Source organism: Ralstonia pickettii, from assembly GCF_016466415.2.
GTDB lineage: Bacteria > Pseudomonadota > Gammaproteobacteria > Burkholderiales > Burkholderiaceae > Ralstonia > Ralstonia pickettii.
On record NZ_CP066771.1, the window covers coordinates 1640510 to 1698180 of the forward strand.

Annotated in this window: 50 protein-coding genes and 1 tRNA gene (2 of these 51 running past the window's edge); 19 read left to right on the forward strand and 32 right to left on the reverse strand. The window is 61.9% G+C overall.

Going from position 1 to position 57671, the window contains the following annotated elements; genetic code table 11:
• Window positions 1-604: the 3' portion of an arginyltransferase gene (locus RP6297_RS07740; protein ID WP_009240774.1), read on the forward strand. It extends 161 nt beyond the left edge of the window; only the last 604 of its 765 coding nucleotides appear in the window; its start codon lies off the left edge, out of view; the stop codon is at window positions 602-604.
• On the opposite strand, the gene RP6297_RS07745 is transcribed toward RP6297_RS07740, so the two are convergent.
• The 5 genes from RP6297_RS07745 to RP6297_RS07765 form a co-directional block, all read right to left on the reverse strand.
• Window positions 605-772 (reverse strand): hypothetical protein, encoded by a 168-nt coding sequence (locus RP6297_RS07745; RefSeq protein ID WP_009240775.1) that lies wholly within the window; start codon window positions 770-772, stop codon window positions 605-607.
• 14 nt (window positions 773-786) lie between these two features.
• Window positions 787-1101 (reverse strand): TM2 domain-containing protein, encoded by a 315-nt coding sequence (locus RP6297_RS07750; protein WP_009240776.1) that lies wholly within the window; start codon window positions 1099-1101, stop codon window positions 787-789.
• A 69-nt stretch (window positions 1102-1170) separates the two neighbouring features.
• Window positions 1171-1452: a hypothetical protein gene (locus RP6297_RS07755; RefSeq protein ID WP_009240777.1), complete on the reverse strand. Its 282-nt coding sequence runs from the start codon at window positions 1450-1452 to the stop codon at window positions 1171-1173.
• On the reverse strand, window positions 1449-2858 hold the full coding sequence (locus tag RP6297_RS07760) for a LutB/LldF family L-lactate oxidation iron-sulfur protein (protein ID WP_009240778.1): 1410 nt from the start codon (window positions 2856-2858) through the stop codon (window positions 1449-1451). The genes RP6297_RS07755 and RP6297_RS07760 overlap by 4 nt, the downstream gene beginning before the upstream one ends.
• Window positions 2859-2894: 36 nt before the next feature.
• Entirely contained in the window at window positions 2895-3620 is a 726-nt protein-coding gene (locus RP6297_RS07765) for a (Fe-S)-binding protein (RefSeq protein ID WP_009240779.1), read from the reverse strand.
• A 240-nt stretch (window positions 3621-3860) separates the two neighbouring features.
• Between RP6297_RS07765 and RP6297_RS07770 the strand changes: the two genes are divergently transcribed.
• A complete protein-coding gene (locus RP6297_RS07770) occupies window positions 3861-4658 on the forward strand; it encodes an IclR family transcriptional regulator (protein WP_009240780.1) in 798 nt (265 codons plus the stop codon).
• Between the two features lie 67 nt (window positions 4659-4725).
• On the opposite strand, the gene pbpG is transcribed toward RP6297_RS07770, so the two are convergent.
• The 5 genes from pbpG to RP6297_RS07795 form a co-directional block, all read right to left on the reverse strand.
• Window positions 4726-5916: a D-alanyl-D-alanine endopeptidase gene (gene pbpG, locus RP6297_RS07775; protein WP_009277601.1), complete on the reverse strand. Its 1191-nt coding sequence runs from the start codon at window positions 5914-5916 to the stop codon at window positions 4726-4728.
• 438 nt (window positions 5917-6354) lie between these two features.
• Window positions 6355-7062, reverse strand: a complete 708-nt coding sequence (locus tag RP6297_RS07780; RefSeq protein ID WP_009240782.1) for a nitroreductase — start codon at window positions 7060-7062, stop codon at window positions 6355-6357.
• 15 nt (window positions 7063-7077) lie between these two features.
• Window positions 7078-7521 carry an acyl-CoA thioesterase gene (locus RP6297_RS07785; protein ID WP_009240783.1) on the reverse strand — a complete coding sequence of 148 codons (444 nt, stop codon included), beginning with the start codon at window positions 7519-7521 and terminating at the stop codon, window positions 7078-7080.
• 58 nt (window positions 7522-7579) lie between these two features.
• On the reverse strand, window positions 7580-8497 hold the full coding sequence (locus tag RP6297_RS07790; protein ID WP_009240784.1) for a DMT family transporter: 918 nt from the start codon (window positions 8495-8497) through the stop codon (window positions 7580-7582).
• The gene (locus RP6297_RS07795; RefSeq protein WP_009240785.1) at window positions 8494-9501 is read right to left on the reverse strand and encodes a histone deacetylase family protein; all 1008 of its coding nucleotides are present in this window, start codon (window positions 9499-9501) and stop codon (window positions 8494-8496) included. The genes RP6297_RS07790 and RP6297_RS07795 overlap by 4 nt, the downstream gene beginning before the upstream one ends.
• A gap of 355 nt (window positions 9502-9856) precedes the next feature.
• Here RP6297_RS07795 and RP6297_RS07800 point away from each other — a divergent pair, with 355 nt between their 5' ends.
• Together RP6297_RS07800 and RP6297_RS07805 are read left to right on the forward strand one after the other, a co-directional pair.
• Window positions 9857-10438: a phasin family protein gene (locus tag RP6297_RS07800; RefSeq protein ID WP_009240786.1), complete on the forward strand. Its 582-nt coding sequence runs from the start codon at window positions 9857-9859 to the stop codon at window positions 10436-10438.
• A gap of 342 nt (window positions 10439-10780) precedes the next feature.
• Window positions 10781-11341: a hypothetical protein gene (locus RP6297_RS07805; protein ID WP_009240787.1), complete on the forward strand. Its 561-nt coding sequence runs from the start codon at window positions 10781-10783 to the stop codon at window positions 11339-11341.
• Between the two features lie 104 nt (window positions 11342-11445).
• Here the strand turns inward: RP6297_RS07805 and lpdA are convergent, their stop codons facing one another.
• From lpdA to aceE, 4 genes are all read right to left on the reverse strand, one after another.
• A complete protein-coding gene (gene lpdA / locus RP6297_RS07810) occupies window positions 11446-13227 on the reverse strand; it encodes a dihydrolipoyl dehydrogenase (RefSeq protein ID WP_009240788.1) in 1782 nt (593 codons plus the stop codon).
• 58 nt (window positions 13228-13285) lie between these two features.
• Window positions 13286-13858, reverse strand: coding sequence for an Ntn hydrolase family protein (locus RP6297_RS07815; RefSeq protein ID WP_009240789.1), 573 nt, complete (start codon window positions 13856-13858; stop codon window positions 13286-13288).
• Between the two features lie 105 nt (window positions 13859-13963).
• Window positions 13964-15646 carry a dihydrolipoyllysine-residue acetyltransferase gene (aceF, locus tag RP6297_RS07820; protein ID WP_009240790.1) on the reverse strand — a complete coding sequence of 561 codons (1683 nt, stop codon included), beginning with the start codon at window positions 15644-15646 and terminating at the stop codon, window positions 13964-13966.
• Window positions 15647-15798: 152 nt separating this feature from the next.
• Window positions 15799-18489: a pyruvate dehydrogenase (acetyl-transferring), homodimeric type gene (gene aceE / locus RP6297_RS07825; protein WP_009240791.1), complete on the reverse strand. Its 2691-nt coding sequence runs from the start codon at window positions 18487-18489 to the stop codon at window positions 15799-15801.
• Between the two features lie 313 nt (window positions 18490-18802).
• Between aceE and RP6297_RS07830 the strand changes: the two genes are divergently transcribed.
• The 4 genes from RP6297_RS07830 (at window position 18803) to RP6297_RS07845 (ending at window position 25229) form a co-directional block, all read left to right on the forward strand.
• A complete protein-coding gene (locus RP6297_RS07830; RefSeq protein ID WP_009277600.1) occupies window positions 18803-21379 on the forward strand; it encodes a PAS domain S-box protein in 2577 nt (858 codons plus the stop codon).
• A 40-nt stretch (window positions 21380-21419) separates the two neighbouring features.
• Window positions 21420-22055 carry a response regulator transcription factor gene (locus tag RP6297_RS07835; protein ID WP_009240793.1) on the forward strand — a complete coding sequence of 212 codons (636 nt, stop codon included), beginning with the start codon at window positions 21420-21422 and terminating at the stop codon, window positions 22053-22055.
• Window positions 22056-22150: 95 nt separating this feature from the next.
• Window positions 22151-23020, forward strand: a complete 870-nt coding sequence (folD, locus tag RP6297_RS07840) for a bifunctional methylenetetrahydrofolate dehydrogenase/methenyltetrahydrofolate cyclohydrolase FolD (RefSeq protein ID WP_009240794.1) — start codon at window positions 22151-22153, stop codon at window positions 23018-23020.
• Window positions 23021-23114: 94 nt separating this feature from the next.
• Entirely contained in the window at window positions 23115-25229 is a 2115-nt protein-coding gene (locus tag RP6297_RS07845; protein ID WP_009240795.1) for a M3 family metallopeptidase, read from the forward strand.
• 496 nt (window positions 25230-25725) lie between these two features.
• Here the strand turns inward: RP6297_RS07845 and RP6297_RS07850 are convergent, their stop codons facing one another.
• Window positions 25726-27231: an EAL domain-containing protein gene (locus RP6297_RS07850; protein ID WP_050775651.1), complete on the reverse strand. Its 1506-nt coding sequence runs from the start codon at window positions 27229-27231 to the stop codon at window positions 25726-25728.
• A 247-nt stretch (window positions 27232-27478) separates the two neighbouring features.
• Between RP6297_RS07850 and RP6297_RS07855 the strand changes: the two genes are divergently transcribed.
• Window positions 27479-28930 carry an aminotransferase-like domain-containing protein gene (locus tag RP6297_RS07855; protein WP_037028850.1) on the forward strand — a complete coding sequence of 484 codons (1452 nt, stop codon included), beginning with the start codon at window positions 27479-27481 and terminating at the stop codon, window positions 28928-28930.
• Between the two features lie 494 nt (window positions 28931-29424).
• On the opposite strand, the gene RP6297_RS07860 is transcribed toward RP6297_RS07855, so the two are convergent.
• Window positions 29425-30420, reverse strand: coding sequence for an EAL domain-containing protein (locus RP6297_RS07860; RefSeq protein WP_223293274.1), 996 nt, complete (start codon window positions 30418-30420; stop codon window positions 29425-29427).
• A gap of 396 nt (window positions 30421-30816) precedes the next feature.
• Complete coding sequence (locus tag RP6297_RS07865) at window positions 30817-31053, reverse strand: hypothetical protein (protein ID WP_009240799.1); 237 nt, start codon at window positions 31051-31053, stop codon at window positions 30817-30819.
• Between RP6297_RS07865 and RP6297_RS07870 the strand changes: the two genes are divergently transcribed.
• From RP6297_RS07870 to hpaR, 3 genes are all read left to right on the forward strand, one after another.
• On the forward strand, window positions 31052-31384 hold the full coding sequence (locus tag RP6297_RS07870; RefSeq protein ID WP_009277597.1) for a hypothetical protein: 333 nt from the start codon (window positions 31052-31054) through the stop codon (window positions 31382-31384). The genes RP6297_RS07865 and RP6297_RS07870 overlap by 2 nt on opposite strands.
• Window positions 31385-31710: 326 nt before the next feature.
• A complete protein-coding gene (xth, locus tag RP6297_RS07875) occupies window positions 31711-32520 on the forward strand; it encodes an exodeoxyribonuclease III (RefSeq protein ID WP_009240801.1) in 810 nt (269 codons plus the stop codon).
• A gap of 12 nt (window positions 32521-32532) precedes the next feature.
• Entirely contained in the window at window positions 32533-32997 is a 465-nt protein-coding gene (hpaR, locus tag RP6297_RS07880; protein WP_009240802.1) for a homoprotocatechuate degradation operon regulator HpaR, read from the forward strand.
• Between the two features lie 6 nt (window positions 32998-33003).
• Here the strand turns inward: hpaR and hpaI are convergent, their stop codons facing one another.
• From hpaI to RP6297_RS07935, 11 genes are all read right to left on the reverse strand, one after another.
• Window positions 33004-33810 carry a 4-hydroxy-2-oxoheptanedioate aldolase gene (gene hpaI, locus RP6297_RS07885; protein WP_009240803.1) on the reverse strand — a complete coding sequence of 269 codons (807 nt, stop codon included), beginning with the start codon at window positions 33808-33810 and terminating at the stop codon, window positions 33004-33006.
• 29 nt (window positions 33811-33839) lie between these two features.
• On the reverse strand, window positions 33840-34643 hold the full coding sequence (gene hpaH, locus RP6297_RS07890; RefSeq protein ID WP_009240804.1) for a 2-oxo-hept-4-ene-1,7-dioate hydratase: 804 nt from the start codon (window positions 34641-34643) through the stop codon (window positions 33840-33842).
• Between the two features lie 3 nt (window positions 34644-34646).
• On the reverse strand, window positions 34647-35036 hold the full coding sequence (locus tag RP6297_RS07895; RefSeq protein ID WP_009240805.1) for a 5-carboxymethyl-2-hydroxymuconate Delta-isomerase: 390 nt from the start codon (window positions 35034-35036) through the stop codon (window positions 34647-34649).
• Window positions 35037-35046: 10 nt separating this feature from the next.
• On the reverse strand, window positions 35047-35916 hold the full coding sequence (hpaD, locus tag RP6297_RS07900; RefSeq protein WP_009240806.1) for a 3,4-dihydroxyphenylacetate 2,3-dioxygenase: 870 nt from the start codon (window positions 35914-35916) through the stop codon (window positions 35047-35049).
• Window positions 35917-35958: 42 nt separating this feature from the next.
• Entirely contained in the window at window positions 35959-37440 is a 1482-nt protein-coding gene (gene hpaE / locus RP6297_RS07905; protein WP_009240807.1) for a 5-carboxymethyl-2-hydroxymuconate semialdehyde dehydrogenase, read from the reverse strand.
• Window positions 37437-38207, reverse strand: coding sequence for a fumarylacetoacetate hydrolase family protein (locus RP6297_RS07910; RefSeq protein WP_009240808.1), 771 nt, complete (start codon window positions 38205-38207; stop codon window positions 37437-37439). The genes hpaE and RP6297_RS07910 overlap by 4 nt, the downstream gene beginning before the upstream one ends.
• Entirely contained in the window at window positions 38204-38956 is a 753-nt protein-coding gene (locus RP6297_RS07915) for a fumarylacetoacetate hydrolase family protein (protein ID WP_009240809.1), read from the reverse strand. Before RP6297_RS07915 ends, RP6297_RS07910 begins: the two co-directional genes overlap by 4 nt.
• A 189-nt stretch (window positions 38957-39145) precedes the next feature.
• Window positions 39146-39436: a DUF1488 family protein gene (locus RP6297_RS07920; protein WP_009240810.1), complete on the reverse strand. Its 291-nt coding sequence runs from the start codon at window positions 39434-39436 to the stop codon at window positions 39146-39148.
• A 531-nt stretch (window positions 39437-39967) separates the two neighbouring features.
• Window positions 39968-41398 carry an amino acid permease gene (locus tag RP6297_RS07925; protein WP_009240811.1) on the reverse strand — a complete coding sequence of 477 codons (1431 nt, stop codon included), beginning with the start codon at window positions 41396-41398 and terminating at the stop codon, window positions 39968-39970.
• 191 nt (window positions 41399-41589) lie between these two features.
• On the reverse strand, window positions 41590-42612 hold the full coding sequence (dinB, locus tag RP6297_RS07930; RefSeq protein ID WP_009240812.1) for a DNA polymerase IV: 1023 nt from the start codon (window positions 42610-42612) through the stop codon (window positions 41590-41592).
• Between the two features lie 225 nt (window positions 42613-42837).
• Entirely contained in the window at window positions 42838-43215 is a 378-nt protein-coding gene (locus tag RP6297_RS07935; RefSeq protein WP_009240813.1) for a hypothetical protein, read from the reverse strand.
• A 315-nt stretch (window positions 43216-43530) separates the two neighbouring features.
• Here RP6297_RS07935 and RP6297_RS07940 point away from each other — a divergent pair, with 315 nt between their 5' ends.
• Entirely contained in the window at window positions 43531-44469 is a 939-nt protein-coding gene (locus RP6297_RS07940) for an aldose epimerase family protein (protein WP_009277594.1), read from the forward strand.
• 9 nt (window positions 44470-44478) lie between these two features.
• Here the strand turns inward: RP6297_RS07940 and RP6297_RS07945 are convergent, their stop codons facing one another.
• A complete protein-coding gene (locus RP6297_RS07945) occupies window positions 44479-44814 on the reverse strand; it encodes a carboxymuconolactone decarboxylase family protein (RefSeq protein WP_009240815.1) in 336 nt (111 codons plus the stop codon).
• A gap of 114 nt (window positions 44815-44928) precedes the next feature.
• Between RP6297_RS07945 and RP6297_RS07950 the strand changes: the two genes are divergently transcribed.
• From RP6297_RS07950 to RP6297_RS07960, 3 genes are all read left to right on the forward strand, one after another.
• A complete protein-coding gene (locus tag RP6297_RS07950; protein WP_009240816.1) occupies window positions 44929-45852 on the forward strand; it encodes a cupin domain-containing protein in 924 nt (307 codons plus the stop codon).
• A gap of 331 nt (window positions 45853-46183) precedes the next feature.
• Window positions 46184-46260, forward strand: a tRNA-Pro gene (locus RP6297_RS07955).
• Between the two features lie 653 nt (window positions 46261-46913).
• Window positions 46914-48017 carry an SDR family oxidoreductase gene (locus RP6297_RS07960; RefSeq protein ID WP_009240817.1) on the forward strand — a complete coding sequence of 368 codons (1104 nt, stop codon included), beginning with the start codon at window positions 46914-46916 and terminating at the stop codon, window positions 48015-48017.
• A gap of 103 nt (window positions 48018-48120) precedes the next feature.
• On the opposite strand, the gene RP6297_RS07965 is transcribed toward RP6297_RS07960, so the two are convergent.
• The 3 genes from RP6297_RS07965 to RP6297_RS07975 form a co-directional block, all read right to left on the reverse strand.
• Complete coding sequence (locus tag RP6297_RS07965; protein ID WP_009240818.1) at window positions 48121-49545, reverse strand: mannose-1-phosphate guanylyltransferase/mannose-6-phosphate isomerase; 1425 nt, start codon at window positions 49543-49545, stop codon at window positions 48121-48123.
• A gap of 77 nt (window positions 49546-49622) precedes the next feature.
• Window positions 49623-51638 (reverse strand): capsular polysaccharide biosynthesis protein, encoded by a 2016-nt coding sequence (locus RP6297_RS07970; protein ID WP_009240819.1) that lies wholly within the window; start codon window positions 51636-51638, stop codon window positions 49623-49625.
• Entirely contained in the window at window positions 51639-52793 is a 1155-nt protein-coding gene (locus RP6297_RS07975) for a glycosyltransferase family 4 protein (RefSeq protein WP_080725236.1), read from the reverse strand.
• Between the two features lie 147 nt (window positions 52794-52940).
• Here RP6297_RS07975 and RP6297_RS07980 point away from each other — a divergent pair, with 147 nt between their 5' ends.
• The 3 genes from RP6297_RS07980 to RP6297_RS07990 all read left to right on the forward strand — a co-directional run.
• Window positions 52941-54107 carry a polysaccharide biosynthesis/export family protein gene (locus tag RP6297_RS07980; RefSeq protein WP_009240821.1) on the forward strand — a complete coding sequence of 389 codons (1167 nt, stop codon included), beginning with the start codon at window positions 52941-52943 and terminating at the stop codon, window positions 54105-54107.
• A 208-nt stretch (window positions 54108-54315) separates the two neighbouring features.
• Complete coding sequence (locus tag RP6297_RS07985; RefSeq protein ID WP_009240822.1) at window positions 54316-56967, forward strand: FkbM family methyltransferase; 2652 nt, start codon at window positions 54316-54318, stop codon at window positions 56965-56967.
• Window positions 56967-57671 carry the 5' end (the start) of a glycosyltransferase family 4 protein gene (locus RP6297_RS07990; protein WP_009240823.1) on the forward strand. Its footprint extends 2328 nt past the window's final position, so the window shows 705 of its 3033 coding nt (coding positions 1-705); its start codon is at window positions 56967-56969; its stop codon lies off the right edge, out of view. The genes RP6297_RS07985 and RP6297_RS07990 overlap by 1 nt, the downstream gene beginning before the upstream one ends.

Genomic DNA, 57671 nt, shown 5'->3' on the forward strand with positions numbered 1-57671 from the left:
CCGGCGCAGCGGCATCTTCACCTACCGCCCTCATTGCGACGACTGCCATGCATGCACGCCATGCCGCGTCGTCGTTGACCAGTATTCGCCTTCCCGGGCCCAGCGCCGTGCCGCCGAGCGGCATCAAGCGCTGGAGGCGTTGGTTGCGCCACTCACTTATGTCGAAGAACACTACCAGCTCTACCTGCTGTATCAGTCGGTCCGCCATGCGGGCGGCGGCATGGATCACGACAGCCGCGATCAATACGAGCAGTTCCTGCTGCAGAGCCGCGTAAATTCGCGTTTGGTGGAGTTTCGCGAGCCGCCCGAATCGCCATCGGCGGGCAAGCTGCGCATGGTGAGCATGATCGACGTGCTCGAAGACGGGCTGTCGTCGGTCTACACGTTCTACGACCCGATCGAGCAAAAGGCGAGTTACGGGACGTACAACGTTCTGTGGCAGATCGCCCAGGCGCAGGGGCTGGATCTTCCCTACGTCTATCTCGGCTACTGGATCGAACAGAGCCGAAAGATGGCCTATAAGGCGCACTTTCAGCCGCTGGAACTGCTCGTCAACGGCGAGTGGCGGCGGTTTGAAGACGTGGCGCCGCAGGCCGCGGAATGATCAGCGCGACGTGCGGTCGATCCCGACGTCGACCACACCGTATGCGCTGATATTGGAGCTCTGGCTGTATTGATCGCGCGAAGTCGTGCACCCTGCCAACGCGCCAGCTGCGCAAGCCAACCCAGCCGCCCAGAGTGCAGTGCGTTTCCACCAAGTGGTTTTGTTCATGAGGTCGATTCCTTTCAGGGCGTGGTCGAAAGCTGCTCGGCAAGCGCCGTGTTGTTGGCCCGGACCATTCCGGGAATCAGGAACACGTCCACCAGCACCCACAGCCCGCCGATAACCGCTAGCACCCAGCCTGCAGTGTTACCCATGTCACGAAATGCGAGCCATGTGCCGCCGATGTTGGCGATGGCCTGCGCGATACCGCTGCCCGGACGCTTCAGGTAGAAGCGATGCGCCCCCAGGAAGCCCAGCAAAAACCACCACAGGTAAGCCACGCCCGAACTTTTCTTCTGGGCGTCGTACAGCATGATTTCGCGGGCGGTCTGGTTCATGGCATTGGCTGACACGGGAATAAGCGGTCAGACACTAGCACGCATCCCGCGTTCCATGTCGCCTCCCAATTACATGCTGGCGAGCTTGGCCTCGGCCTTGTCCGTCCACAAGCGCATTTCGGCCAGCAACGACGACGGCGAGAAAGAGCAGCTTTCCTCGCCAAACGACACCGCCATATCCAGCCGCTGCAGCAAAGAGCGTCGCACCTGATCGTACGCCGGCGGCAAGATCGCCAACGGTGCGAGCACGGCATCGTGGCGCCACTGCGTGAGCAAGTGTGGCAAATCGGCCGACTTTGCGTGTCGATCGAGCGCGTCGCGCAGCGTTTGGAGAGATTCAGCGGAGGTCATGCTCGGGCCTTCTTTTCACGGTACAGCTCACGGAATGTTTTGCCTGCGGGGGCCGGCATGTCGCGTGTGTCGGTCCATCCCTTGCCGACCGGCAGCGAGTGGATCAGCTTCTTGTCACCGCCCATCCAGCGCAGCATGCGCGCTGCCACCCAGGTGCCGGCGGAGTAAAACGCCGGTCGCTTTGCCATGAAGCCCCACACGCGCAAGCCAAGGCGTTCCGCTTGCGGGCGAAGTTCGCGCTCCATTTGTTTTTCGCGCAGCGTGCGCAGCAGATCCGACAGCGGGATCGACGCAGGACACACGCGATTGCATTCACCGCACAGCGTGGCCGCTTGCGGCAGATCCAGCGCATTTGACAGCCCAACGTAGCTCGGCGTCAGTACGCTGCCCATCGGGCCCGGATACACCCAGCCGTACGCATGGCCACCAATCTTCTGATAGACCGGGCAATGGTTCATGCAGGCGCCGCATCGAATGCAGCGAAGCATCTCCTGGAATTCGCCGCCGATCAGGCCGCTGCGGCCGCCGTCGACGATGACGAAGTACATATGGTCGGGGCCATCTTTCTCGCCGGGCGCGCGCGGGCCCGTGAGCAGCGAGAAATAGTTCGAGATCGCCTGCCCAGTGGCCGAGCGTGGCAGCAAGCGCATGACGGTGGCCAAGTCTTCGAGCGTCGGCAGCACCTTCTCGATGCCCGTCACGGCAACGTGCACGCGCGGCATGATCGTGCACATGCCTTCGTTGCCCTCATTGGTGACGATCGCCACGGAACCCGTCTCGGCAATGATGAAGTTGCCGCCCGTCACGCCCATGTCAGCGGACAGAAACTCGGGCCGCAGCACTTCGCGCGCCTCACGCGTCATCTCGGGAATGTCGGTCAGACGCGGCTTCTTGTGCGTCTTGGCGAAGAGATCAGCAATCTCCTCTTTATCCTTGTGCACTACCGGCGCAATAATGTGCGACGGCGGCTCGCTATCGTTGATCTGCAGGATGTACTCACCCAGATCGGTCTCGATGCTCTGCACGCCCATCTCGCCGAGCACCTGGTTCAGGCGCATCTCTTCGGTCACCATCGACTTGCTCTTGATGACCTTCTTGACGTCGTGCTGGCGGGCGATCTCTGCGACCAGGCGAGCGGCATCGGCCGTGGTTTCGGCAAACAGCACCCTGGCGCCACGGCGCGTCGCTTCCGCCTCGAACGTGGCGAGCCAGACGTCGAGGTTTTCCAGCGCACGGTTGCGGCGCTCCTTCAGCGCTTCACGCATGGCCGGAAAATCAATGTCCTGGATGGCCGCCGCGCGTGCGGTGACGAATTTGGTCGAGAGCTTGGTAAGGTTCTGCTGCAGGCGCTTGTCGGCGAGCTTCTGCTCGGCGCGTGCTTTGAATTCCATGCTGCGGACTTGCATGTGATTGCGTCTCCGTCGTGTTCGTGGCGTTGCGATTTACGCGTCGCCGGCGAGGACTTGCGCAATGTGCAGCACGCGCGTGTGCGTGTCGCCCGTACGGCGCAGCCGGCCTTCGATGTTGAGCATGCAGCCCACGTCGCCGAGCACCACCGCATCGGCGCCGCTGGCCTTGATGTTGGCGCATTTCTCATCCGCAATCGCGGTGGAGATATCGCCGTACTTGATCGAGAACGTGCCGCCGAAACCGCAGCAAGCCTCGCATGCAGGCATCTCGGTCAGTTGCACGCCCGGAAGTTTGCGGAGCAACTCGCGCGGCTGCGCTTTCACGCCAAGCTCGCGCAGACCGGAGCACGAATCGTGGTACGTCACGTGGCCGTGAAACTCCGAGTCGAGCGCTTCGATGCGTGCCACGTTGACGAGAAAATCGGTCAGCTCGTACACACGCGGCGCAAGGCGCTCATAGCGGCCCGCGAGTTCCGGATCGTCGCGAAAGAGATCGGCGTAGCCCTTGCGGATCATGCCGCCACAAGAACCGGACGGGACGACGACGTAGTCGAACTGCTCCAATTCCTTGAGCGTTTTCTCGGCCAGGTCACGGGCCAAAGGGCGATCGCCGGAGTTGTAGGCGGGCTGCCCGCAGCAGGTCTGCGCGGGCGGCACCACCACGTCGTAACCGGCCTTTTCCAGCAGCTTGAGCACTGAAAACCCGATCTCGGGCCGCATCAGATCAATCAGGCAAGTGACGAACAAACCTACGCGCATGGGAGTCTCGTGTGTTCTGCTGGAAGCCGCCATTATGCGCCTGCTGCCTCGCCTGGCGCGGGTCCGCGGGCACAGAACTTCTTCATGTCGATGGTGAGTGCGCTTCACGAGGTGGCGCCAAGCACAGTTGCTGGCCGACCGAGAAAGCCTTCGAAAATACACGGAATCATGCGTCGGGATGGTGCGCATTTTCACATCGTGGGATAGAATTTTGCATCGCATCCGCAACCCACTGCACCCATGGCAGAAGCAGACAAGGACCCCGGCAAGACGTCTATCCAGGTCATCGAACGCATGATGATGCTGCTCGACGCGCTTGCCGATCACGCCGATCCGGTCAGCCTGAAGGCGCTGTCGGCCAGCACCGGCCTGCATCCGTCCACCGCGCATCGCATCCTGAACGACATGGTGGCTTGCCGCTTCGTCGATCGCTCCGACCCGGGCAGCTACCGTCTCGGCATGCGTTTGCTGGAACTTGGCAACCTGGTCAAGGCGCGCCTGTCGGTGCGAGAAGCGGCGCTCGCGCCGATGCGCGCCCTGCACCGACTGACCGGCCAGACCGTCAACCTCTCGGTGCGTCAGGGCGATGAGATCGTCTACATCGAGCGCGCCTATTCCGAGCGCTCTGGCATGCAAGTCGTGCGCGCCATTGGCGGCCGCGCGCCGCTGCATCTGACTTCGGTTGGCAAGCTGTTCCTGGCTGCTGACGAACTGGGCCGTGTGCGCGCCTATGCGACTCGCACGGGCTTGTCTGGCCACACCCGCACCTCCATCACGGATTTGCCCAAGCTTGAACGCGAACTCAACTGGGTGCGCACCAACGGCTACGCGCGTGACAACGAAGAACTGGAACTCGGCGTGCGCTGTATCGCTGCCGGCATCTATGATGATTCGCGGCGTCTGGTCGCGGGCTTGTCGCTATCGGCACCGGCAGACCGGTTGCAGGACAGCTGGCTCGACAACCTCAAAGACACTGCACTGCAAATCTCAAAAGGGATGGGCTACACGCACGAGGACGATACGGTGCGCGCAGAGTAAGCCGCTGGCGTTGACCAACAAAAAAGCGCGCTCGATGACGCGCTTTTTTGTTGGGCGATGCCGCGGCTCAAGCGCCGTGCTGGTCCGAAGCCAGCACGGTTGCCGGCTGCGTGGACACCGGCACATTCCGCAACGGCGCTGCCGCCTGCGTGGCCGGCTCGATGTGCGGATTGCGCTCCAGCCAATTGCGCACGCGCGTGGCGTCTGCAAAACGCGTGAGGTTGCCGGCCGAATCCAGGAACACCATCACGACGTTGCGGCCATGCACGTTGGCCTGCATAACCAGGCAGCGGCCTGCCTCGTTGATGAAGCCGGTCTTCTGAAGACCGATATCCCACTCTCCGCCGCGCACCAGACGGTTGGTGTTGACGTAGTGGAGCGTGCGCCCGTTGGCGCTGACCGTATGTTCAGGCGTGGTCGTGAACTGCCGAATGAGCGGTACCTTATAGGCCGCCATCACGATCTTGGCAAGATCCTGCGCGCTCGATACATTGCTGCTCGACAGGCCGTTCGAATCGACATAGTGCGTGTCGTTCATGCCCAGCTCGCGTGCCTTGCGGTTCATGGCGGCAACGAATGCCGGACGACCGCCCGGATAGTTGCGGCCAAGTGCAGAGGCCGCACGGTTTTCCGACGACATCAGCGCCAGCAGCAGCAGGTCTTCGCGCGTGAGCATCGTGCCGAAGCGCAGGCGCGAGCCCGTGTTGCGCTCGTAGTCGCGATCTTCATCGGTAATTTCCAGCAGCTCGTCCATCGGCTGATGTGCATCGGTCACGACCAGTGCGGTCATCAGCTTGGTGATCGAGGCGATCGGCAGCACGGCCGACGAATTCTTCTGGAACAGCACTTCGCCGTTGTTCTGGTCCATCACCAGCGCGACGGAGGAGCGCAGCGCCAACGCATCGGGCGTCGCACGCAGGCCCATCGCTTCACCTAGCGTCGGCGATGCCGGCACAAACGCGGCGCGCACCGGACGAGCACCACGCTCAACCATGATCACGCGGCGCTTGCCCTTGACGGTGACGACCTTGCGGACTTTGCTGGAGGCGACTTCATCGCTGCTCGCAGCCGCGACATTGGCGCTGGCCTTGCGATTAGCGACGGTCTTGCCTTTGGATTTGGCTTTCTTGCTGGCGGCGGGTTTTTTGTCGGTCGTGGCAGCGTTGGCCACGGTAGTGACAGAGACGGCAGCGAGCGCGACGGTCATCAGCGAAACAAAGCCGAGACGTCGAAAAAATGAGGAAACAGACCGTGACATGGTTCGATCACCCGCGCGTGAGATGGCGCAAGTGTAGGCAAAAACAAAATTCTTAGCAAGATGAAGGACTTAGCTCACGGCCTTAAAGTTTGACCTGTGGAGCCTTATCATTCGGTCATCATTTCGACGCAATTGTCTGCTCATGCAGGACTGCAATCGCGAAAAAAGTTGCGCAAGGCGCACATAACGCTCAGCGAGGAATCACCAACGGATTCTGGAAGTCCCCCGTGAGTTCCGTCGCGCTTGGCGACAAACACGGTTGACAACCGGCCCCAACGGTCCCTAACAACACGCGGGCGTCATAATCCGAGTCACAGATGGAAGTCTAACGACGGATGGGCTGTATCTGTTGACATAATTCGATGACTTTCCACCGTCAATTCTCGCTTTGTCCGAATATGTGCGCCGTAGCGTTCGGGCTCCGGCGTGATGACGACATCAATCCAGGAAGCGAGTGAACTCGGAGACAGGTGCGCGCTCGGTGACGAGCGTATTTTCGATGGCAGCGCGATTCGCATAACCCATCGACATGCCGCAGACGACCATCTCGTCATCCGTCAGCCCGAGCTGCTCTGCGATGATCCGATGGAACTGCGTGAACGCGGCCTGTGGGCATGTATCGATGCCCCGAGCACGCGCGGCCACCATCACGGCTTCCAGAAACATGCCGTAATCAAGCCAGCTGCCCTGCTCCATCACGCGGTCGATTGTAAAGATGATGCCGACCGGCGCATCGAAGAACCGGAAGTTGCGCGCGTGCTGCGCGTGCATGCGCTCCTTGTCGGCGCGCCCGATGCCGAGCAGGCTGTAAAGATCCCAGCCGACCTTGCGGCGTCGGCTCTGGTACGGATCGATCCATGTGCGTGGGTAGTACGGATACTCCTCGCGATGCACCGTGTCCGCCTCCGGGTGGGCGTACGCCGCCAACACCGATTCGGACAAGCGCGCTTTCGATTCACCCGTCAGCACATAGACTTTCCACGGCTGTGTGTTGCTGCCTGACGGCGCACGGCGTGCGACATCCAGAATCGCTTCGATGTCTTCACGAGCGACTGGCGTCGGCAGGAACGCGCGTACGGAACGGCGCGAAGTGATTGCTTGATCGACGAGCTCGACTTCGGCAGAGGTGGGGCGTCGGTCGGTCATGGCGATGCGCAAAATTCAGGCGGTGATGTTGGACGCCAGCGGCTCGAGCACGGCACGCAGCGCATCGGGCAGCGCTACCGGCCGACGCGTTTCGCGGTCGACGTAGACGTGCACGAAATGGCCCTGCGCGGCCGCTTCTTGCGTGTCGCCGCGGAACAGACCCACCTCATAACGCACGCTTGTGTTGCCCAGGCGCGCAACACGCAGTCCTGCCACCACGGGGTCCGGAAACGACAGCGGCGCGAAATAGTTGCATTGCGTCTCGATGACGAGGCCGATGGTGTTGCTGTGCTCGGGGTTCAGCACGCCCTGCTCGATCAAATAGGCGTTCACCACGGTGTCGAAGTAGCTGTAATAGACGACGTTGTTGACGTGACCGTAGACGTCGTTGTCCATCCAGCGCGTGGTGATGGTATGGAAGTGGCGGTAGTCGTCGCGCGTCTGACGGGGCGTGCTCATGGGCGGCAGGCAGGTGGCAGTGGAAAGCGATCAGGATACGCCAGCCGCTCCAACCCGGTCACTTGCGGATGACGAGCGCCACACCGCACGCGGCGATGACCATGCCCAGCGCCGCGAGCGGCGGAAAACGCTCGCCGAACAGCGCCCACGCCATCACGGCGGTCGTGGGCGGCGTGAGATACAGAAGCGACGTCACCTTGGTGGCCGCGCCCTTGCGGATCAGCACAAACAGCAGCGAGATCGCGCCGATCGACAGTGCCAGCACGGACCACACCAGCGAGCCGATCATCGGCAGCGTCCAATGCACCTCGCGCGTTTCAAACAGGAACATGAACGGGAGACACAGCAGCGCCGACGCCCCGAACTGGATACACGCACCCATCCGCAGGTCGAACACCGGGCAATGGCGCTTTTGATACAGCGTGCCAATGGTGATCGACAGCAACGCACCCACGCACAGCGCAAGCGTCGTCACGCCGACGCCTGCCAGGTGCAGCTTGTTCGCCACCACCAGCCCCACGCCGGCGATGCCGCAAAGCAACCCCAGCCATTGGCGATTCGACACACGCTCGCCGCGCATTGATACATACAGCGCAGTCAGAATCGGCTGCATGCCGACGATCAACGCGGTCATCCCAGCCGGCATGCCGAGCTTGACCGCGGCCCAGACGCCCGCCAGATAGCCCCATTGCATCAACAAACCGGCCACCGCGATGTGGCCGACGGCCGCCCAGTCGGTGTCGCCCGTGCCGGCGCGACGCGGCACCGGTACGCGCGCAAGCCAGACCAGGGGCAGCAGGCACACCAACACGCCCACGAAGCGCAAAAACAGGAACGTGATCGGCTCCGCGTACGGCATCCCGTACTTGGCCACGATAAAGCCCGTGCTCCAGATCAGCACGAACAGCCACGGCATGGCGACGACAAACAGGGAGTCGCGCGCGGAGCCGGACGCGACGGAAGACACTTGCGTCATGCGGAAAGCGGAAGAGAGGTCGATGCGCCAGCGCCCTCGTCGCGTGCTGCCCAGCGCTGTGCGTGGCGGGCAGCCAGGGCGATGGTCTGCGCGTGGACGGCCACGGTATCGTCGATATTGTTGCCGTAGCCGCCCGCCATGGTAACGGCAACCGGTATGCGCCGTTGATACGCGAAATCGAAGACTTCCTGATCGCGCCGGGCCAAGCCCTGCAGCGTCAGTTTGAGCCGGCCGAGCCGATCGCCCTCGTGCGGATCTGCGCCGGCCAGATAGATGATCAACTGCGGCTTGAAGCGCCCGGCCAGGATGTCGAGTGCGCCGGTCAGCGCTTGCAAATAGTCTTCGTCGCCGCAGCCATCGTGCAGACCGACATCCAGGTCTGACGCCTCCTTGCGGAACGGATAGTTTTTTTCGCCGTGCAGCGACAAGGTGAAAACCGTGGCGTCATCGCGCAGGATGGATGCCGTGCCATTGCCCTGATGTACGTCTAGATCGACGATTGCGACCGGAAAATCCCCCGGCGTCCTGCCGGATTGGCGCTGGATCCAGCGGGAAGCGATGGCTGCGTCGTTGAATACACAGAAACCGCCGCCCTTGTCCGCATAGGCATGGTGCGTGCCACCCGCGAGGTTGACGGCAATGCCATCGGCCAGCGCTGCGTCACATGCGGCCATCGTGGCGCCGGCCGAACGACGGCTGCGCTCGACCATTTCCGGCGACCAGGGAAACCCGATCTCCCGCTGGCGCGCGGGGTCAAGCCGACCGGCGCTTACCGCCTCAACATATTCAAACGTGTGCGCCAGCAGCAACGCATCGTCATCCGCCCGCGGCGCCTCCTGCATGGATAGCCCTGGCACGTCGGCCAGAACCCGTGCGCGCAGGTCGCTGTACTTGCGCATTGGAAACCGATGGCCCGGCGGCAACGGCAATACAAAGTGGTCGGTGTAGAACGCCCGCATGTGAATAACAAATCGCAACGCAACAAAAATAGCACCCGGGCGCATCCTAACCTAGGCTGCACTCGTGTGTTTTTTGAGACGGAATTACGGCCGAAAGGGGTCGACGGCACCCCACGTGCACCAAGAGCGCGCATTTTCCTGCCACAAAAAATTACGCCAAACGGTTGGTCACGCAATTCCTGTGCACGAAAAATCAGGGAATTCTGATTTTTGTGCGATGCACAAAGAACGCTTGACACTGATTTGCCATTCAACAACAATGAAATTGTTGCGATGCACCATTCCGAATTCATCGCGATGTCGCCTGGAAGGCCCGACGCAGACCGTCATGCTTTGTACATCTGGGCGATCTAAATTTTCATTTTGATTCCCCACCCACCTTTGTATTTGGAGAGACAACATGCTGACTCAGGAACAGATCGCTGCGGCGCACAAGGCCAACCTGGAAACGTTCTTCGGTCTGACCAACAAGGCTTTTGAAGGCGTCGAAAAGCTGGTCGAACTGAACCTGCAGGTCGTCAAGGCTACCCTGGCCGAGAACGTCGAACACGCCAAGAAGGCACTGACCGCCAAGGACGCCCAAGAGTTGCTGTCGGTGCAAACCGCCGCAGTGCAGCCGCTGGCTGAAAAGGTTCTGGCTTACAGCCGCCACCTGTACGAAATCGCTTCGGACACGCAAACTGAATTCAGCAAGGCTGCTGAAGCGCAAATCGCTGAAAACAGCCGCAAGCTGCAAGCGCTGGTCGACAACGTGTCGAAGAACGCTCCGGCCGGTTCGGAATCGGCAGTTGCCCTGGTGAAGTCGGCTCTGTCGGCCGCCAACAACGCTTACGACTCGGTGCAGAAGGCCACCAAGCAAGCTGTGGAACTGGCTGAAAGCAACTTCCACGCTGCTGCCAACGCTGCCAGCAAGGCAACCGCTCAAGCATCGGCTCAAGCGCGCGCTGCCACCGGCAAGAAGTCGGCAACGACCGCTGCGTAAGCGCTAAGCTACTGTCTTTAGTCCTCCGGCTGTTGAAGCGGGCCTCCTTCGGGAGGCCCGTTTTGTTTTGGCCGTCGAGCCATCCTCCAAACTCAACGTTTGCGTGCATTTGCGCGGAACCCAAACGCGCGGCCGCTGGTCCATTCCACCGTGTTCGTTGGATTGTCTCCTCGGTCCCGCTACCGAAACCTGTCCTCAGTGGTGATCAGTGGGTACCTTTAGCCCGGCTTCGGCCGGGTTTTTTGTGTGTGCCTGAAACGTGTCGTCCCTTCAAATTGCGAACTTTGCAGGCGGCCGGCGCTCCATTCTGTATTGCGGCCCACCGTTTTTTTCTCCGTCCCAATGTCTCGCGAATCTCTGGCCAAGCGCAGTCTGATCGTCGTGGCGGCGCTTTTCCTGCTGCTAGAAGAGTGGATCTGGAAGGCCATGCAGCGGGCGACCGCCCGTTTGGCGACGCATCCCTGGGTCCAGGCGGCAGAGCGGAAGTTGGCCGAACTGGAGCCCATCGAGGCCCTCTGCGCCTTTGCCCTACCGATGCTGGCGTTGCTGCCGTTCAAGCTGGCTGCCGTCTACGTGCTGGCGCGGGGCCATCTCTTTGCAGGCACGTTGGTTCTGGTCGCAGCCAAAATCGTCAGCACGGGGCTGGGCGTGCGCATCTATTCCGCCGTGCGCCCACAGTTGCACACGATCGCCTGGTATACCCGCTGGGAATCCGCGTTCCTGGCGTGGAAGCAGCGCATGTTGGCCGCCCTGCAGGCAACACCGACCTGGCAAGCCTTGCAGGTACGAATTGCTGTCTGGCGCGCCCGTCGACATGGGACGATGCAGCAGGTGTGGCGCCGCCTGATCGCGGCGGTGCGCCTGCTACGCCGGCATCGGCGCCCAGCCGAGCCTCGGCACTGACCTGCCGCCGATCATCCCAAACAAAAGGGCCGCCCATTCGAGCGGCCCTTTTGCTTGCCAGCCGGATCCGGAGTTAACTCCAAAACTTGGCGGTTAATTGCAACTCAACGCTTACGAGCCGGCGGCACGTCCGTGCACACACCCTCGTAGATTTCCGCAGCCATGCCCACCGACTCACCCAGCGTCGGATGCGGATGGATGGTCTTGCCGATATCCACGGCGTCTGCGCCCATCTCGATGGCCAGGCAGATTTCGCCGATCAAGTCGCCGGCGTGCGTGCCAACGATGCCGCCACCGATGATGCGGTGGGTTTCCTCGTCGAAGATCAGCTTGGTGAAACCCTCGTCGCGGCCGTTGGCAATGGCCCGGCCCGAAGCCGCCCAAGGGAACACGCCCTTGCCATACTTGATGCCCTGCGCCTTGCACTGCTCTTCGGTCAGCCCTGCCCAAGCCACTTCCGGATCGGTATAGGCCACCGACGGAATCTGCTTGGCATCGAAATACGCCTTCTCGCCGTGTGCGGCTTCCGCTGCCACGTGGCCTTCGTGCACGGCCTTGTGTGCCAGCATCGGCTGCCCGACGATGTCGCCGATCGCGAAGATGTGCGGCACATTCGTGCGCTGCTGCTTGTCGACGTCGATGAAGCCACGGTCCGTCACGGCCACGCCGGCCTTTTCTGCGCCGATGCGCTTGCCATTCGGCGCGCGGCCCACTGCCACCAGTACCATGTCATAGCGTTGCGGCTCGGCCGGTGCGGCTTCGCCCTCGAACTTGACATAGATGCCGTCCGGCTTGGCTTCCACCCCGACCGTCTTGGTCTTGAGCATGACCTTGTCGAAGCGGCCCTTGTTCATCTTGTCCCACACCTTGACGAGGTCGCGGTCAGCGCCCTGCATCAGGCCGTCGAGCATTTCCACCACGTCGATGCGGGCGCCGAGCGTGCTATACACCGTGGCCATTTCCAGGCCGATGATGCCGCCGCCGATGACCAGCATCTTGGCCGGCACTTCGCGCAACTCCAGCGCGCCGGTCGAATCGACGATGCGCGGATCTTCCGGGATGAAGGGCAGCTTCACGGCCTCGCTGCCTGCAGCGATGATCGCCTTGGCAAAACGGATGACTTTCTTCTCGCCCGTCGCTGCCTTGCCGTCGCCGTCCGTCAACTGCACTTCGAGGTGGTTCGGGTCAAGGAACGCGCCGACGCCTCGCACGACCTGCACCTTGCGCGCCTTGGCCATGCCGGCCAGCCCGCCGGTCAGCTTGCCGATCACGGACTCCTTGTGCTTGCGCAGCTGGTTGATATCAACCGTGGGTTCGCTGTAGACAATGCCGTGTGCGGCCATGGCCTTGACTTCCTCCATGACAGCCGCGGTGTGCAGCAGCGCCTTCGACGGGATACAGCCCACGTTCAGGCAAACGCCGCCCAGCGTGGAGAAGCGCTCCACCAGCACAGTGCTCATGCCGAGATCCGCGCTGCGGAAGGCGGCCGAATAACCGCCGGGGCCCGAGCCAAGGACGAGCATCTCGCATTCGATATCAGCGCCGCCGGCATGCTTGCTCGCTTGCGGTGCGGGGGCCGATGCGGCCGGCGCAGCAGCGGGCGTTGCGGCCGGAGCCGGTGCTTGCGCAGGCGCCGGAGCCGCCGCCGCGCCCGCTTCCGCCGTGGCGATCACCGTGCCTTGGCTGACCTTATCGCCCACCTTGATCTTGACTTCGACGATCTTGCCAGCCACATCCGACGGCACGTCCATGGTGGCCTTGTCGGTTTCCAGCGTGATCAGCGCCTGATCGACGGTGACAGCATCGCCCGCCTTCACCATCACTTCAATGACGTCCACATCCTTGTAGTCGCCGATGTCCGGCACCTTGATTTCCACCACGCTCATTCCTGACTCCTTGTTCTTGTCGTCGGCACCCGGCATCGCCCGGGCCCGCTGACGCTTTTCAATCCTGCAGACGGACTGTGTGCACTTCGATCGGGCCGCCCGAACTCTTGTCGAACTCCACGCCTGCCGATACGCCCACCTGTGCAACGTCCGCCGCCGACTTGCCCGGCATGTCGAACACCGCCGACATGGCCCCCAGCGCGAAATTACGCCCGGAGCCGATGCCCCAGAAGCGATCGAACGAAAACACCTCGCGGTACGAATAGACGCCGTAGATGCCGGTGGCGTTGGCGATCAGGCAGGTGATCTGCGACGACTCGTAAGGGTCATCGTCGTCTTCCTTGGTGTTGACGAAATACTCGTCCTTGAGCTTTTCGTGCACTTTCAGAAAGGTCCGGAAGACGTCGTCGCGCGTGCCGAGGCGGCATTCATCGGCCAGCCCCGTCAGCAGGCTGCGCATGACCGGAAAGTGGGCCGTCGTGCCCGCCAGCGCGATCAGCGAATCGCCCACCTGGAAGATCTTCTGGTTCTGCTCGTAACCGCGCGCCAGGCGCGTATCGCCGAACGTCACCAGCGAATCGGCCGCAATCGCCACTTCGCCGTCTTTCTTGACCACCACGCACGTCGTCATGTCGTCCTCGCCATCAGTCCACTGACCAGTCCGCCGACCGCTGCAAACCCAACCGGGCCGGCACGCACAGGCCCGAAGCCAAATGCGTGCCGCGCCCGCGTGGGCTTACAGGCTGACGCGGCGGAAGTCCGCCAGCACGCTGGCCAGATACGCGTTGAAGCGCGCAGCCTCGGCGCCGTCGATCACGCGGTGATCGTACGACAGCGACAGCGGCAGCGTCAGGCGCGGCACGAACTGCTTGCCGTCCCACACCGGCTTCTGATAACCGCGCGACAGGCCGAGGATGGCCACTTCCGGTGCGTTGATGATCGGCGTGAAATGCGTACCGCCAATGCCGCCCAGCGACGAGATCGAGAAGCAGCCGCCCTGCATCTGGTCCGGCTTGAGTTTGCCTTCGCGGGCTGCCTTCGACAGATCGGCCATTTCCTTCGCGATGTCGATCAGGCCCTTCTTGTCCGCATCGCGGATCACCGGCACCACCAGCCCATTCGGCGTATCGGCCGCAAAGCCAATGTGGAAATACTGCTTGAAGACAAGGTTGTCGCCGTCCAGGCTCGCGTTGAAGGTCGGGAACTTCTTCAGCGCACCCACGACTGCCTTGATCACAAACGCCAGCATCGTGAACTTCACGCCGGCCTTTTCGTGGTCCTTGTTCATCTGCACGCGGAAGGCTTCCAGCTCGGTGATGTCCGCTTCGTCGTTGTTGGTGACGTGCGGGATCATGACCCAGTTGCGGTGCAGGTTCGCACCGGAAATCTTCTTGATGCGCGACAGCGGCTTCGGATCGACCGGGCCGAACTTGGTGAAGTCGACCTTCGGCCATGGCAGCAGATTCAGTTCGCCACCGCCAGCCGGTGCGCCGGCCGCAGCCTTGCCCGGCGCAGCGGCTTGGCCGCTCATCACGCCCTTGACATAGCGCTGCACGTCTTCCTGCGTGATACGGTTCTTAGGACCTGTACCGCCCACGAGATTCACGTTGACGCCCAGCTCACGCGCGTACTTGCGCACCGAGGGGCTGGCGTGGGCAGCCTTGCCCACTGTACCGACGGTGTCGGCGGTGTACGTAGCGGGCGCTGCGGCCGGAACAGCTGCGGGCGCAGCCGCCGGGGCCGGGCTCGGAGCAGCCGCAGCCGGTGCGGCTGTGGGTGCCGATGCTGGAGCTTGAGCAGGCGCCGGCGCAGCAGCAGCGCCCGCGCCTTCCAGCACGACGATCAGCGTGCCTTGCGACACGGCATCGCCCACCTTCACACGGATGTCCTTGACGGTACCGGCGGCCGGCGACGGTACATCCATCGTGGCCTTGTCCGACTCCAGCGTGATCAGCGACTGCTCGGCTTCCACCTTGTCGCCCACCTTCACGCTGATCTCGATCACAGGCACGTCGGTGTAGTCGCCGATATCCGGCACTTTCACTTCGATCGTGCCGCCACCAGCAGCAGCCGGCGCAGGGGCCGGCGCTTGCGCGGCCGGTGCGGGTGCCGGTGCAGCAGCGGCCGGAACCGGTGCGGGCGCAGCTTGGGGTGCCGGGGCCGGTGCGGCAGCAGCGCCCTGCTCTTCGAGCAGCAGCACCAGCGAGCCTTCCGACACGGCGTCACCCACTTTGATCTTCACTTCCTTGACGACGCCGCTCTTGGGCGAGGGCACGTCCATGGTCGCCTTGTCCGATTCCAGCGTAACCAGGGAATCTTCGGCATTGACGCTATCGCCCGCCTTGACCAGCACTTCGATCACCGGGACGTCTTTGTAGTCGCCGATGTCCGGCACCTTGATTTCTACGACTTGACTCATTCTTCTGTCTCCAGAGGTCTGGCGGCGAGAGCATCCGGCGGCGGACACGCGTTGCCCCGCAGGCTACCGCATCGTGCTGGCAATTGCACGTTGCGGGAAGTCTGTCGGGGCGGTGCCCGGCCGGGACGCAACCCGCGCGCCCGGCGGCTCCGTTATACGGTCATCGGGTTGGGCTTGTTCGGATCGAGGTTGTACTTCTTCAGTGCCTCGGCCACCTTTTCGCGCGGCAGCACGCCTTCGTCGGCGAGCGCCTTGAGCGACGCGACCGTCACCCAGTAGCGATCCACCTCGAAGAAGTGGCGCAGCTTCTCGCGGGTATCCGAACGGCCGAAGCCGTCGGTGCCCAGCACCACGTAGCGACGCGGCACGAAAGCGCGGATCTGCTCGGCGAAGGTGCGGACGTAGTCGGTCGATGCGATAACCGGGCCGCGTGCGTTCTTGAGCAGCTTCTCGACGTGCGACTCGCGTTGCGGCTCGGTCGGGTTGAGCAGGTTCCAGCGTGCGATGGCGTTGCCTTCGCGGGCCAGCTCGGTAAAGCTCGGGCAACCCCACAGGTCGGACTCAACGCCCCAGTCCTTCTTCAGCAGATCGGCAGCGGCAATCACTTCACGGAAGATCGTGCCCGAACCCAGCAGTTGCACGCGCGGTGCATTGCTGTTTTCGACGCCCTTCTTGAACTGGTACATCCCCTTGATGATGTCGGCCTCGACACCCGCCGGCATTTCGGGGTGCTCGTAGTTCTCGTTCATCACCGTCAGGTAGTAATAAACGTCTTCCTGCTCGACATACATGCGGCGCAGGCCGTCTTGCACCACCACCGCCAGTTCGTACTGGAAGGTCGGGTCATACGAGATGCAGTTCGGGATGGCAGCGTGGTACACGTGCGAGTGGCCGTCTTCGTGCTGCAGGCCTTCGCCGTTCAGCGTGGTGCGGCCAGCGGTGCCGCCCAGCAGGAAGCCGCGCGAGCGCATGTCGCCCGCGGCCCAGCACAGATCGCCGATACGCTGGATGCCGAACATCGAGTAGTAGATGTAGAACGGAATCATCGCCACGCCATGCGTGGAATACGACGTTGCGGCCGCGATCCAGTCGCACATGGCGCCAGCTTCGTTGATGCCTTCCTGCAGCACCTGACCCGTCTGCGATTCCTTGTAGAACATCAGCTGGTCGTGATCCTGCGGCACGTACTTCTGGCCTTCCTGGTTCCAGATACCAACCTGGCGGAACAGGCCTTCCATGCCGAACGTGCGCGACTCATCCGGCACGATGGGCACGACGTGCTTACCGATGTTCTTGTCTTTCAGCAGGATGTTCAGAATGCGCACGAAGGCCATCGTCGTGGACACTTCGCGGCCTTCACCGGTGGCCTTGAGCAACGCGTCAAACGCAGACAGCGCCGGAATTTGCAGCGCGTCGGCCTTCTGGCGACGGGCCGGCAGGTAGCCGCCGAGGTCCATGCGCGCCTTGCGCATGTATTCCAGTTCCTTCGAGCCTTCTTCGAACTTGACGTACGGAACATGCTCGAGCTGATCGTCGGCAACCGGAATGTTGAAGCGATCACGCAGCTTGCGGATGGCATCCACCGGCATCTTCTTCTGCTGGTGGGCGATGTTCATCGCTTCGCCGGCTTCGCCCATGCCATAGCCCTTGATGGTCTTGGCGAGAATGACGGTCGGCTGGCCCTTGTGGTTGGTCGCCGACTGGAACGCCGCGTAGATCTTGTGCGGATCATGGCCGCCGCGGTTCAGTGCCCAGATGTCGTCGTCGGACCAATCGGCCACCATAGCCTTGAGTTCCGGGGTGTTGAAGAAGTGCTCGCGCACATAGGCGCCGCTCTTCGACTTGAAGGTCTGGTACTCGCCGTCGACGCATTCCATCATGCGGCTCATCAGCAGCCCCTTGGTATCGCGGGCGAGCAGCTGATCCCAACGGCTGCCCCAGATGACCTTGATGACGTTCCAGCCGGCGCCGCGGAATTCCGATTCCAGCTCCTGGATGATCTTGCCGTTGCCGCGCACCGGACCGTCCAGGCGCTGCAGGTTGCAGTTGATCACGAAGACTAGGTTATCCAGCTTTTCACGGCCGGCCATGCCGATCGCGCCCAGCGATTCCGGCTCGTCGGTTTCGCCGTCGCCCAGGAACGCCCAGACCTTGCGGTTTTCCCAGTTCTGGATCAGGCCGCGGCTGGCCAGATACTTGGTGAAGCGCGCCTGGTAGATCGCCATGATCGGGCCCAGGCCCATCGACACGGTCGGGAACTGCCAGAAATCCGGCATCAGCCACGGGTGCGGGTACGACGAGATGCCCTTGCCGTCCACTTCCTGACGGAAGTTGTCGAGTTGCTCCTCGGTCAGGCGGCCCAGCAGGAATGCGCGCGAATACACGCCCGGCGCCGAGTGGCCCTGCACGAAGACCATGTCGCCGCCGTGCTTGTCCGACGGGGCGTGCCAGAAGTGGTTGTAGCCGACGTCATACAGCGTGGCCGCCGAAGCGAACGACGAGATATGGCCGCCTACGTTGGTGTCCTTGTTCGCGCGCAGCACCATCGCCATGGCGTTCCAGCGCGTATACGAACGGATGCGGTGCTCGATTTCCTGGTTGCCAGGAATGCGGTCCTGGTTCTCGACCGGGATCGTGTTGATGTACGGGGTTTCTGCGTGCAGCGGAGACGTCACGCCGTTGATGCGTGCGTACTCGATCTGCTTATCAAGGAGGAATGCCGCGCGCTGCGGGCCTTCCGCGCCGATGACGCCTTGCAGCGCCTCCAGCCATTCCTTGGTTTCCTGGGGATCAACGTCGCTGGCGCTCGTGGCACCCAGGACTTGTTCTGGTACGGCCGACATGGCGGTCTCCTTGGTAGCAGTAACGGTAGTTGCGTCTCTTGTGAGGCGCCCACTGGCACGCGCGTTCACACGCACGCAAGGGCCACCCCGACTTTTGCGCTGATTCTATGGGCACCCGCAAACGCAGCACAAGCGGAATTTTCAAATTGCGATATGGTTTTTTATAATGTGGAATATTGCCGCGACGCAAAACAAATCACTTTTGACATTGCAGCGCAGCATTTTCCGAGCGAACAAGACACCTCACCAAGCGGTTTCCCCAAGCGACCCGCAGGTTGATTGCCGTTACACTTAGTTTTGCGCAGTTGCACAGATGTCCACTCCCTTACCTCCGCAGAATTCCGGCGTTCGTCCGCCCATCATGCTTGCCCCCTCCCACGCTTCGCAGGACCCGGCCGCCAAGTCCGAGCCGTCAACGCCTGCGGCGCCTGCGCCCATTTCCGTGAACGCGTCCGAACAGCCGTCGGACGAGGCCGTTCACCCGAACATGCCCCGCCGCCTGTGGCTGACCCGCCTGGGCCGGCTGTGGACGACCAACTGGTTCATGTTCATCCCGCTGGTGGCAATCGTCCTGTTTGCTGGCGCGATGATTTTCATCCTGTATCAGTTGCACGCCACGGAGGTGCAGCAGCAGCGCGACGCTCTCTACCGCGATGCGGCCTGGGCCGAGCAGAAGGTTCGTCTGTCCCTGCAGAGCAACCAGGATCAGGTGGCCGCCCTGGCACGCGACATCGGTGCTGCGCAGCTTGACCCGAGCGCGTATCGCGATGCTGCCCGCCAGCTTCTGCGTGAGAACCCGGAACTGGTCTTCATCAATTGGCTGGATGCGACGCGCCGCCCGCGCTGGGCGTTCCCGTCCACTTCCGAATTCACCGCGCGCGTGCGCGAGACGCGCGACCATCCGCTCGAACCCGAAATCCAATCCGCCTACGACGCTGCCCGCGAGACGCAGCGCGCCGTCTACTCCCGCCCCATCCAGAACGAGCGCGGCGAGAGCTTCATGCTCATGGAAGTTCCGATCGTGCGCGACAACGAATTCCTGGGCACGGTGGGCGCCATGTATTCGGTCACGGGCATCCTCACGCAGCTGCTGCCGGGCGAGCTGACCGACCGGTATCGCTTCTCGCTGGTCGACAAGAACAACGTGGTCCGCGCGAGCACGTCGTTGCGGCCGGTGCCCAAGGCCGCCGCGTCGTACGAAGTGCTGCTGGACCCCCCGGGGCATTCGCTGTCGTTGCGGGCCGAGGCGTATCCGGCGCCGTCCAACCTGCCCAACAACATGCTGATGTGGCTGGTGGCCGGCCTCTCTTGCTTCGTGATCTGGAGCCTGTGGAGCGTGTGGCGGCACACCAGCCGCCGCTCCGAAGCGCAGCGCGCACTGCTGGCGGAAACGTCATTTCGCCGCGCTATGGAAAACTCCATGGTGATCGGCATGCGCTCGCTCGACCTCAACGGCCGCATCACCTACGTGAACCCCGCGTTCTGCCGCATGATCGGCTGGACCGAAGCCGAGCTGGTGGGGCGCATGCCGCCGTTCCCGTATTGGCCGCCCAACGAGATCGGCGAGATGCAGAAGCACATCGAGCTGACCCTGCGCGGCAAGGCGCCCGCCAACGGTATGGAATTGCGCATGATGCGCCGCGACGGCACGAGCTTCTATGCGCGGATGTACGTTTCGCCGCTGATCGACGCGCGCGGCCGGCACACCGGCTGGATGAGTTCCATCACGGACATCACCGAACCCAAGCGCGCCCGCGAAGACCTCGCCGCTGCGCACGACCGCTTCACCACGGTGCTGGAGAGCCTGGATGCGGCCGTGTCGGTACTCTCGACCGACAAGGCCGAACTGCTGTTCGCCAACCGCTACTACCGCCAGCTCTTCGGCTGGGAAGCGTTCGGCCATCTGCAGCTCTCCGGCAACGACGTCAACACCGAAGACGTTTCCAGCGATGCGCTCGACCTGGTGGATGCCTACGCCGGCCTGCCGGCCTCCGAACTGACGCCGCACGCCGCAGATGCACGTGAAATCTACGTGCCGTCGATGCAGAAATGGTTCGAGGTGCGCCGCCGCTACATCCAGTGGGTGGACGGACACCTTGCGCAGATGCAGATCGCCACCGACATCACGGTGCGCAAGGCCGCTGAAGAAATGACGCGCCAGCACGAAGAACGCCTGCAGTTCACCAGCCGCCTGACGACGATGGGCGAGATGGCCTCGTCGCTGGCCCACGAGCTGAACCAACCGCTGGCGGCCATCAACAACTACTGCATGGGTGCGGTGGGCCGCCTGAAATCGGGGCGCAGCACGCCGGAAGAGCTGATCCCTGTGCTGGAAAAGACCTCCGCCCAGGCAGTACGTGCCGGCACCATCATCCAGCGCATCCGCGGTTTCGTGAAGCGCAGCCAGCCGCAGCGGCGCGAGTCAGACCTGCGCGATATCGTGGCGGACGCGGTGGGCCTGGCCGAACTGGAAGCCACCCGGCGCGGCATCACCATCCTCACGCGCCTGCCGGGCGATCTGCCGCCCTTGTATGTCGATCCGGTGCTGATCGAGCAGGTGCTCGTCAACTTGCTCAAGAATGCCGCCGAAGCCATGGCCGCCCACCCGCGCCTGCGCGCTGCCAGCGTCCTGCGGCTGCACGCCAACCTGATCAACGATCCGGAAAATTCCGTGCTGATCGAGGTGATCGACCAGGGCCCGGGCGTGGACGACAGCACCAAGGAGCGGCTGTTCGAGCCGTTCTTCAGTACAAAATCCGACGGCATGGGTATGGGGCTGAACATCTGCCGCTCCATCATAGAATCCCACCTCGGCAGGCTCTGGGTAGAAAACAACGCCGATGGCATCGGCTGTACGTTTAAAATCATCCTGCCGCTGAATCCGCTGTAAATCGTTTTTAAAACATAGAACGTAGACCGAGGACTCCTCCATGAGCACAACGCCCGCCGCAGTTGCGCCGCGCAACGAAACCGTGTTCGTCGTCGACGACGATGAAGCCATGCGTGACTCGTTGACGTGGCTGCTCGAAGGCAACGGCTACACCGTCCGCACCTACCGCAGCGCAGAAGAATTCCTGGTCGACGACAAGCGCGGCGAAGGTGTCGGCTGCCTGATCCTCGACGTGCGCATGCAAGGCATGAGCGGCCCCGAGCTGCAAGATCGCCTGTTGGCAGAGAACAACCGCATGCCGATCGTCTTCGTCACGGGCCACGGCGACGTGCCGTTGGCCGTGTCGACCATGAAGAAAGGCGCGGTCGACTTCATTGAAAAGCCGTTCGACGAATCCGAACTGCGCGAGCTGGTGGAACGCATGCTCAGCAAGGCGCGCAGCGAAGACTCGGTCGCCCGCGAGCAAAAGGCCGCCAAGGACCTGCTCAGCCGCCTGACCACACGCGAGCAGCAGGTGCTGGAGCGCATCGTCGCCGGGCGTCTGAACAAGCAGATTGCCGACGATCTGGGCATTTCCATCAAGACGGTGGAAGCACACCGTGCCAACATCATGGAAAAGCTCAACGTGAATACGGTGGCAGACTTGTTGCGCCTCGCCCTGTCTCGCAACGCCTGATTCGGCCGCAGGAACGGTCCAGCGCTCATTGGTGCGGCTGGAAGGAAGGCGGCGATTTATAATCGCGGTTTGCCCTCTCCCTCCTCCGCCCAGCCATGACCGCCCAACTCATTGACGGCAACGCGCTTGCCAAACAACTCCGCGCCGAGGCCGCACAACGCGCAGCGGCCCTGACCGCGCGCGGCCACCAGCCTGGCCTCGCCGTCATCCTCGTCGGCGAAGATCCGGCCAGCCAGGTGTATGTGCGCAACAAGATCAAGGCGTGCGAAGACAACGGCTTTCTGTCCAGCTTCGACCGCTACCCGGCTGACTTGTCCGAAGCCGACCTGCTCGGCCGCATCGACGCGCTGAACCGCGACCCGCGCATCCACGGCATCCTGGTCCAGCTGCCGCTGCCCAAGCACATCGACAGCCACAAGGTGCTCGAAGCCATCGCGCCCGAGAAAGACGTGGATGGTTTCCACGTGGCCAATGCCGGCGCGCTGATGACGGGCGCCCCGCTGTTCCGCCCGTGCACGCCGTACGGCTGCATGAAGATGCTGGAATCGATCAACTACCCGGTGCGCGGCGCCAATGCGGTGGTGGTCGGCGCCTCGAACATCGTCGGCAAGCCGATGGCGATGCTGCTGCTGCAAGCCGGCGCCACCATCACGATCTGCAACAGCAAGACGCGCGATCTGGCCGCGCACACGCGTGAGGCCGACATCATCGTGGCCGCCGTGGGCCGCCGCAACATCATCACCGCCGACATGGTCAAGCCGGGCGCCGTCGTCATCGATGTCGGCATGAACCGCGACGATGCCGGCAAGCTGTGCGGCGACGTCGACTTTGCCGGCGTCAAGGAAGTCGCCGGCTACATCACGCCTGTTCCGGGCGGTGTCGGTCCGATGACGATCACCATGCTGCTGATCAACACCCTGGAAGCCGCCGAGCGCGCTGCTGAAGGAGCCGCGCTGGCGGCGTAAGCTTCACCTTGATCCAGTTGGAAACGGAAAAAGCGTCCCCACCTCTTGGATCGGACGCTTTTTTTGTCCCCCGATTTTCTCTACCGAGCCCGCCATGACCGACATTTCGCCCAAGGTTGCCACTCCGGCCAACAATCCGCTGCTCGATTTTTCTGGTCTGCCGCGCTTTGCGGACATCCGCCCGGAACACATCACGCCGGCCGTCGACGTGCTGCTCGAGCGTGCCGCATCCGCGGTGGCGCAGGTCAAGGACCCGGCCACGCCCGTGAGCTGGAACACCGTCGTCACCGCACTCGAAGACGCCACCGAACCGCTGGGCCGCGCCTGGGGCATCGTCAGCCACCTGAGCGCCGTCGCCGACACGCCCGAGCTGCGCGAAGCGCATGCCGCCAATCTGCCCCGCGTGACCGAATTCTGGTCGGGCCTCGGTCAGGATCTGGAACTATTCGAAAAGTACAAGGCGATTGCCGACAGCGCGGAATACGCCACGCTGTCGCCCGCGCGCAAGAAGCTGCTTGAGAACGAACTGCGCGGTTTCCGCCTGGGCGGTGCAGAACTGCCCGAAGACCAGAAGCCGCGCTTTGCCGCCATCCAAGAGCAGCAGGCGCAACTGACCAAGGCCTTCAGCGACCACGTCCTGGATGCGACCAACGCCTACGCACTCGTCATCGACGACGAAGCGCGCCTCGCCGGCCTGCCCGACGACGCCAAGCAGGCTGCGCAGGAAGCTGCACGCCGCGACAACCCTGATGCGACGGGCTGGAAGTTCTCGCTGCACTTCCCGTCGTATTTCCCGGTGCTGCAATACGCGGATGACCGCGCGCTGCGCCGCACGCTGTACGAAGCCAACGTCACGCGTGCGTCCGAACTGGGCGCGCAGTACGGCGGCGGCAAGGCCGAGTGGGACAACACCGCCAACATGGCCGAGCAGCTCACGCTGCGCACCGAAGAAGCGCACATGCTGGGCTATCGCAATTTCGGCGAAGTGTCGCTGGTGCCGAAGATGGCCGACTCGCCCGAAGACGTGCTGCGCTTCCTGGAGGAGCTGGCTGACCGCGCCCGTCCGTTCGCCGAGAAGGACTGGGAAGAGTTGCAGGCGTTCGCCAAGACCACGCTCGGCATCGACAAACTCGAACCGTGGGACATGGCCTACGCGTCGGAAAAGCTGCGCGAAGCGCGCTACGCGTTTTCCGAGCAGGAGGTGAAGCAGTACTTCCCGGAACCTGCCGTGCTGGATGGCTTGTTCAACGTCGTGCAGACGCTGTTCTCGGTGAAGATCCTGCCGGAGGCGGCCGAGGTATGGCACCCGGACGTCCGCTTCTTCCGCGTCGAATCTGCCCAGGGCGAATTGCTCGCACAGTTCTACATCGACCTGTATGCGCGCGAAGGGAAGCGTGGCGGCGCATGGATGGACGATGCACGCGGCCGCAAGTTGCTCGGCGATGCGGGTGTGCAAACCCCCGTGGCTTACCTCACCTGCAACTTCTCCGGCCCGGTCGGCAACAAGCCCGCGCTGTTCACCCACGACGAGGTCATCACGCTCTTCCACGAGTTCGGCCACGGCCTGCACCACATGCTCACGCAGGTGGATGAGCTGGGCGTATCGGGCATCAACGGCGTTGAATGGGATGCGGTGGAGCTGCCGTCGCAGTTCATGGAGAACTTCTGCTGGGAATGGGAAGTGCTGTCGCGCATGACCCGCCATGTGAATTCCGGCGAACCGCTGCCGCGCAAGCTGTACGACAGCATGCTGGCCGCGAAGAACTTCCAGAACGGTATGGCGACGCTGCGCCAGATCGTGTTCTCGACGTTCGACATGCACCTGCACACGGACTTCGACCCGAAGGGCGCGATGTCGGTGCTGGAGCTGTCGCGCCAGATCAATAATCGCTTCCACGTGGTACCGCAGGCCGAGTTGTCGCGCTGGCCGAACACGTTCAGCCACATCTTTGCAGGCGGCTATGCGGCGGGCTACTACAGCTACAAGTGGGCCGAGGTACTGTCCGCCGATGCCTATGCGGCGTTTGAAGAGGCCAGTAAGCTGGGCGGCTCGGTGCTCGACGCGGAAACCGGCGCACGCTATCGCCGAGAGGTGCTGGCCGTTGGTGGCAGCCGCCCGGCCATCGAATCGTTCACGGCGTTCCGCGGCCGTGCGCCCAGCATCGACGCACTGCTGCGCCATGGCGGCATGATGGCGGAAGCGGCGTAACGGCCTGCTGGGCCAGCCGTGACAACGCCGCTTCGCGCCTCGTGCCGAAGCGGCGTTTTCATTTGGGCCCGCAGCGCTTGATGGCGCAATACCGCAGCACGGGACGGCATCCTCATGTCGCTCGACGACTTCACGCGGATGGTGGTCAAGTCCTTCGCCAAGCCACAAGATGTGCGTCGCCAAACCGTTACAACGCCTGCCGCGACAACCTGCGCGGCTTCTGACCAGTACGGTCACACACACGTCTTTGTCCTGGTGGACGCGTCTACGAGACTGTGACCCATCGAGACGGCAAAACGTCGCGCTCGAATTCCGCTCTGGCCCGCCGCAGACGCTGCTCGTCGACTGCGTGGGATAACACTGGCGCACGACCTAGCCCGACAAAAAGGATCTGCTGTCGTTCGCCATCATCACCGATGATCCGCCGCCGGCTGGAACGCTTCTTTTAGAAGTTGTTGACCCGCCCGCCGAGCACAGTCGAGGTTCCCGTCACATTTTAGGACGGTGCGTTGGCAGCCTCGAGAAACGCCTTCAGCCGGCTTGCGCCGAGTGTACTGCTATAGAAAAATCCTTGTCCAAACTCGGCACGACTCGCCCGCGCGACATTGTGGTGCGCTGCGATCTCAATGCCTTCGACAACGACCACGGCGCCCATCTGGTGGGCCAATCTCGTCAATGCGCTGATCTGCCTGGAGCGCTCATCGGAATCCATTCGCAGCACGTCCCTGTCGATCTTCACCATCTCAAAGCTCATGCCTGCTGGCAGTTCAGGTCCGACGTCAGCGGGACGCACGGCCGACAGGGCAAAGCGCATTCCTCTATCGCGCGCCTGCGCCATCATCGGGATGAGTCGATTTCTGAACTTTCTCGCGCTGCCGGCTCCGATCTTCAGTATGAGCGGAGGAAGACCGAGGGAGCCGACGTCACCGACGTCCGCGATGAATGCGGAACTCACCAGGTAAGACGCAGGAGCGGTAACGCCCAGATAGAGCGATCTCGGAGCGCCGATTTCCCGCAGATCCTGAGCGGCGCGCGACAGGGCGAATCGCGTCATCGGTCCGATCAAACTACTGTTCTCAATGAACTTCATGTAGTGAGCAGGGCCCAGCGCACCGTACTTCTGATTGTCCCACCGCAACAACGCGTCGACGCCGATGCACCTTGCTCGCCTGACGCCCACGACGGGCTGGTACTCAACATGGAACTCACCGCGTCGCAGCCCTGCACGCGCAGCACGCAGCAGCGACTTGTCGTAGCGAAACCATCTTTTGAGGGCGCAACCGACAACAATGACCAAAGCCGCTGCCAAGATCGGCCACAGCAGACCCGATATCGTCCATACCGAGGGACGCTGCGTAACAATGCTCCCCGCAGTCCCCACTGCGACAGCTGTGTCGTCGGTGCCGACTAAAGGCGAGATCGCTCGCTCTTCGCAATCCTTACCTAGTGAGCAATCCGGGGGGGACATCGTTGGTGATTCGGGCGACTGCTCCGCACGGTCGACCTGCGAGGCGATGCCGGCCACCGCGTCAGAGGCCATTAACCCGCCCCGAACTACCGCCGCCTGGTCGCTGATTTGCCCAGGCAGTTCCCTACGCAATGTCACAATGTCCGGCCCCGTACCGTCCGTCGCGGCAGCTGGGCCGGTGAGCTCGGCATGCGTGCCGTCGGGCGAATCGCAAGTATTAGTCCGTAGAGGCATCGGACCAGCGACCGGACCCGCAACAGCTGCGGGAACTGGCGGCAACTGCGCAACCGATACGTAGGTGGAGCCAAAGCGAATCCGGGGTGCCGGTGGACCAGCAAGCCAGTCTGTCAATTGCTGCCAGGAGTTGCGCTCAAACCAAAGACTGCGGCTCAAACCAGTTTCGGGCGGATCTGCAAGAGCGAGCGAGGTGCCCGCGCAGGAGACCAGAACGACTGCGAACCCTCGCCGCGAGGCACAACAGAGCGCGATGAAGGCCTTGCGCCTGATCGTTGTTACCGGGAATCCAATTGCCATCAATTTATCGCTAAAAGAATTCGGCCTGAGAGTCGACATCGATCGAACACGCTAGGCGTAGGCTAAACATTAGAAGAAGTGGGACCGGTCTGCGCCGCACTTTGCCAGCGTGTGTGCATCCGCAATAGAAGCAGGTTGCAAAAGAAAAGCCGTATCAGATTGAAAAGCGGCTATCTTTTAAAGGTGGACGGGTGTGCTGCCGGCACCGACCTGGCAGCAAGGGGGAGCCCTCTGCGAGGAGCACATGTTGAAACGCTACGAACGGTTAGCCGACCAACTCAGCGAGCTCATCAAGCGCGGTGATCTGCCACCCGGCGCACGTATTCCTTCGGTTCGCGCGGCATGCAAGGCGTGGGGGGTGAGCCCCGCAACGGTATTTCGCGCCTACTACCTGCTCGAAAACCGGGGGGTGATCAGGGCGCGTCCGCGTTCAGGCTATTTCGTGTCTCCGGGCCCCATAGAAACAACGCAAGCGAGTCCCACGCCGCTTCCGGGTATCGCCCCGAAGACCGTCAATGTCAGCGATCTTGTCTTTGAGGTCCTCAAGACGATCAGACAGCCCGAGACTGTCCCACTTGGTTCAGCGTTCCTGAGCCCTGCGCTGTTTCCATTGGCGCGCGTCGGCAAGTCGTGCGCGACAGTCAATCGGTCAACGCACCCGGCCAGCATGATTGACGGCCTGCCGCCGGGATATGAAGGATTGCGCCAGCAGATTTCGGCGCGTTACCTGATGACGGGGATGACGATGCCCGTCGACGAGATCGTCATTACGAGCGGGGCACTCGAAGCCCTGACGCTCAGTGCCCAGTTGCTCGCCGCTCCAGGTGATGTGATCGTGATCGAAAGGCCGACGTTCTACGCGGCGTTACAGGCTATCGAGCGACTAAGGCTGAACGTAGTGGAGATTCCTGTCGATCCGGTGAAGGGTCATGATCTGGATGCGCTCGCGCGTGCGCTGCAGCAACATCCGGTTCGTGCCTGCTGGTTCATGACCTCGTTCCACAATCCGACCGGGGTGACGCTTGGCGATTCCAGGAAGCAGGCGCTGGTTGATCTGCTCGCCAGACACGACGTGCCGCTCATCGAGGATGACGTCTACAACGAGCTGCATTTTGGCCCGGACCCGGTGCGTCCGGCGAAATACTTTGACCGGAAAGGTCTTGTCATCCATTGTGGATCGTTTTCGAAGTGCCTGGCGCCCGGATATCGCATCGGCTGGGCGGCAGCCGGAAAGTTCGCGGACAGGCTTGAACACGCAAAATGGATGACCACCTTATCGGCCAGCATGCCCGCGCAGCGTGCAATCGCCGACTACCTGGAGCATGGCGGCTACGAACGTTTCCTCCACAAACTGCGCCGCGAGTTGGCCCATCAGCAATCGCAGATGCTCGACGCGATCGGCCGGTACTTCCCAGCCAATACGATGGCGACCAAGTCAGACGGCGGCTATTTCACGTGGGTTGCGCTTCCGGATCACGTAGACTCGATAGAGTTCTTCCAGGCTGCGCTCACCAGTGGCATCAGTATCGCCCCTGGCCCCATCTTCTCTGCGGACGGCGGCTTTCGCCACCGTGTGCGACTGAACTATGGGTATCCGTGGTCGGCGCGGCTCGATAGAGCGGTCGCGACACTAGGCGCTCTGTGCGCTGATGAATCGCGTTGCGGCGCTAAGCTGGCAGGCCCGGTTCGGCCGGCATGATACGGGCGCAGATCAACGCGGCGCGCAGGCCGGTGAATCGTGAATCTCATGCACGACAATACGGGTCTTGCCTGAGACTTTCCCACGATACATCCCGGCATCCGCCGCGCGTAACAGGGCTTCGCCCCTTGAGTTTGGTGCACGGTAGACGCAGCGCAATGCCTGCGAAAAAGCGGATCCCAAATTCGCCGGTTGGCAGAAGCCCCTGCGCAAGCTCCGCATCAGACGGCGCATCCCTGACGACGAACGGTTTCTCACTTTGGAGGGTCCGGCAATGATAGGTCTCAAGTTGAATACGACCTCCCGTCCGCACTCGATAGCGCCGATGACTTCTGGCTGACCCAGACGGGCGAGACACACAAGGGCCATTGGTAAATTCAACGCGCACGCGGGGCGACCCGCCCCCCGCTCAAAGTACTGATCGTCCTCGCTTTCCATGGGTAGGGGCACGCTGGCTGGCTGTTGTTCCTGCGCATCTGTGAGGCATTCGTCTTTCACGCTTTGAGCCCCGTTCCGGTGTCATCTTGTAATGTTTTTATCGACGCCGAAGCAAATGCCCGGAGCTGATCGACTGCCATCGGCTTCCCGTACAGGTATCCCTGCGCCAGGTCGATTCCCGAGCGCAGCACCACATCGTGTTCGACAGCGGTTTCGACGCCTTCCGCCACAACTCTCGCACCATACGTATGCACTAACGCGGCTACCGACTTCAGAAACTCGATACTCGCTTCGCCACGCATTGCTAGAAAAATCCGGTCCACCTTCACGTAATCGAACCGGAAGTCCGCGAGTAAGTCGAAATTGCTGAAGCCGGTGCCGAAATCGTCGAGTGACAGGCGTACGCCGCGTTGCCTCATGTGGCTAAGCACCAGATCAACACGCGGCGTACGCTCGACGCAGCTGCGCTCGGTGAGCTCCAGAACGAGGCGCTTCTTGACCATGCCGGCGGACTCGCAGACATCCTCGGCAAAGCCGTCCTCCATCAGATGCCGCGCGCAGACGTTTACCGATATGTGCCAGTGCTGGGGGAACGGCGGCTGGATCAGTGCGTGATTCGCCTCGCGCAGCACGAAACGGGTTAGCTCGCCGAGCAGACGTGTGCCCTGGAGTTCTCCAATGAACTGCCCTGGGCCCGCGGCTCCGAATGTGGGATGGACCCACCGGAGCAAAGCTTCCACGCCCACGCAATGTCGCGTGTGCATGTCCACAATTGGCTGATAAACGACATGAAACTCACCACGGCGAAGACCAATGCGCACCGCGCGCAGCAATCGTGCTCTTGGGCGAACCCAATAACCAACGTACAAAACTGCGCCGCAAGCAGATAGTGCGATAAACGAAACGACCGCGTCGCGAGAAGAGAACAAGCGCGCTGCGAGCAAACCAGCCAGACTCGACGTAACGGCGACAGCCACCGCCGCGTAAAGATGCTCGCCCAATACAGGTCGCAACCGACGCATTCGTGCCGTGCAGCGTTGCAAAAGTCGCATGACGTTGCTTTCGAACGGTTATCTGAGTTGCGAACTATGACCTGACTGCCATCCCAAAACGAGTAGCAGTTACGTGTCAAAACACGCATATCAGATCCGCCGTCACACGCTGGCAAGTTGGCGCAGCATCCAGCTGAAGCAGGCTTGTCTGCTTACTCAGTGGCTCGCGCGCTCGCCTTCACCGTTAAGACGACTAGCAAAGCTCCAGCGCGGTATGACCCCGGAGGCCAAGACAATCAGACGCGGGCCGCTATCGACTCGTGGAGGTGCCGTGGATGAATGAAGATGCCATTCGGCTCCTCGATGAGAGGAAGAAATGAAAAATGCCCCACTCGGCGGTGAGGCTTGCTTGGTGTGCGGTGGGCGCGTTGAAGTCGGCTTGCGCGCTACGTCGGCTTAGTGTTCGATATCGATCTCGATCGGAAACCGGCCGTCGCGCGGCACGTGAGCCTGTTGGGTGTGGATGGCCTTTTCCGCGCTATACACCGTGACGGTGTAGGTGCCTTCCGCCAGCTCGACTTCCTTGCCGAAATCGACTCCGTTATGGCCCCACCGCGCCGTACCGACCGTAACGGCCGGCCCGACGAGATTCTCTTTGTTGTGCCCGACAAGGGTGACGACGACTTTTGCCATGATCGCTCCTCAACTGTTGAACGTTGAATGGGTCTCATGGGCGCATGTGGGTGACTTGCGCGCCGATGACCTTCCATACGGTAAGGAGCGGCGCGCCAGTTTCCTATGGGGCTTGCGCCATGTGTCGGAGGTCTGTGCCTCGACGTTCTGGCCGCTCAAGGACGTCAACTCCGACAGCCGATCCGGGTTGTCCGGCGAGGTGAAATCGGCCGAGGAAACCGGGTTGCTCTGGCTCATCGCGCAGCGCCTGGCGGTCTTGGCCGACCTGTTGCACTTTTCGTACGTCGCCGGAGTCCCTAGCCTTATGGAGTATTGCGTCGGCCGCCATTGAGGCGACGGCCCGGCAGTTCGGGGCGTGTACGGGCGCCCTCATCTACAAGATCAACTTGGGACAGGCGAGGTTGAGCCTATCGCACCCCATCTACCGCCTTGCTCGTAAAAATTAGCTCGTGCTCAAGCGGCATCACGGCTGATTGGATTCATGTGATGTTCGGCCGGGCAAGGCGCGCCCGCTGATACCATAGCGCCATTCGTGCAACACGGATGCCACACTGAGTCAGTTTGCGCATGGTGGGTCGCCAGATGGGTCGCTGGACAAAAAATCCCCCACCTGGCACCCACCCTAAGCCATTGAAGTCAAAAAGAAATTCTGAAACGATGCGAGTCGCCACCTGGAACGTCAACTCTTTGAAGGTCCGCCTACCGCACGTGCTGCAATGGTTGGCCGAGCGCGAAGCCGACGCCACGCCCATCGACCTGCTCTGCCTGCAGGAACTCAAGCTGCCCGATGACCGCTATCCGCTCGCCGAGCTGGACGCCGCGGGGTACGCGTCGTTGTTCACAGGTCAGAAGACGTACAACGGCGTTGCCATCCTCTCGCGCAAGGCCTCTGTGCCAGAAGGCCGCGATGTGGTGAAGAACATCCCGGGCTTTACCGACGACCAGCAGCGCATCGTGGCCGCCACATATGACGTGGACGGTGGCCCTGTCCGCGTGATTTCTGCATATATCCCAAACGGACAGGCGCTTGATTCCGACAAATTTGTCTACAAGCTGCGCTGGCTGGAAGCGCTGCAGGCGTGGCTGGCGAGCGAGATGGCCGCAAACCCGCGGCTGATGCTGCTGGGCGACTTCAACATCGCCCCGGAAGATCGCGACGTGCACGACCCGAAAAAGTGGGAGGGGCAGAATCTGGTGTCGCCGGAAGAGCGCGCGGCGTTTCGTGCAATGCAAGCTGCGGGGCTGGTCGATGCCTTTCGCATGTTTGAGCAGGAAGACAAGCTGTTTTCGTGGTGGGACTACCGCATGTTCGGCTTCAAGCGCAACGCGGGCCTGCGAATCGACCACATCATGCTGTCGCCCGAACTGGCCAAGCTGTGCGAGTCGTGCCATATCGATCGGGTGCCACGCACTTGGGAGCAGCCGTCGGACCACACACCCGTGGTCGCCGCCTTGCGCAGCGCATAAGGAGCGCCCCGCATGGCTTCCGCCTTCAAGCACCGCAATCTACCGCATCTGCTGCTGCGCGCGCGAGAGACCTTCATGGCGCGCTTCCGGCCGATCCTGCGCGAGCGCGGCATCACCGAGCAGCAATGGCGCGTGCTGCGTACGCTCAACGATACCGGCGACATGGAGCCCAACCAGCTCGCCGATGCATGCCTGATCCTGAGCCCAAGCCTGACGCGCATGCTGGCGGCAATGGAGCAGTCCGAGATGATCGTGCGTACGAAATCATCGGTGGATCAGCGCCGCCAGGTGATTTCGCTCACACCCAAAAGCCGCCAGTTCCTGGCCGACGTTGAACCGCAGGTGGATGCGGAATACGCGCGCATCGAAGCACAGTTGGGCCGCGCGCGGCTCGATGCACTCTACGCAGCCATTGATGAGTCGATCCAGGTCATGGAAACGCACACGCCCATGGGCCGCTTCATCGGCGACGAGTAACGCCCGTCAATACACACTGGCGGCGGGCTGGGGACTGGCTGCGTCGTCTCCCTTGAATGCCTTGGCCAGTTGCTCTGCGCTGCGCGCCAGCAACGTGACATCCGTGCCCACCGCAACGAACGTCGCACCCAGCGACAGGTAGTGCTTCGCCTGCGCCTGATCGGCCGACAGAATGCCCGCCGCCTTGCCTGACGCAACGATGCGTTGAATCGCGCCGTCGATCGCCTCGCGGACTTCCGGATGCCCCGGCGCCCCAAGATGCCCCATGGACGCGGCGAGGTCGCCCGGGCCAATGAAGACGCCGTCTACGCCGTCCACCGCAAGCATCGCGTCAAGATGCTCCAGGCTTTCTGCCGTTTCAGCCTGGATAAGCGTGCACATCTGCGCATCGGCCTGGTGGAGGTAATCGTCCACACGGTTCCAGCGTGATGCTCGCGCCAACGCACTGCCGACGCCGCGAATACCGTTCGGGGGATAGCGCATCGCCTCGACGGCGGCACGCGCCTCGTCGGCGTTCTGCACCATCGGCACAAGCAGCGTCTGCGCGCCGATGTCTACCAGGCGCTTGATCTCGACCGGATCGTTCCAGGCCGGCCGCACGATGGGATGCGAGGCGTACGGCGCAACCGCCTGCAATTGCGCAAGCGTCGATTGCAGTTGATTCGGCGCATGCTCGTTGTCGATCAGTAGCCAGTCAAAACCAGCCCCGGCCACAATCTCTGCCGGGTACGGATGCGCCATTGCGAGCCACAATCCGATCTGCGGCCGGCGCTCCGCCAACGCTCGCTTGAAGTTGTTCACCGGGAGTTGCATGGCCAGGACATCCTTTGGGCGTTAGACAGTTAGACGAAATGGCAGGCGATGCTGCCAAGCGGACCGTAGTCGCAATGGAATGTATCACCGGCCCGCGCCGGCACGGGCCGTGTGAATGAACCGCCAAGGATGACCTGGCCCGGTTCCAGTGCGACGCCGTGCGGCGCCAGCTTGTTGGCCAGCCAGACCACGCCGTTCGCTGGGTGGTTCAGGACGCCGGCTGCCACGCCTGTCTCTTCGATGACGGCGTTGCGCGAAAAGATGGCACTCACCCAGCGCAGATCCACATCGCGCATGCGGATGGGCCGGCCGCCCATCACGACGCCGGCATTGGCGGCGTTGTCGGCGATCGTGTCAAACACCTTGCGTGGACGCCCGCTGTCAGGATCGATCGATTGCGAGCGCGCGTCGATGATCTCCAAGGCCGGTATCACGTGATCCACCGCGTCGTACACATCGAACAGCGTCACCTCCGGCCCCTCCAGGCGCTTGCCGAGCACGAAGGCGAGTTCCACTTCCACGCGCGGCACGATGAAGCGGCTGGTGGGGATCTCGCTCCCCTCGGCAAAGAACATGTCGTTGAGCAGCGCACCATAGTCGGGCTCGTCGATCTGTGAAGACTGCTGCATGGCGCGTGATGTCAATCCGATCTTGTGGCCCTTCAAGCGTCGCCCCGCTGCCAGCTTCATCGCGACCCATTCGCGCTGGATGGCATAGGCGTCTTCGATGGTGATGTCGGGGTGGTCAAGCGAGACCTGGCGGATCTGCCTGCGGTCGATCTCGGCCTGATGCAGGCGACGCGCGATGGTCTGGATGATCGTGGTGTCGAGCATGCGTCAAGCCTTGCGAAAACGCGCGTGGATGTTGTTGTGCTTGTAGCTGCCGCCCTCGTCGAACTCGGTCAACTCCATCGACAGCGCCAGATAACGGCGCGCAAAGGCCTGCGCAAAATGTGCCTTGATCGCCTCGAACAGCGCGTCGCAGGCGGCCTTCTTGACCTCAGGCGTGCGACCCCCTGCGATTTTGAACGTGACGTGAACGAAAGCGTCGTCCTCTTTGCCGTCGGCCACGCGGTACTCGGTCAGCTTGATGGCGCGCGAGCGGATACCGCCAGTCGGAAATACGCCGTTCTGCGCCATCAGCGTTTCGTTCATCGCTTGCAGCAATTCCGGAATGCGGGCGTCGTCGCCCAGGTTGTCGGTGTATTCGACAATGACGTGCGGCATGGCGACCTCCTCAGGCTTCAACTTGTTCACGTCCGGGCAGCGGGAAGATCGCGTTGATCTGGCCCGTGCCGGAACTGGCGAAATATTCGGTGACGACTTCGATGCCCCTGTCATAGGCATCCCAGCCAAGCAGCCCGAGCAACATGGCTGTGTCGTGCATGCCGCCCTCGCCCTCGCACAGCGATGCGTACTCGGGCAGCATCGCGCAGAAGGTCTTCCAGTCGCCCTGCTTCCAGAGCTCGACCACGCGCAGGTCGACTTGCCTGAAAAACTCGCGGCTGATCTGGTGGATGGATTCTTCGGGGCTGCCGTTGTCGTTGAAACGGTGCGAGAGCGATCCGCTGGCGAGAAATGCGACGGTGCTGTCGCTGGCCACGATGGCCTCGAGCAGCGCTGCGCCGAAGCGGCGGCTTTCTTCCAGTTGGTGCCACGCGCACCACCCGGCAATCGACACGACCTTGAAGTGCTGGTCGCTGTTCATGTACCGCATCGGGACCAGCGTGCCGTATTCGAGTTCGAGGCTGTTGATCTCGTGCGCACGCGTGAACACGCCGCGCGCCGTTGCCGTCTCTGCAATCAATCGACCCAGCCCCGGATTCCCGGGATACGCATATCGCATGTCCTTGATGAAATGCGGCAGCTCGTTGCTCGTGTAGACGCCTTCGAAGCGTGCATTGCAATTGACGTGGTAGCCGGCATTGACGAGCCAGTGCACGTCAGACACGACGATGGTGTCCACGCCCAGATCGCGGCAACGCTGTCCGATGATGCGGTGGCCCTCGATGGCCGCCTCCCGGCAGCCATGGTGCTTGCCCGGCAGTTCTGACAGGTACATCGACGGCACGTGGGTGATCTTTGCGGCCAAGGCCAGCTTGCCCATGGTGTCTCCTTCCGCCCTCGTTATGGTGCGTCCGGCGGCGCGTCAAACGCCCCAGCGCGGGATATGGTGGCTGCCCATCGAGATACAGACATTTTTGATCTCGGCAAACACCTCGAGACTGTACTCGCCACCCTCACGCCCGGTACCGGACGCTTTGACACCGCCGAAAGGCTGCCGCAGGTCGCGCACGTTCTGGCTATTGACGAAGACCATGCCGGCTTCGATCCCACGCGCCACACGGTGCACCTTGCCCACATCCTGCGTCCAGATGTACGAGGCCAGACCGTATTCCACGTCATTGGCCAGTTTCAGGCCATCGGCCTCATCCTTGAACGGGATGAGGCAAGCCACGGGGCCAAAGATTTCTTCCTGCGCCACCCGCATGCGGTTGTCGACATTGGCCAGCACCGTGGGCGCCACGAAGTTGCCGTTCTGCAGGTGGCCGGGCAGGCCAGCGGGCTTCTCCGCGCCGCCGGCCAGAATCTTCGCGCCCTCCTGTTCGCCGAGACGGATGTAGCCCGTGACCTTCTCCCAATGCGCGCGCGTGATCATCGAGCCGACATGGGTTGTCTCATCTGCCGGGTCGCCCACCACAAGCCGCTTTGCACGTTCGGCAAACTTGCGTACGAAATCGTCATAGACACTTTCTTGCACGAAGATGCGCGAGCCCGCCGTGCAGCGTTCGCCGTTGATGGAGAAAATGGTGAACAGTGACGCATCGAGCGCGCGATCCAGGTCCGCATCGTCGAAGACCAGCACCGGCGACTTGCCGCCTAGCTCCATCGAGAATTTCTTCAGGCCGGCGCGCTCCATGATGCGCTTGCCGGTCGTCGTGCCGCCGGTGAACGACACCACCCGCACATCCGGATGGCGCACCAGCGCATCGCCGGCCGTGGCGCCATAGCCTTGCACCACGTTGAGCACACCGGGCGGAATGCCGGCTTCCAGGGCCAGGCGGCCCAGTTGATCCGCTGTCAGGGGCGACAGCTCCGACATCTTGAGCACCGCCGTATTGCCCAGCGCCAGGCACGGCGCCACCTTCCACGTGGCCGTCATGAACGGCACGTTCCAGGGCGAGATCAATGCGCAAACGCCCACCGGCTGATACAGCGTGTAGTTCAGCATCTGGTCATCGACCGGATACGTGCGGCCGTTGACTTGCGTACACACTTCGGCAAAGAAATGGAAGTTCTCGGAAGCGCGCGGAATGAGCTGCTTGCTCGTCTGCGCGATCGGCAGGCCAGTATCCATCGTCTCCAGCGCCGCCAGGTGCGGCACGTTCTGCTCAATCAGCTCGCCGAGTCGGCGCATCAGCTTGGCGCGCTGCTTGGCCGGCGTGTTGGCCCAGGCCGGAAATGCCGCCTTGGCCGCCGCTACCGCCGCGTTGATCTCCGCCTCACCGCCCGATGCCACTTCGGTAATGGCCTCGCCCGTGGCCGGATTGGTCGTGACGAAACGCTCGGCGCTGTCGACCTGGCGGCCGTCGATCCAATGCTTGACTGGGTCCATGTTGACGCGGCTCATGCGGGCTCCTTGTTCGGTTCTTCGGCAACGATGGTGCTCACCAGCCTGCCGATGCCTTCGATTTCGGTGATGACTTCGTCGCCGGGTCGCGTGTCAGCCAACCCCTCGGGCGTGCCGGTGAGAATCATGTCGCCAGGGCTGAGCGTCATGAAGCTGGAGAACCACGCGATCAACGCCGGAACGTCGAAGATCATGTCGCGCGTGCTGCCTTCCTGCGTGACACGGCCGTTGACGGTGGTCCGCAGTGCGAGATTCATCGGGTCAGGCACATCGTCTCGGTCAACCAGCCATGGGCCGATGGGCGTACCGGTGTCGCGGCTTTTCACCCGCAGGTTCGGGCGGTAGTAGTTCTCGAGATAGTCGCGGATGGCGTAATCGTTGGCCACCGAATAACCGGCCACGTATTCATAGGCGTGCTCGCGCGGCACATCGCGCGCGGTCTTGCCGATAACCACGACCAGCTCGCATTCGTAGTGCATGAACGCAACGCCAGCCGGGCGCACGGTGTGGGCGCGATGGCCGATCAGCGTATTGGGCCCTTTCAGGAACGCGAGCGGCTCCTCGGGCGCCTTGAAGGCTAGCTCCTTTGCGTGGTCGGCGTAGTTCAGGCCCAACGCGAAAACCGTGCGCGGCACGACCGGCGGCAACCAGACGACCTCGCTTTCATGCAGGACGCGGCCGTCTGCCAGTCGCAGGTGGGAATCGTCGCCGGGCATGGCCGCGGCTTGATGGATCGCGCCGTCATAGGCAATACGCGCGTGCTTCATCGCGAGGCCTCCTGTGCGTGGCGGATCAGTGCTGTCGTGAGCGTGCCAATGTGGGCGATGTCGATATCGATGCAATCCCCGGCCCGCGCCAGCGGCGGATGCTCCGGCATGCCAACGAGCAGCACGTCGCCCGCTTCGAGCGTCATGAAGGCCGTCACGTCGGCGAGCAGTTGCGCGATGGGCCGCACCAGCGTCGATGTGTTGGTGCGTTGCTTGATCTCGCCATTGATGCGCACGGCAATATCCAGCGCATTGGCGTCTGGCACATCGTCGCGGTCAACCATCCATGGTCCCATCGGGCAAAAACCATCGCGGCACTTGTGGCGGATCGCAGGCCGGTAGTAATTCGCATGCGGCACGGTCAGGTCGTTGACGATGGTGTAGCCGGCGATGAAATCTGCAGCGCGCCGCGCAGGCACGCGCGTGGCGGTCCGCCCAATCACCACGCCCAGGCAAGCACCCGCCCACACGCCATCGACATCTGCCGGCAGCACAACATCATGACCATGGCCGATACGGGTGTTGGCGGGCTTGAGATACAGAATGGGCGCCTTGGGCGGTGCCTGGTAAGGCGGCGCAGACAGCGCGTCACCCAACGCATCGAGTTCTCCGCGGTAGTTGAGCAAGGTCCCGACGACCGTGCCTTCGACCGGCGGCAGCCAGTGCCATGAATTTGCGGGTTCCGCGGCGGAGGAAAACACGGTTTCCCGTATCCGGCCGTCCGGCAATATCACTCTGGCTCGCCGCATTGCTCGTTCTCTCGCTCAAATAATTAACATGTTAATCATCTGGTCGGATTGCGGTCTTGTCAAGTCGGGAAAATGCGGCGCCATGAAAAAAGCCGGTCACAGGGACCGGCTTTCTTCAGGCGGCGGACACGGTGTCCGCCATGCAGAGTCATCGGCCAAGCCGATGTCTACGCGGGCAATCGAACGGACTCAAACCACGGCTATATGCGCGCGCTTGACCACGACCGGTTGCGGCAAATCCTCCAATCCGTGAGATCGCTGCACGCCGTCAGCAATCAGTACGCGCGCGGCATCCTGGATCCGCTCTTGACCAGCCTCGAAGGCTGCCTGAAGCGACAACACCTGATCACCTTCCAGGCCCTCCCAAAGCGCCTCACGCGTTGCCACGCAAGTCACCTTTTCGCCGTCGACGAGTGCGTCGAACAGCAGGCCTTCGTTGTTGATGTCGTACGCCTCTTTCTTTTCGAACTTGATTTCCATCGTCAAAGCCCTCCGATTGCAATGGACAACAACGCACACGCTGTTGCGTGGAAACCCTGCGGGGGGGCCGGCAAGGTTTCGTCAGACATTGTGTCTGGCTGCGCAAATCATTTTAACCACAGCTTGCGATGCACGTGCGAGCGCTATTCGCAGCGCAGCAGCCAGCGAGCGGCGGCTTGAAGCCGCCATCCCAAGCGGCATCAGGCCTTGGGAGGCCCGAGGTCGAAGCTATGCTTTTTTGTCAGGGTCGCGCACGTGCCCGCTGAGCAAAGCAAAAGGCACATGCAAGGCCCGTGCCGGATACGAAGCCTAAGTGCGCGCGCTAATGCAACCACATGGATTGCGACGCCTTGATGTCAGTGCCGGAAGCGCTGAAAACCGTGCCCTATAAAGTGCGCTGATTGAACGCAATACACCGGCGTTGTAATAGTTTCTCGCCGACTGAGGCCAGTTCTGCTCAGTCGGCGGCCCGAACGACAGTGTTTGGCTGCGTGGCAGCCATGTCGTCAGGGAATGGGCGCGCGCTTTTGATCAGTGCACCGTCTCGGAAACCGGTGCCGGTCCGGGCTCCGAACCGTGCAGCAGCGAACGACGGCGCGCGTAGCCGAAGTACACCACCAAGCCAATCAAGACCCACACCACAAATGCGATCCAGGTGACAGCCTGCAGTTGGCTCATCAGGAACAGGCACAGGCCGATCGCCAGCAGCGGCACCACTGGCACGCCAGGGCAGCGGAAGCCGCGATGCAGGTCCGGACGGGTCCGGCGCAGCACCAGCACGGCCACGGCGATCAACGAGAAGGCGGCGAGCGTGCCGATGTTGATCAGTTCAGCCAGCACATTCAGCGGAACAAATGCGGCGATCAGCGCAAAGACAATCCCCACCACCCAGGTGTTGAGGAACGGCGTCGAGTAGCGCGGATGAATGTGCGACAGGCGCTTGGGCAGCAGGCCGTCGCGCGACATGGCGAAGATGATGCGCGTCTGACCGTACGCCATCACCAGGATCACGGTCGTCATGCCAATGATGGCGCCCAGATCGACAAAGCCCGCCACCCAGTTTTCACCGGCCACTTGGAGCGCCAGCGACACCGGGTGATCCACGCCCGCAAACTTCGCGAACGGCACGATGCCCGTCATGATCGCGGCCACCACCACATAGAGGATCGTGCACACCGCCAGCGAACCAATGATGCCAATCGGCAAATCGCGCTTGGGATTGCGCACCTCTTCGGCCGCGGACGTCACCGCGTCGAAGCCGATGAACGCGAAGAACACGATGGCCGCAGCGCCAAACACGCCCTCCATGCCGAACGGCATGAACGGCTGCCAGTTGGCCGGCTGCACATGGCGCACACCCACGACGATAAACAACAGCACCACCGTCACCTTGATGGCCACCATGATGTTGTTGGCGCGGGCCGATTCGCGAATGCCAAACGACAGCAACGTCGTGATCAGCAGCATGATCACCAGCGCCGGCAGGTTGAACAGCGTCTGCACGCCCGGAATCGCGCCAGGCGCGGCCGTGAGCGCCACCGGGAGATGCAGGCCGAAGCCTGAAAGCAGCGACTGGAAATAGCCGGACCAGCCCACCGAAACAGCCGATGTGGCCAGGCCATATTCGAGCATCAGATCCCAGCCGATGATCCAGGCGACCAACTCGCCCATCGTGGCGTAGGCATACGTATAGATGGAGCCCGACACGGGAATGGTCGAGGCAAATTCGGCGTAACACAGCGCGGCAAAACCGCAGGCCAGCGCCGCGACGATGAAAGACAGCGTGAGCGCCGGCCCCGCTGTCAGCGCGCCGGTACCGGTCAGCACGAAGATACCGGTACCGATGATGGCGCCGACACCAAGCAATGTCAGGTCGAGGGGTCCGAGGACTTTCTTCAGGCCGGTATCGCTGTGGCCCGCGCGGATCATGTGATCCACGTTTTTGGTGCGAAACAAACTCATTGACTGCGTCTCCTGTCTGCGTGCGGCCGAATGTGACGGCATGCACTGTCGTGCACGTGTGGTGCGCGGCGGCGGATTATGCAAAAAAGCGGGCATTTTACCCGCAGGCGACATTCCGCCCTTCTATCGCCATGAAGCAGACAGGAAAATAGGACAATTCGTACCCGATTGGCGGGCCGAGCGGTTCAATCTCAATCGGCGGCAGCAGGGTCTTCGGCAAACAGCAGTTGCTGGCGCGCATGCGCGTCGGACTCGTATAACCGCACGCCCACGCCCAGCAACCGGACGGGAATGCCGCGACGCTCAAACCCTTGCGCGAGCAATTTGGAGAACACCGGCAAGGACACCTGCGGCGAGATGCATTCCACCGTCGTGCCACGAAAATCGGCAAAACGAAGCTTGACGTAGGTTTTGTGGATCATGTTGCCGGCGCGAGCGCGCTCGACGCGGGCGGCCAGCTGCTCGACGAGAACGCTCAGCTCACGCTGGCAGTCATCGAGCGTGCGCAGATCGGTGGCGTAGGTTTCTTCCACGCTGACTGATTTGCGGATCTGCGAAGGCTGCACTTGCCGATGATCGATGCCGCGGCAAAGGTCATGCAGCCGGAAACCGAACACCCCGAAATGCTGCTGCAAGCGGTCGGTGCCCCAGGCGCGCAAGTCGCCGCAGGTCTCCGCGCCGAGGCGACGCAGCTCGGCCGCCGTCACCTTGCCCACGCCGAACAGGCGGTCGACGGGCAACTCCGCCACAAACCCGTCGATCTGCTCCGGCCGCACGACGAACAGGCCATCGGGCTTATTCCAGTCACTGGCAATCTTGGCGATAAATTTGTTGGGTGCAACGCCGGCCGATACGGTAATGCCGATCTCTTCGCGCACGCGGCGGCGGATGTCTTCAGCGATGCGGGTGCCGCTGCCCGCGAGCAACGGGCTGTCGGTCACGTCCAGATACGCCTCGTCCAGCGAGAGCGGCTCCACCAGCGGCGTATAGCTGTGATAGATGGCGAAGATCTGGCGCGCGACCTGGCGGTACTTCTCCATGGACGGCGGCACGATCAGCAAGTCCGGGCAACGCTTGACAGCCTGCGCCATGGGCATCGCCGAATGGATGCCAAATTTGCGCGCTTCGTAGTTGCAGGTTGCGACCACGCCGCGGCGCTCAGGCCGCCCACCGACGGCCAGCGGCTTGCCTACGAGGCGCGGATCGTCGCGCATCTCGATGGCAGCGTAAAAACAGTCGCAGTCGCAGTGGATGATCTTTCGCACGGCACAAGGCCAGAACCGGCTGCGGGAGGCAGCATCGGCGTCGGGCTTGCTCGTTCAGGAGGAACGCAAGCCTATCAGCTTCCAACGGCTGCGCATGCAACGCCGCGCAACAATGCATTTCGCCGATATTGCGACGCAACATCGGCGATTGAGAGGAGCAAAAGAAAAAGCGGCTTAGCGTCCGATATCGTGCGCCACGGCGCCGAGTTCGTCGTTCAGCGCGCGTTGCTCGTCTCCGGACAAGCCGCCGCGATGCTGGCTGGCCATGTCGTTGGCTTCCTGGCGGATGCGGCGCAGGCGGTCCCGCAGGCCGTCAGCGCGGTACGGATCGATGTAGCCCTCGGATTGGCGAACGTCGACACGATGGAATTCTTCCGCCAGGCGGCCCTGCACTTGATCAAAGCGCGCGCGCGGGTCCACCGGTGCAGGCGCCGGAACCGGAACCGGCTCACGCACCACCACCGTTCGCGTGGGCTGCGTCGGCGCCACGACACAACCGGCCAGAGAGGCCGCCAGTACAGCGCACAGGGTCAGACGCGGAAGAATCGACATGTTTGGGCTCGTATCGTTGTTGTAGAAACGCGCAGTCGCGCGAGAACTGGCGCTTATCTTACGAACCGCTTGCCGCAAAGCTGTGACGATTGGTAACAGCAGATTACCGCCGCGACAACTCCGGTGGCTCGACTGGCGGCGGTGGCTCATCGGGCGATGGTAGATCGGGTGGGATCCCCGGCGGTGAAGGCTCATCGGGTGGGGGAACAGTATGTGCGGGCAGCACGCAATTGACGGACATGGTTTCCCTCCGGGCAAAACGCATTGACAATCTAGTACGCGATTCCCATGCCCACAAGCCACCTTGCCCTGCCTATGCACGACCTGCCCACCGCCAGCTTCCAGGACCGCACGCTCATCCGCATTGGTGAGCCCCACGCCGAAGGCTCCATGCTGCTGCTCGCGCCGGAAGCCGGCGGCCGGCTGGTGCGCTGGCGCCATCGCGGCGAAGACATTCTCTTCTGGCCCGAACCGGCCGATTGGACAAATCCAGCCAAGGTGCGTGGCGGCAATCCGCTGTTATTCCCCTTTATCGGCCGACATTTCGTCGACGGCGAAGTCGGCCGCTGGCGCGACGCGCGCGGGCAACTTCACGAGCTGCCGCAACACGGCTTTGCACGCGACTTGCCGTTCGAGGTGGAAGACGCAAGCGACGCGCACATCGTCCTGCTGCTGCGCGACAGCCCCCAGACGCGTCAAGGCTATCCGTTCGCCTTTGAGTTTCGCGTGACGTACCGGCTGATTCACGATGGGCTGGAGGCGACCTTCTCCGTCAAGCATCTGGATGAAGGCGACACGCATGCCACGATGCCGTTCTACGCTGGTCATCATTTCTACCTGGCGTTACCGCATGCGTTGCGCGGCGCGACCGAACTCTTGATGCCGCCGTCGCGGCTGTCGCGACAGCTGGCCGATGGGAGTCTCGACCGACCCGAGCCCGGCCGCGGGAACTACCAGCTCGACGACCCGGCGCTGCAAGACCGCTATCACCTGCTCGATGACGCTGGCGCTGCAACGCTGGTCATTCCGCCGCACCCGGAAGCACCGCTCGGCCGTCGCATTCGTTTCGAAGTCGACGGCGCGCCGGTGCCCTGGCACGCCATCACCTCGTGGGCGGAAAACGCCACGTCGGACTTCTACTGCGTCGAACCATGGATGGGCCTGCCGAATGCGATCCACCACGGTGAAGGCCTGCACCTGCTCGCCCCGGGCGAGGCGCGGCAAGCAACTTGCCGTCTGCGGATCGCCCGGTAGCCTACGCGCTCAGGCCTTCTCGTAGGCCTGCACCGCATCCAACACGCGCGCGGAATACACCAATGCTGCCCCGGCATTGAGCGAAATCGCCACGCTCAGCGCGTCGGCGATCTCCTCGTGCGTTGCGCCATGCTTGATGGCCTCCGCCGTGTGCACGGTGATACAGCCGTCGCAGCGGGTGGTCACCGCCACGGCCAGCGCAATCAGCTCACGCGTCTTCGCGTCAAGGCTACCCGTCGTGGCAGCCGACAGCGTCTTGTAGCCCTTGACGGTATCCGGCGTGATCTGACCAATCTCGCCAATGCGCCCCAGCAATTCCTTCCGATACTCGACCCAGTTCAGCATGATGTGCTCCGGTGGTGTGGCGCTGGCCCGATGCCCGCGCCGTTGGAAAGAGTATTGTCTTGATGCGTGATTCGTTGAATACTTGATCAACGCAATTTCTGTCGAAATCGTCTCATGGACGCGCTCAGTCAATTCATTCAGCTCACCCGGCCGCAGGCCAGCCTCGATTTGCGCTGCCTGTTCCAGGGGCGATTCTCGATCCCGCACGCTCCAGAGCCGAATGGGCAGGCGCTGTTCCACCTCGTGCTGTCAGGTTGTTGCCGGGTCGACACCGGCGGCCGCACGCTCACGCTGCGCGAAGGCGATTTCATCCTGTTTCCGCGTGGTGAAGCACACACAATTCACGACCCGGTCAGCAAAGAGGCGCCCACCGCCAAGCCACGCACATCGCACGACGGCATGCTGCCGCTTAGTCAAACCGGCCGGGGCGCGGCTGACGTCGATCTGCTTTGCGGTCGCTTCGTTCACGAGCACGGCTCGACCACGCTGCTTGTACGCACCCTGCCCGATCCGTTGCATGTGTCATTGACTGATAGTGCGTCATTTACGGCGCTGCAAGCACTCATTGGGCTGATGCGCGACGAAGCCGAAACGCGCGCACCGGGCGCGCTGGCGATCGTCACCTCACTGAGCCAGGCTTTGCTGACGATGGCCCTGCGCGCCTATGGTCAGCGAGAAAACGCGAGCCCAGGCACGTTGACGCTGCTGTCGGACGCGCGCCTCGGCCCGTCCATACAGGCCATGCTCAGCGCGCCCGAACGTGCGTGGACCATCGACGCCCTCGCCGATCTGGCGGCCATGTCACGCGCTACCTACGCGCGACACTTCAAGGCCCGGGCGGACATGACGGTATGGGATTTCCTCACGCGTGTGCGCATGACGCTGGCCTGCGAAACGTTGGTCCATACACGGCTCAGCGTGGGCGAAGTTGGCGCACGTGTGGGCTATCAATCGGAGGCGGCGTTCGGCAAGGCGTTCAAGCAGCAATTGGGGATGACGCCGGCGCGGTATCGAAGGGGATTGGTTAGTCATCCATAGAGGCCCCGCAACCATTAGCGCTCAAGCTTTCGATGCGTGCACTTCTTCGCACTGCTTTCCGGTAGGAAAAATCATCCGCGATGAGATCAACGAACGGCTTAACGTGGCTCACAGCGAGTTCGGCAAGAACGGCCCGCACGTTCTTCTTGTTCTCGAGCACGTTCGTGACGCGACTCCTAATGTGGACGCTCGGATTACAGAGACTACAGCGCACTCTAGCGCGGGGGGTTTCTATGCCACAGCGATGTGCGAGACGACCGCACCGCGCCCGATCGAACCGCGAGCGAACTACTGGTCATCGGCGCCACGCCTCTGTTATACTTTCAGGCTTCGGGGCGTAGCGCAGCCTGGTAGCGTACCTGCATGGGGTGCAGGTGGTCGGAGGTTCAAATCCTCTCGCCCCGACCAAAACAAAAGCCAGTGTAATCAAGCGATTACACTGGCTTTTTTATTTCTCCGCGCAGCGCAGTTGGGGCCGAATATTTGACAGTGCCTTTGACCGATTGTGTTGGGAAATTCGATTTGTGAATCCGGTGACGATCCAACGACGCTGCGGCTGTGTCGCTGGGGCTTGTAGCCGTACCTACCAGCATCCTGACTTCAATCGATCTCTTGATGAAGCCTCCCGAACAAAGCCGAACCAGCTCGGCTGGAAGGGCCGGTCGACATCTACAACCCCAGCAACACACCGCCAGAGATCACCACGAGCAAGACCTCCAACGGCACGGTACTGCACGCATGAAATCAACCCTCTCAACGAGGGGTAAGCAAACACGCCGCCCTAAAGGGGACCGAAAGGCTACATTCTTGTAAACTCAGATGCTTGGCGCTGATCCCGGCAGCATGCTTGACTACCGCTTGGCAAGCCGAAAGCATCAAGCGTATACGTCTCCTGGAATTGGCGTTGCCTTTCCGGGCTGGCCAGCCCCGAGGCGACATCCGGTTTGGTCACCGGACTCCGACAAGCGCATCTGCGCCAATATCGATAACGGCGGCAACCTACATTTCTCGCGGATGAGCAAGTACCTTTGCGCAACGCGACGAATTTTCGAGTCTCAGGCATGAGTATTCTGCTAACCGGCGCGACCGGTTTTGTAGGCGGCGCTGTTGCCGCCAACCTTGCGGACAAGGGTTTGCTGGGCGACACCCATTTTGCGGTGCGCGGCGGCACCCCCGCCGACGGGCTCGTGCGCCTGCGAAACAACCTGCGCCGTTTTCAATTGCCGAAGACGGTGCTGGATGGCATTAGCGAAGCGCAAATCGTGCCGTTCGACTTGCGCAATGCGGCCGCCACCGCGCTTGGCGACCCGGAAATCATCATCAACTGCGCCGCGCTGGCGACGTTTTCCAACCATCCGTCGCTGTGGGAAACCAACGTTGGTGGCGTGCTGGCGCTGGGCAGACAGGCGGCCCAAGGCAAACGGCTAAAACGTTTTCTGCAGGTTGGCACCGGCATGTCGTGCGGCAAACTTGCTGACCGCCACGTGCAGGAAAGCTGGAACGTGCCGCCGCTTGAGCAACACGCGGTGCAGTACACCTATTCCAAAGGGATGGCCGAGCTGAAGCTGCGCGAAGCGTTTCCCGAGTTGCCGCTGGTGGTAGTCCGGCCGTCCATCGTAGTCGGCCACAGCGAGTTGGGCTGCGCGCCGTCGGGCAGCATCTTCTGGATGCTGCGTATGGTCGCCTTGCTGGAGACCTTCAGTTGCCGGTTGGGCGACCGTATCGACATCCTCCCCGTGGACGATTGCGCCGAGGCCATCGTGCGGCTGGCGCTCAAGCCGATGCTGGCGCACGACCTATATCACATCAGTGCTGGCAACGCGCATTCGGAGCAGATCGCCACGCTGTACCCGCGCGTCAAGCGCTGCGCGAGCCCGGAAGAAGATGCCCAGGCACTGGTCGATTACGTGTATCAGGAAAAAATCGAGGAGAAGGCGCTGGCTCGCAAATTTCTGCGCTTGACCGAAGATGGCAACGTGCGTCTGGTCGCGCGATCCATCCATCTATATGCCAAGTTCGCCAGCATGAGCTACGTGTTCGATAACACGCGACTGGTAACAGAGACGGGCTTTCAGCCGCGCTCGCTGCTCAGTTATCTGGACCGCTGCCTCGACACGTCGGACGCCGTGTCGATCACCGAGCAGATGCAGTGGGACTACAAATAAGCGTCCCCAACTAAACCAAACCACCAGACCAACAGTAGCCTCACCGCCCTCGGCATGCGCCTGTGGGCGCGTGCCGAGGTAGTCTTTATGGTCGTGAGCGCGCCTAAGCAACGCGCCCGTAGTGATCCTGGAAGCGAACAATATCGTCCTCGCCAAGGTAGGACCCGGATTGCACTTCAATCAGCTCAAGCGGAATCTTGCCCGGGTTTTCGAGTCGATGGGTCACGCCTAGCGGGATATACGTTGACTGGTTTTCCGACAGCAGCATCACCTGATCACCGTTGAATACCTTGGCGGTGCCGCACACCACGATCCAGTGTTCTGCACGATGGTGATGCATTTGCAGACTGAGCGACGAGCCCGGATTGACGATGATGCGCTTGACCTGGAAGCGCTCGCCTTGGTCAATGCCCTCATATGAACCCCAAGGGCGAAACACCTTGCGGTGCGTCACCGACTCGTGACGGCCCGAGCTGTTGAGACGCTCGACGATCTTCTTGACGTCCTGCGCTCTGTCACGGTGCGACACCAGAATCGCATCGGCGGTTTCCACAATCACCAGGTCGTTGACGCCCACCGCCGCCACCATGCGGTGCTCGGCCCGCACGTATGTGTTCCTCGCGTCCTCGACCAGCACGTCCCCAAACAACGCATTGCCGTTGTCGTCGACGTTGGCGATCTCGGCAAGAGCCGTCCACGAACCGATGTCGTTCCAGCCCAGGCCAGCCGCCGTCACAACGGCAGCATGTGCCGTTTTTTCCATGACGGCGTAGTCGATCGACAGCTTGGGGCTGGCGCCGAAGGCCTCTGCATCGAGCCGCACGAAATCAGCGTCGCGCTTGGCGGCGTTCAGTGCCAGTTCTGCTTGACGGAGAATCTCGGGCGCATGCTGGCGGAGTTCGTCCAGGTAAGCGGCCGCCTTCAGCATGAACATGCCGCTGTTCCAGTAGTACCCACCCTCTTCCAGCAAGCGGGCGGCGGTCACCGCGTCCGGCTTTTCCACAAAACGCTCCACCCGGTACGTGCCATCGACGGCAACCAGGGCTTCGCCACCGCGGATGTAGCCGTACCCCGTATGCGGCTCGGTGGGCTCGATGCCAAAAGTGACCAAGAAGTTATCCTTGGCGACACTGGCTGCAACCGTGGCGAGCTTGCCGAACACCACGTCGTCTTCGATCACATGATCCGACGGCAGTACCAGCAGCAGCGCCTCGGGTGTGGCCTGCTGTGCAAGCAGGGCCGCAACAGCCACGGCGGGCGCCGTATCGCGGCCGACCGGCTCAAGCACGATCGCCGAGGGTTTCACATCGACGCTGCGCAATTGCTCGGCCACCAGAAAGCGCTGCTCCTCATTGGTGATCACGATCGGGGCGGCCACATTACCGATGCCGCGCAGGCGAAGCGCCGTCTGTTGCACCAGCGTATGTTCGCCGATGAGCTTGAGATACTGTTTCGGATAGCCACCGCGCGACATTGGCCAGAGACGGGTACCGCTTCCGCCACAGAGAATGACGGGGTAAATATTCATTTCAACTCCCTCAAGGACTACCACTCACTCAATCAATAACATTTGGCCCATCGCAACGCTCGTCGCCACCTGCCCCGCTACAGCACTCCACGCAGGCGCGCCTGCCGACGTTGCGCCCAGGCCCAATATCCGTACCACGCCGCATTCCGGCTCCAGCGCCACGCCTTGCGCAGCGGCCGCTTCCAGTCATCCGCAATCCGCCCAAGCGGGCGTGCTGCCGTTGATCCGAGCTTGCGCACCACCGCTTCCGGCGTGGTGAACAGCCGGGTGCGCCAGTCCCAATAGATTGGGTAGCGCAGCAACGCACCGGCCACCAGCATGTCGAGCGTCAGCTTGCGCTGCCGCCACGGCTGCTCCAGCGCATCTTGTGTCAGCCCCCAGCCAGCGTAGAACGGCAACCCATAGGTGAAGACGCGCTTGCCTCGCAGCAGAGCATCAAATCCAACGAGCGATGACAGCACGTGCACCTCATCGGCGCAATCGACCAACGAGACCACGTCGGACTCGGCGTCGACAATGTCGGCCAATTCGTGGGCATGCACCAGCCCCTGCCGGTTACCGGACAACACATCTGGATGCGGCTTGTAGACGATGAAGCCATCTGGATTGCGCTTGCGCACCGCTTCGAGCAGCGCTTCAGCCGTGCCGAGTACCCCGGTGCCGTAGCGGATCGACGCATCGTCGGCCACCTGCCCCGCGACGAGGATGACCGTCTTGCCGGCCGGTGCGTTCCAGCCCGGCGCGCGCCGGCCGAGGTTGTACTTCGTGACGCCCAGGCGAGCTATCAACTCACGCAAAGCCGCCGCTCGAACAAGTTCCGCATCATCGAATTGCGCGCTGTTCAGGGTATGCGTCAGTTCGTTCGGGGTGCGCGCATCGAAATACAGCCCCTCCCGATCCAGCACCTGGCTGCACGGCGCATTCATGTCGGAGCCAAGTCCGTCGGAGTGGAAGAAACCATCTTCCATGCGCAACATGGGTGCACTCGCTGGAATGCCCTCCGTGCTCTTGCCCCCCCACAGCGCCACACGTTCCCCTTGCTCCATCTTTTCTGACACGCGCGCCCAGCGCAATTTGCTCCCGCCAGCCGTCAGGAATGGCGTGGCGAAAAACCGCTTCCATAGCTGGAAACGCACCCCCGCCACTCGCTCGCAATCTGCATAGCGCGCACGCACCGTGCGCTGCAGCTCAATGCTGTCAAGCGAGCGTTCCAGCGTGCCAACACCATGGGTTTCGGGGTCAAGATAGCGCGCGAGTCGCAGATAGACCGCGTCGAACAATGCGGCGAGTGTGGGGCGGTGGTGGCGGTCCGGCATCGGAAGATCATCCGTTGTCAGGCCCCAGCCCGCATAGTACGGGCGACCAAACACGTGCACCGGTATGCCAGCCAGCAGAGCCTGCATGCCTTCGGGCGCGCTCACCGTATATGTATGGTCAATATGTGACAGCGTGGCGAAAAAACTGAAACCCGCGGCAATTCTGCGCGTGCCTGTAGGCAGCTCACCCGCACCGGACAGCCCGCCCGCAGCGCCACGGGCAGCGGGCCAGATCCAGATTTCTGCGCCGGGGTGCTCGCTCTGTGCCGCCGCCACCATGCGTATAAACGCGGCCTGCGTTGCGCCTCCACCGCATCGCTGATCAATCAGCAACACGCGCGGCTTACTACGCGGCTGCATTAACTCCGGTGGACAAACAGGCGTGGCATTGCGTGCAAGGTCCGCACGGGCGGCGACCATGCGCGCCATAAGGTCAGGCAGTTCCGGCGAGGTCCCCAGGCTATCGACGCTCGCAAGCAAGGCTTGTACAGCCTGTTCCATCGGATCTCCCGCGCGGCATGGCCCGGGCAGCACGAACCAAGACAGCATCGGCTCCCCGAGCTTGCATTCCGACCAGATCGGACCTGGAAGCAAAGTCGGTGTGGTCGAATCAATGCAGCGTTTGAGCCGGAGCACTGCCCGCCCCGCCCACCGCTCGCCCCATACACCACCGGCAACGCCCGCGATGGAGCCAAGCGTGCGCCAGCCCCGCGTCACGCCACGCAGGTATGAGGCGACCTGAGGCACAGGCCCGGCAACCGCGCCCATGTCGCGCATTTACGCCAGTTCCTCGATAAATTGATCAACTACCTCGAAGTGCTGCTGCCATGTGGGCTCGCGGAACCCTTCAATGCGGATCAGTTGGCTCGCGCGCTGCACGCTATTCGTCGTGGAATATTCCAAAATACGCGCCATCCAGCCAGGGCCGTCAAGCGGATCGAGATAGTCCGGTATCTCGCCTGCGATCTCCCGGAACACGGGCAGATCACTGGCAATCACAGGCACCCGCATTGACAGTGCTTCGGCCAGCGGCATGCCGTAGCCTTCCACGAAAGATGGGAACAGCAGGGCCTGGGCGTGATGCAGATAGTTGTAGAGGCGCTGGTCGGAACAATTGGCCTCTTCTATGACTTTGCCGCGCAGGGCCACACAGCGTTCCAGCATATCCACCACGTTTTCGCACTCCCACCCTCGCCGCCCGATGACAACCAACGTCGGGGCACGTTCACCCAGTTCCTCGACCATACGGCGCCAGACATGGAGCAAAAACCAGTGATTCTTGCGCGGCTCAATTGTGCCCAGCATGACGAAATACGGCTGCGCGAGCGGACGCGCGTCCACGTTGGCAGCCGGCACGCCTGAAGCCAGACGCGCCACTACCGTCTTCGGCAACGGCCATCCGGCCCATCGCGCCTCTTCGATTAAGGAGTTGAGCGTAGCTTTGGAATTAGCGATAACACCGGACGCATGGCGAAGCGCCACACGCATCCGCTCCCGATGGAGCTCACGCACTCCGGGGCGACAATATTCAGCGTGTGTGAGCGGAATCAAATCGTGCAGCATGAAAACCGTACGGATATTCCGGCTCGCCAGTGATTGAAAATACCGGCCATATTCCAACCCGGAATGGCTGGTATGCAGCAGCACCCCCCGAGCAAATCGCTCACGCCGCAGGGCGCCGAGAATAGCACGCACCATCAGCCGCCGAGCATCCCTCCAACGGGTGGCGTCCTGATTTAGCAACAACTCAAATGCCTGCGCCGATTCCCGCTCCGGCAATACGACATAAAATCCGCGCTCGCTCAGTACGGCACGCGCGCGGGATGCATAGTGGCGGATGTAGGCAAGGCCAACGCGATCCACGCCAGTTGGCAGAGTCCGTTTGGCCAGCCTGTCCAGAAGCCGCGTGACGTCTAAGAATATCGGTAGCACAGCTTTATTACGAATGCATGAATTAGCGGGTGGAGAGTAAAAATATGCCAACGACTTTTGCGGGAAAATTGCCAAAGGGCTGCATATTCTAGCGACGGGCATGTGATACTTGCAAAGTTTTGCTTGACCTAAAGAACCTTCTCCAGAATGCGCAGCCTGCCCGCCTTGCTTTCGGCAGTGTCGATTGTCGGCATTGCCAGCCTTACCGCCTGTTCGTCCGTCCCCTCTTCCGGCCCAACCCGATCGCAGGTAACCGACGCCACCACCGAAGCGTCCGTCAAAGCCGGAATCCAGATCGTAGATGTGACCGAAGCAGTGGCCCAGCGTCTTCTGGCCGAACGCCAGACCGCCGACTTTGCCCGGACTTTGGGGGGCGGGGCGCAATTCCAGCAGCAACTGGGCGTGGGCGACGTCATTGAAGTTTCCGTCTGGGAGGCCCCTCCGGCCACCCTGTTTGGCGCCACCGGCATGGACCCGCGTGTTGCGCCAAGCAACGCTCGCGTCTCTGTGCTCCCCGAACAAATGATCAGCGGCGACGGTTATATCAATGTCCCATTTGCCGGGCAGATCAAGGCCGCCGGGCGCACCACCACACAACTGGAAAAGGACATTACCGCCGCCCTGAAGGGCAAGGCCAACCAGCCCCAGGTGCTGGTGCGGCTGTCCAAGAACGTTACCTCCTACGTGACCGTAGTGGGCGACGTTGCCACCAGCACCCGCATGCAACTGACGGCACGCGGTGAACGGCTGCTTGATGCCGTGGCCAGTGCCGGCGGCGTGCGCCAGCCGGTAGACAAGATAACGATTCAAGTCACCCGCGGCAACGCGGCTCAAACCCTGCCGCTGCAAACCATCATTCGCGACCCGCGCCAGAATGTGCCGCTGCGTGCTGGTGACGTCGTAACCGCGCTATTCCAGCCCCTCAGCTTTACTGCGCTGGGTGCCACCGGCAAAAACCAGGAAATCAATTTCGAAGCGCAAGGCATTACGCTGGCCCAGGCCATTGCCCGTGCCGGCGGCCTGGAAGACTCTCGCGCCGATGCGCGGGGCGTGTTCATTTTCCGCTTTGAAGATGCCAACGCCCTGCCCTGGCCGCGCCAGCCGGTGCGCACCACACAGAACGGCAAGGTGCCGGTGGTCTACCGTTTGAACCTAAAGGACCCCGGCAGCTTTTTTGTAGCGCAGACGTTTGTGATGGATAACAAGGATTTACTGTACGTGTCGAATGCACCGATTGCTGAGCTGCAGAAGTTCTTGAATGTAGTGTTTTCCGTGGCTTATCCGGTGGTGACTACGGTGAATACGTTCAAGTAATTCTGTTTGCTTCGGTAGCCAGTCTAAATGGGGGCTGACTATACCGTGCCTCAGCTCTCGAGCGCTTGCCCGGGCGGGTACCGCCCTGCAATTGCTCAGCATTTTGGGAATTTGGTCTACCAAGACAACTGGTTTGATGACAGTTCCGGCCGCGGCACCTCAGTGGACGTCGGACGTGACGGCATGAGTGCTGCCCGGATGTAATAGCATGAGTATTATTTCTTACGCCCAGAACTTTGAAGACGTCATGCTATGGCGTGCCTTGGGGCACGTAGCAGAAGGCTTCTATATCGATGTGGGCGCCCAGCACCCCACTATCGATTCCGTCAGTAAAGCGTTTTACGAGCATGGCTGGCGCGGCATTCATGTGGAACCCACCAGCACCTATGCCACCTTGCTGAGACAGGATCGCCCGGACGAAACCGTTCTGCAGGCCGCCCTGACCCACACCCATGGCACGCTGACGTTTTACGAAATCCCCGAAACCGGCCTGTCTACGGCGGATGCCACCATTGCCGAGCGCCACAAGCAGCAGGGCTTCCAAACCCGTGAAACCACAGTTCCCTGCCTCACCCTGGCCGATGTGTTTGAACATGCCGGCTCACGCGACATCCACTGGCTCAAGATTGATGTCGAAGGATTCGAACGGCAGGTGCTGGAAGGCTGGGGGCAGTCACTAGCCCGGCCATGGATAGTCATAGTGGAAAGTACGCTTCCGCTAACAACTATCGAATCCCACTCACATTGGGAACCGCTACTGCTTGGCCGCGACTACGAACACGCCTATTTCGACGGACTTAACCGCTACTACGTCTCTACCGGCCATCCCGAACTGCGCGAAGCGTTCCGCGCAGGGCCGAATGTGTTCGATGGCTTTGCGCTAAACGGCACTGCCAGCGCCCCTTTTTGCCACCTGGTGCAGGCACACCATAAAACACAAGTTGACTGCGCGCAGGCGGAGCTGGCCCAGGCAAAACACACTGCCCAGCAAGAAATCACGCGCCTAACCGACGCATTGGCTACGCAACGGGAGCTTCACACCAAACAAGAGCAGGCCCTGGGGGAACAGTTACGAGCATCGAACGATGCCGTGCACCAGCTCGAGTCCACGCTGGTTGATCAGGGCCGCGCCAATGTCGAGAAAGAACAATCGCTGATGCGCGACCATGCTAATCGGGTCGAATCTCTGCTCCAGCAACTCCAAGCCAGCGAGACGGAGCTTCGTCAGTTAATGCAGGAAGGGGCTGCGCGCGAAAGAGAGCTAACACGGCAGGCTGCCCAAATCCGTGAGGAAGTGGACGAGCTGCTGCGCACCTTGGTACAGCGGGAAAAAGAGTTCTCCCAAGAACTCATGCAAACCCGCCAACATGGCGAACAAGCCCTGGCTGACCAGTTTTACGCGAGCCAAGCCGAGCTGCGACGGCTGGCCCAGGAGGGAATCGAACGGGAACAAGTACTGACCCAGCACAACCTCCAGGTTCGGCAGCAGATGGAAGCCCTACTGCGCTCAGTAGCGCAGCGGGAAAGCGACTTTGCCAGAGAACTGCTACAAACCCGGCGCGAGGCCGAGCAGATCACTGCCGAACAAGCCCGCGTCCACGCGGAGCTAGAGCGGACTCTGCGTCACGAAGGGGCCGAGCGCGAACACGCGTTGACCGAGCAAATCGGCCAACTTCGACTGGAAGTTAAAGAACTGCTCCATTCGTTGGCGCAACGGGAAAGCGAATTTTCCCGAGAACTTCAGCAGGTTCACCGCGACGCCCAGCAAGCCGTCGGCGAACAAGCCCGAGTGCATGCCGAGCGCGACCAGGCATTGGTTCAACAACTTCTGACCGCACACGCAGAATTGCGTAGCGCCGAAGCGCGCGGCCGTGATCGAGAACGACAGCTTGACCAGGAAATTTCCAGCACGCAGGCAAAGCTTATCCAACTGACGCAGGCCCATGCGACACTCGAGGCGCAGCTCAGAGAGCAAATGGCGGCAGCACAACATACAACCTTGGCGCTTAAGGCATCGTTAGATGCGATTCACACCTCTTTCGCATGGCGTCTCACGGCACCAGTGCGCTGGATTGGCTCCCTGTTGTTCACCCCTTTGCCACTGCCGCGAACTCAGGCGGCGCCGATATTTTCATCTGCTGCAGCTCAGCCTCCCGCACCGGCATGTGCAGCACCAGCCCCAACATCTACTCTCACCCAGCAACGCCCGAGTGAGACCGGAATTTCTGCTTTAGCAATCAATACACCCATGAACTGCCCGTCAATAGCACACACGCTGGATGAACTCCTGTCGTACCATGATCAGCAGTTCGTCCATTCTGCCTACCTGACAGTTCTGGGGCGTAACCCTGATCCTGACGGCTTCCGTTACTACTTGGCTCGTGTACGCCAAGGCGTCAGCAAGATCCAGATTCTTTCTCAGTTGCGATTCTCCCAAGAGGGCAAAGCACGCGGTTCGTCCCTTTCCGGCCTGGATGCAGCGGTGGCTTCCTATCGCTACCTCAAGCTTCCTCTGATCGGCTGGCTGCTAGGCCTTATGGTACGAGTGCAACACGCTGGCGCCACTCACCAGAAACTGAATGCGATCGAAAACCAAATCTATGTTCTTGGCGACGAGAACCAGCGCCGATTTGCGCGATTAGAAAATGCTGTGACCGACCTGCACCACGCAGTCATGCAGCAAGCTCAAACCACCGTTACCGCTCAGGGTGGCGCGCCGAATCATAGTCGCGTTGCCTTAGCCAGCACCAGCTTCCGACCGCCCGAGCCCGAGGGGCTCAAGCAACTCTCGCCACGTGCACGGGATATCTATTCCCAGCTCAAGCAAGCCGCTGCCACTCATGTCGAAGGAGTCGCATAATGCGAATCTTGATTGACCTGCAAGGGACGCAAGGTGCCAGTCGACATCGCGGCATAGGCCGCTACAGCCTAGCATTGGCACAAGCCATGGCTCGCAATCGCGGTGATCATGAGATCATTATTGCGCTTAATGGGATGCTCCACGATTCCATTGAACCAATTCGCGCAGCATTTGAAGGATTGCTTCCACAAGAGAATATTCGCGTGTGGCATGCAGCAGGACCGGTGCCGCCCCTTACTCCTGAGAACACTTGGCGCAGACGAACGGCTGAACTATTACGCAACGCTTTCTTGGAAAGTCTTCAGCCTGATATCTTGCACATCACGAGCCTATTCGAAGGGTATGGTGACGACGCCGTTCACAGCATCTGCGGAACTTCGATCCCGACGGCCGTCACGTTCTACGACCTGATCCCACTGCTACAGAGCGAACAATATCTCACGCCTAATCCTCTATACGAGGCGTTCTATAGAGAGAAACTCGCTCATTTAAAGCGCGCCAATATTTATCTGGCGATTTCAGAATCGGCGCGCCAGGAATGTATAGACAATCTAGGCGTCGCGGCAGACGAAGCGGTCAATATTGGGGCTGCAGCCGAAGTCGGCTTCAAACCTATCTCCATCACTGAACGGGACAAGCGAAGCCTTCGCAATCATTTTGGGTTAGAGCGTTCTTTTGTGATGTACTCGGGCGCAACGGATGAG

Excerpts from the sequence above, each read along its gene's own strand:
- RP6297_RS07745 (WP_009240775.1), bottom strand. The coding sequence starts at position 772 with ATGAACAAAACCACTTGGTGGAAACGCACTGCACTCTGGGCGGCTGGG.
- RP6297_RS07750 (WP_009240776.1), bottom strand. The coding sequence starts at position 1,101 with ATGAACCAGACCGCCCGCGAAATCATGCTGTACGACGCCCAGAAGAAA.
- RP6297_RS07755 (WP_009240777.1), bottom strand. The coding sequence starts at position 1,452 with ATGACCTCCGCTGAATCTCTCCAAACGCTGCGCGACGCGCTCGATCGA.
- RP6297_RS07760 (WP_009240778.1), bottom strand. The coding sequence starts at position 2,858 with ATGCAAGTCCGCAGCATGGAATTCAAAGCACGCGCCGAGCAGAAGCTC.
- RP6297_RS07765 (WP_009240779.1), bottom strand. The coding sequence starts at position 3,620 with ATGCGCGTAGGTTTGTTCGTCACTTGCCTGATTGATCTGATGCGGCCC.
- RP6297_RS07770 (WP_009240780.1), top strand. The coding sequence starts at position 3,861 with ATGGCAGAAGCAGACAAGGACCCCGGCAAGACGTCTATCCAGGTCATC.
- pbpG (WP_009277601.1), bottom strand. The coding sequence starts at position 5,916 with ATGTCACGGTCTGTTTCCTCATTTTTTCGACGTCTCGGCTTTGTTTCG.
- RP6297_RS07780 (WP_009240782.1), bottom strand. The coding sequence starts at position 7,062 with ATGACCGACCGACGCCCCACCTCTGCCGAAGTCGAGCTCGTCGATCAA.
- RP6297_RS07785 (WP_009240783.1), bottom strand. The coding sequence starts at position 7,521 with ATGAGCACGCCCCGTCAGACGCGCGACGACTACCGCCACTTCCATACC.
- RP6297_RS07790 (WP_009240784.1), bottom strand. The coding sequence starts at position 8,497 with ATGACGCAAGTGTCTTCCGTCGCGTCCGGCTCCGCGCGCGACTCCCTG.
- RP6297_RS07795 (WP_009240785.1), bottom strand. The coding sequence starts at position 9,501 with ATGCGCCCGGGTGCTATTTTTGTTGCGTTGCGATTTGTTATTCACATG.
- RP6297_RS07800 (WP_009240786.1), top strand. The coding sequence starts at position 9,857 with ATGCTGACTCAGGAACAGATCGCTGCGGCGCACAAGGCCAACCTGGAA.
- RP6297_RS07805 (WP_009240787.1), top strand. The coding sequence starts at position 10,781 with ATGTCTCGCGAATCTCTGGCCAAGCGCAGTCTGATCGTCGTGGCGGCG.
- lpdA (WP_009240788.1), bottom strand. The coding sequence starts at position 13,227 with ATGAGCGTGGTGGAAATCAAGGTGCCGGACATCGGCGACTACAAGGAT.
- RP6297_RS07815 (WP_009240789.1), bottom strand. The coding sequence starts at position 13,858 with ATGACGACGTGCGTGGTGGTCAAGAAAGACGGCGAAGTGGCGATTGCG.
- aceF (WP_009240790.1), bottom strand. The coding sequence starts at position 15,646 with ATGAGTCAAGTCGTAGAAATCAAGGTGCCGGACATCGGCGACTACAAA.
- aceE (WP_009240791.1), bottom strand. The coding sequence starts at position 18,489 with ATGTCGGCCGTACCAGAACAAGTCCTGGGTGCCACGAGCGCCAGCGAC.
- RP6297_RS07830 (WP_009277600.1), top strand. The coding sequence starts at position 18,803 with ATGTCCACTCCCTTACCTCCGCAGAATTCCGGCGTTCGTCCGCCCATC.
- RP6297_RS07835 (WP_009240793.1), top strand. The coding sequence starts at position 21,420 with ATGAGCACAACGCCCGCCGCAGTTGCGCCGCGCAACGAAACCGTGTTC.
- folD (WP_009240794.1), top strand. The coding sequence starts at position 22,151 with ATGACCGCCCAACTCATTGACGGCAACGCGCTTGCCAAACAACTCCGC.
- RP6297_RS07845 (WP_009240795.1), top strand. The coding sequence starts at position 23,115 with ATGACCGACATTTCGCCCAAGGTTGCCACTCCGGCCAACAATCCGCTG.
- RP6297_RS07850 (WP_050775651.1), bottom strand. The coding sequence starts at position 27,231 with ATGGCAATTGGATTCCCGGTAACAACGATCAGGCGCAAGGCCTTCATC.
- RP6297_RS07860 (WP_223293274.1), bottom strand. The coding sequence starts at position 30,420 with ATGCGACTTTTGCAACGCTGCACGGCACGAATGCGTCGGTTGCGACCT.
- RP6297_RS07870 (WP_009277597.1), top strand. The coding sequence starts at position 31,052 with ATGATCGCTCCTCAACTGTTGAACGTTGAATGGGTCTCATGGGCGCAT.
- RP6297_RS07865 (WP_009240799.1), bottom strand. The coding sequence starts at position 31,053 with ATGGCAAAAGTCGTCGTCACCCTTGTCGGGCACAACAAAGAGAATCTC.
- xth (WP_009240801.1), top strand. The coding sequence starts at position 31,711 with ATGCGAGTCGCCACCTGGAACGTCAACTCTTTGAAGGTCCGCCTACCG.
- hpaR (WP_009240802.1), top strand. The coding sequence starts at position 32,533 with ATGGCTTCCGCCTTCAAGCACCGCAATCTACCGCATCTGCTGCTGCGC.
- hpaI (WP_009240803.1), bottom strand. The coding sequence starts at position 33,810 with ATGCAACTCCCGGTGAACAACTTCAAGCGAGCGTTGGCGGAGCGCCGG.
- hpaH (WP_009240804.1), bottom strand. The coding sequence starts at position 34,643 with ATGCTCGACACCACGATCATCCAGACCATCGCGCGTCGCCTGCATCAG.
- RP6297_RS07895 (WP_009240805.1), bottom strand. The coding sequence starts at position 35,036 with ATGCCGCACGTCATTGTCGAATACACCGACAACCTGGGCGACGACGCC.
- hpaD (WP_009240806.1), bottom strand. The coding sequence starts at position 35,916 with ATGGGCAAGCTGGCCTTGGCCGCAAAGATCACCCACGTGCCGTCGATG.
- hpaE (WP_009240807.1), bottom strand. The coding sequence starts at position 37,440 with ATGAGCCGCGTCAACATGGACCCAGTCAAGCATTGGATCGACGGCCGC.
- RP6297_RS07910 (WP_009240808.1), bottom strand. The coding sequence starts at position 38,207 with ATGAAGCACGCGCGTATTGCCTATGACGGCGCGATCCATCAAGCCGCG.
- RP6297_RS07915 (WP_009240809.1), bottom strand. The coding sequence starts at position 38,956 with ATGCGGCGAGCCAGAGTGATATTGCCGGACGGCCGGATACGGGAAACC.
- RP6297_RS07920 (WP_009240810.1), bottom strand. The coding sequence starts at position 39,436 with ATGGAAATCAAGTTCGAAAAGAAAGAGGCGTACGACATCAACAACGAA.
- RP6297_RS07925 (WP_009240811.1), bottom strand. The coding sequence starts at position 41,398 with ATGAGTTTGTTTCGCACCAAAAACGTGGATCACATGATCCGCGCGGGC.
- dinB (WP_009240812.1), bottom strand. The coding sequence starts at position 42,612 with ATGCGCGACGATCCGCGCCTCGTAGGCAAGCCGCTGGCCGTCGGTGGG.
- RP6297_RS07935 (WP_009240813.1), bottom strand. The coding sequence starts at position 43,215 with ATGTCGATTCTTCCGCGTCTGACCCTGTGCGCTGTACTGGCGGCCTCT.
- RP6297_RS07940 (WP_009277594.1), top strand. The coding sequence starts at position 43,531 with ATGCACGACCTGCCCACCGCCAGCTTCCAGGACCGCACGCTCATCCGC.
- RP6297_RS07945 (WP_009240815.1), bottom strand. The coding sequence starts at position 44,814 with ATGCTGAACTGGGTCGAGTATCGGAAGGAATTGCTGGGGCGCATTGGC.
- RP6297_RS07950 (WP_009240816.1), top strand. The coding sequence starts at position 44,929 with ATGGACGCGCTCAGTCAATTCATTCAGCTCACCCGGCCGCAGGCCAGC.
- RP6297_RS07960 (WP_009240817.1), top strand. The coding sequence starts at position 46,914 with ATGAGTATTCTGCTAACCGGCGCGACCGGTTTTGTAGGCGGCGCTGTT.
- RP6297_RS07965 (WP_009240818.1), bottom strand. The coding sequence starts at position 49,545 with ATGAATATTTACCCCGTCATTCTCTGTGGCGGAAGCGGTACCCGTCTC.
- RP6297_RS07970 (WP_009240819.1), bottom strand. The coding sequence starts at position 51,638 with ATGCGCGACATGGGCGCGGTTGCCGGGCCTGTGCCTCAGGTCGCCTCA.
- RP6297_RS07980 (WP_009240821.1), top strand. The coding sequence starts at position 52,941 with ATGCGCAGCCTGCCCGCCTTGCTTTCGGCAGTGTCGATTGTCGGCATT.
- RP6297_RS07985 (WP_009240822.1), top strand. The coding sequence starts at position 54,316 with ATGAGTATTATTTCTTACGCCCAGAACTTTGAAGACGTCATGCTATGG.